This window comes from Candidatus Seongchinamella marina (genome assembly GCF_026262685.1).
Lineage (GTDB): Bacteria > Pseudomonadota > Gammaproteobacteria > Pseudomonadales > Halieaceae > Halioglobus > Halioglobus marinus.
Genome location: NZ_SHNP01000007.1, coordinates 1 through 55,884 on the forward strand (window position 1 = coordinate 1; position 55,884 = coordinate 55,884).

Consider the following 55,884-nt stretch of genomic DNA (forward strand, 5'->3'; position numbering starts at 1 on the left):
ATGGTAGTGTGGGGTATCCCCATGTGAGAGTAGGTCATTGCCAGGCATCTAAAAAGTAAAACCCCCGTAGCGTAGGCTGCGGGGGTTTTGTTTTATGGGGAAGAAACTAGTACTGCCAGCTGGGTCATTATTACCGGCAGTCTCAAGGAGGGTGATCTGAGCGTGTGGCGATTCGAGGCGCAGGCTTTCTTGGCAACCCCTATTACGTTAGCCTAGCTATTCGAATCACTTAACTGGAATGAAAATAATGATTGGTTACACGACGATTGGCGTCAATGATATGGAGAAAGCAAAAGCTTTCTACACAGAACTGCTGGCAGACCTTGGCGCGTCCCTGTTGATGGATATGGACCGCATTGCGTTTATTGGTACCGCTATGGACGCACCCATGTTGTCAATTTGTATACCTTATGACGAGAATGACCCTCTGCCTGGAAATGGCAACATGGTTGCTATTACTGCCCCTAATAAAGAAAAGGCCGATGAGCTCTATCACAAAGCCATTAAGTTGGGCGCCATCTGCGAAGGCGAGCCGGGGCAGCGTATACCGGATATGTTTTACGGTGGCTATGTCCGAGATCCCGATGGCAACAAGTTGGTGTTTTACGTATTTGGCTGACCGCTGGCGGGCAGGGCTGGGCATTTTTTTGTGCAGCCTCTTACTGGGATTACACACCTCGACGCTTGCTCAGGATTCGCGCTACCAGCGCATACTGGTGGCACTGCAAACTTCCGATGAAGCGCTGAAAAGCCGATTTGCTACCTCAGCGTTGCTGGAATTGACCGAGGTGTACCTTGCCGAAGCCGATCTGGCTCGCAAAGAATCAGAAGCGGCCCAGAACCCAGCCAAACTCAAAGCCTGGTCCAGTGCGGTCGAGCAATATGCCATCCAACTGACGTTGGTTGCAGAAGATATCGAGTTGGGCTTGCCGGTAGAGTTTCGTTTGCATGCCCGTGAAGTGGCTGCGGTGAGTGTCGTTGGCCGTACGGTAATGTTGGCGCATCCCCGATACAGCCAACAGGCTGCTTTTGAGCAATCGGTACTAATGCATTTTTGTCATGGCAGTATTTGCCGCGAGCTGACGGCGGTCGACAAGGCGCCAATACCCATTCCCATGTCACCTTCACTGATTGTTCCGCAGTGGACGTTCAGTGCACGTGGGCCCAGCTGTAGCCATATTAACTTGCAAATCAGCTTCAGGGATCAGGGTGTTCTTTCCCAGCAGAAACAGCTCTGTCAACAATTGATGCAGGAAGTGGAGATGCTGGCGACCGAACTCGGTTGGCAGATACGTCATGAGGTGGCTGTCGACTGGGAAACGCTGCGTGTAAAACCTACGCCCATGCGGCCCGAGCACCTGGTGCTGCTAAACGATGCGGGCGACTCCCTATTGATATCCCTGCCTATACTTTATAGCACTCCCGGTTTGTTAGAAACACTGTCTCCCTGGCTGCGCCAACGCCATATCAGTGACGGTCCACCAGAGGTGCTCCTGGACTCAAAAGTTCTGGGCTGGGAGTGACCAAATAATGCAGAGGGAGCATCCGCTGACCAAAACAGTTTAGTGTCGTAATATGGGCGCTTGCTTTATTAAAAGACTATCTGTGGATGAAAGATAAAACAGGCACACAAAAGCTCGGCCTCAGTCAGCAGGAGCAACAGCGACTTGCCCGCATCGGTGATGAGCTGCGAGAAGGCATAGCGACGCTGACTGACATTGGTGCGGCGGTGAGTATTTTTGGTAGCGCTCGGTCCAAGCCCGATGCCTGGGAATATGTTGCCGCACATGATCTGGCTCGTATGCTTGCGAGCGAAGGAATCACTGTGGTTACCGGCGGTGGTCCGGGGGTTATGGAAGCCGGTAACTCAGGCGCAAAAGGTCAGCCCGGTGCTTCAGTTGGGTTGAATATTGAACTGCCACACGAACAGTTGGCTAATCCCTATCTGGATATTGATCTCGATTTTCGCTATTTTTTTACCCGTAAATTTCTGCTCATCCGCTACGCCATTGGGTTCGCTATTTTTCCCGGTGGCTTTGGCACAGTCGACGAATTGTTTGAACTACTAACCTTGGTTCAAACTGGTAAGCTCACCCGCAGGCCAATCGTTCTTGTCGGGCGAGAGTACTGGAGTGGACTCTATCAGTGGTTGCTAGAACAGGTGCAGTCAAAGGGCTTTATCAGTGATGATGACCTCGACATCGTAGAGATTGTCGATAGCGCAGAAGAGGCGGCAGCAATCCTTCTGGAATGCTATCGCCGCGAGCATTTATGAACGCTGCTTAGCGTTGGCGAAGGCAGCTGCGAACGCATTGTTCTTGGCTGGCTGTTCTTGGCGTGGCTTGGGGGGACGCTGGTTGGCGTTGTTGCTCCCATGACGTTGACTGCCGCCGCGTTTTTCAGCTCGCTCACCCGCCTTGTCTGAAAGGCGCATGGAAAGTCCGATGCGCTTTCTCGGCGCGTCCACTTCCATGACCTTCACTCTGACAACATCACCTGCTTTGACCACGTCCCGGGGGTCTTTCACAAACTTCTCAGCCAGCGCCGAGATGTGCACCAGTCCATCCTGGTGTACGCCGATGTCTATGAAGGCGCCAAAATTGGTCACATTGGTTACTGTGCCTTCCAGAACCATGTCCGGACGCAGGTCGGATATTTTCTCTACCCCATCCTGAAATTCAGCCATTTTGAACTCTGGTCGTGGGTCACGTCCGGGCTTGTCCAGTTCCGAAATAATATCCTGAACGGTTGGCAGTCCCACCTTGTCGCTGATGTAGTCAGCAGCATTCAGGGCGCGCAGGAAACCACTGTCGCCGATGATACTGCGCACTTCTTTACCACGGTGGTTGGCAATTTTTTGCACCACGCCGTAGGACTCCGGGTGCACTGCGGAGGCATCCAGCGGATTGCTTCCACCGCTGACTCGCAGGAAGCCTGCAGCCTGTTCAAAGGTTTTTTCTCCAAAGCGACTGACTTTTAGTAGCGCCTTGCGATCGGTGAAGCTGCCCTGTTCGTCGCGCAAATTAACAATATTCGTGGCGATGCTCTGGTTTAGCCCCGATACTCGGGCCAGCAAAGGTACCGAAGCCGTATTCACATCGACGCCCACGGCATTCACACAGTCTTCCACCACGGCATCCAACTGTCGAGCGAGTTGTACCTGGCTGACATCGTGCTGGTACTGACCTACACCAATCGACTTGGGTTCAATTTTTACCAGTTCCGCTAATGGATCCTGCAGCCGGCGAGCGATAGAGATAGCGCCGCGTATGGTTACATCGAGATCCGGAAACTCGCGGGAGGCAAATTCTGAGGCGGAGTAGATCGAAGCTCCTGCCTCGTTAACCATGACCTTGCGACAGTTGAGGTCGGGGTTGGCATTGAACAGATCACCAACAAACTTGTCGGTTTCCCGGCCGGCAGTGCCGTTGCCGATGGCAATGAGTTCGACCTGATGTTGACGGATCATATGCAGCAGTATGGCCCCCGCCTCCTGAATGCGTTTCTGCGGCGGATTGGGGAAAATAGCACCGTGATCCAGAACTTTGCCATTGGCATCGATTACCGCAACCTTCACTCCCGTACGCAGACCCGGATCCAGTCCAATGGTGGCCTTCTGCCCAGCTGGCGCCGCTAACAGGAGGTCTTGTAGATTGTGGGCGAAGACTTCAATGGCGCCTGCCTCGGCGCGCTCACGTAGCTGTCCCAGCAAGTCGGTTTGTAAATGGGTTAGTAACTTGACTCTCCAGGTCCAGCGCACGGCTTCACGCAGCCAGCGATCGGCAGCCCTTGCCTTGTCTTCGATATTCCAATGCTCAGCGATCATTGCCTCACAAGGATGGGCGTCGATGGGCTTTTCCTGTGCATGCATTACCAGATTGATATTGAGAATACCCTCGTTGCGTCCGCGGAACATCGCTAGCGCACGATGAGAAGGGGTCTTGGCCAGCGCTTCGGTATGTTCAAAGTAATCGCGAAATTTGGCACCTTCCTGTTCCTTGCCTTCGACCAGGCGCGAAGCAAGCTGCGCGTTATCCGTTAAAAACTGTCGTAGTTTGGCGAGCAGATCAGCATCTTCAGCGAAGCGTTCCATCAGAATTTGGCGAGCGCCATCAAGGGCTGCTTTACTATCACTGATACCAGCTTCTTCGCTGAGGTATTGCTCAGCGAGTGCCTCGGGTATTTGTTGTGGGTCATTCCATAGCAAGTTGGCCAGTGGCTCCAGCCCTGCTTCTCTCGCGATTTGCGCCTTGGTGCGGCGTTTGGGTTTGTAAGGCAGATACAAATCTTCCAACCGGTTCTTGGTGTCTGCCTCCAGTAGGGACTTTTTCAGAGCGGGTGTTAGTTTGTCTTGCTCTTCGATGCTAGCCAGAATTGTACCGCGCCTGTCTTCCAATTCTCGCAAGTAATGCAAGCGCTCTTCCAGTAGTCGCATTTGACTGTCGTCCAATTCGCCTGTCACTTCTTTGCGGTAACGGGCAATGAAAGGCACGGTAGACCCCTCATCTAGGAGGCGTATCGCTGCATTTACCTGAGCCTCACGCACGGCGAGTTCTTCCGCAATGCGTTGGGAAATTGATCGAGTCATGTTTTATTTATCTTATTTAGATAGCGACTGTACTAACTGCGTGGAGCAGCATTATGCGGCAGGGGGAGCGCTATTACGATATAGAAATTTAGCTATTTTTGTGCCAGCCACACCTGTCCTGAACAGCAGCAAGCGTGTGCCAACCCCGTCGTTTGCTATTGACGGAATTTTTTGACGGCGGTTAGCAACTGACGGCAGGTAATTTGCCCGATCAACTTTCCGTTTTCCACCACAGGGCGCCTGCGCTTGTTCTTGGCCAGCATATCCTGTGCGATATCAACAATATCTTCGTCCGGATGAGCTACAACCAGGTTATCGGAGGCCATGTGTTCTCGCACTGGGCCAACGCTGGTTTTGTTGTAGGTGGCACTAAGCACCGCCCGCAGACAATCCAGTTCGGACAGAATGCCAACCAGGTTATTAGTATCGTCGACAACGCAAAGACCAGAAATTTTATTGTCGATAATGATTTGCATGGCTTCAAGCATATTGGCGTCGGCTTTCACCTTCACCGGATGGGGCAACATATAATCGCGCAGACTTACGGAATGAAGCATAAATAACTCCTTGGTGTGGCCGAACCCCAGCCGCTTCCTAAAGTATAGACCCTAAAACTGCTATTAGAGACTGAGGCATGATTCCCAGCACTAAAATGCTGGCGATGAGCAAACAGGACAGGGCTTTGCCGGACCAGCCGGGAGAAAGCTCTATCGCGTCCTTGTGTTCTTCAGCGTGTTTTGTCATGTAAAAAACGACGCGCAGATAATAGTAAATGCTGATGCCGCTACCGATGATCAGTGCGGCCAATAGAATCCAGTTGCTGCCGCTGACGGCTGCACTGAAAATGTAAAACTTGCCGATGAAGCCAGCTGTTAAGGGTATTCCCGCCAGTGAAAGCAGCGCTACCAGCATGAGCCCTGCCAGCATAGGTTGGCGCCAGAAAAGACCGCTGACATGTTGCAGCTGCACTTGCTCTCGTTCTACACGCTTTTCATTGATCAAAGTAAGCAGACCGAAAGCGGCGAGTGTCGTTGCCGTGTAAGCGACCAGGTAAAAGGCGGCGGCTTCTATCGCGATGTCGCGGTTGCTTAGGTCCAGGCAAACCATAAACACAATCAGTAGATAGCCGATATGTGCGATAGAGGAATAGGCAAGCATGCGCTTGATGTTGGTTTGTTGTAGGGCGAGCAGGTTGCCTGCGAGCATACTCAGTATGGCCATCAGTCCGGTAAGCTCTACCAGTCGTTCATAGCGGAACAGGTTCGCTTCCAGGAATAGCCTTAATAAGACGACGAACACAGCGGCCTTGCCTACTGAGGCGAGAAAACCACTGATAGGAGCAGGCGCGCCATCGTAAACATCCGGTGTCCACAAGTGGAACGGCACAGCTGATAACTTGAAGGCGAGACCCGCCAGAATCATGGCTGCTCCTGCCATCGGTAATGCAGCTCCCATGTCGCTTTGTTTCAGCGCGGTGCCCAGCTCACTGAAGTGTAGTGTGCCGGTGGTGGCGTAAAGCAGAGCAAAGCCAAACAGAAGTGTTGCGGAAGCTGCGCCAGACAGGACCAGGTACTTGATTGCAGCTTCCAGGGGAAGTAATGATCGATTTGGATAGGCGATAAGCGCGTAAAGAGATACGGAAAGCAGCTCCAACCCCAGCAGCAATGAAGCCAGATGCACCGCGTAAGCTAATACACAGGCGCCCAGGGTGGCGAGAATCAACAACAGGAAGTATTCCTCTGGTTCATCCCCGTGATGTTGAATGTAGTCCAGCGATAGTACGCAGGTGACAGCGCCGGCAAGCGTAAACAGGATGCAAAACAGCAGGCTGTAAGTATCAGCTTGCAATAACGCACCCACCTGCAGGGGAGCCGTGTCGTTGGCGTAAAAACAGGAGGCGCTGGCCAGCAATAGCGACACTGTCGCCACGACGGCAGTGAGTCTGACACTCCGCAGAAAAGCGATCTGTAACATGACCGCGGTCGCGCCAAGGGCTAACATCAGCAGTGGGGCGATGGCGACAAACTCATTCATTATCACGGCGTGCCTCCAGGGATATTTCCAGCGAGGGTCTCGGGGACGTTGACGATCAGCGGTTGCAGTCCCTCAAGCACCGGTTGGGTGAGGTCAAATACAGGTTGGGGATAGAGCCCCAGCCAAAGCAGGGCCGCCATCATTATCACCATGGCGCCCATTTCCCTGCGGTCAAAGTCTTGTAGCTTTCGTTCCTCGTCTGGCTTGCCCTGGAAGGTTTTCTGCATCAACCAGAGTGAGTAAATTGCGGCCGTTATCAGGCCTATCGCTGCCGCGGCTGTCATCCAAGGAGAGACGGCGAACAGCCCGGCTAACACCAAAAACTCGGCAACAAAGTTGCCCATACCGGGCAAGCCGAGCGAGGCAACAGCGAAGAACATTGCGCATGCTCCCATGCGAGGTGCGTTATACCAGAGACCACCCATACGGTTCATATCTCGAGTGTGCAGCCGGTGCTGCAGAGCTCCCGCCATCATAAACAGTGCTGCGGTGCTGACTCCGTGGGCCACCATTTGCATGATCGCACCCTGCAAGGCCAAACTATTCCAGGCGTAAAGCCCCAGTAACACGAACCCCATGTGGCTAACACTTGAATAGGCGACCAGCCGTTTGAAGTCGCTCTGGGCGAAGGCGAGCACCGCTCCATAGATAATACCGACTGTCCCAAGAGTCATAGCAATTGGGGCGAATTGCATAGAGGCTTCTGGAAACAGAGGGATACAGAAGCGCAGCAAGCCGTACGCGCCAGTCTTTAGCAGGATTCCGGCAAGCAGCACACTGCCAGCAGTTGGGGCTTGGGTATGCGCATCCGGCAACCAGGTGTGAAACGGAAAGCCAGGTAACTTTACGGTGAAGGCAAGGAAAAAGCCGAGCATAGTGAGCATGCCAGCCTTGCCTGTTGGAGCGCTGCCGAGCAAGTCACCGTAGCTGAAACTGATGTCGCCATCACCTGCTCCCTGCACTGCCAATACGATAATCGACAGCAACATCAACAGGCCGGAAACCTGGGTAAAAATAAAGAACTTCATTGCTGCGTAGCCGCGATTCTCGTGTCCCCAGATGGCGATAAGCAGGTACATGGGAATGAGCATGACTTCCCAGAACAAGAAGAACAGGAACAGGTCCAGGGCCAAAAATACGCCGATAACTCCGGTCAGCGTCCACAACAGGTTGGCCTGGAATAGACCGGGCTTGAACTCTATTTCGTTCCAGGACGAGACAATGGCAATAGCGCCCAGTGCCAGGGTCAGTATGAGCATTAGCAGGCTTAGGCCGTCCATACCAAGTTCCAGGCTGATTCCGAAACGAGGTATCCATTCATGACGACTGTAAAGCAGCCAGTTCTCGGCCTTGCCTGGCTCAGTGACCATATTGAAAGTATCAGCAGGAATGCCTGAAATGGTCGATAGCAACAGCAACATACCAAGGATAACCGTGGCCATTGCTATCCAGCGAGGAAGATTAGGATTGAAGCGCTCGCTTTGCCAGGCGACAACGCCTCCCGCAAGCAGCAACACAATGAGCTCCAGCATCATGGCGCGTTCCTTAGCATGACTGCGAGTAACAAAATGAGTCCCACTACCATGGTGGTGGCGTACCAGCGTAGCTCTCCATTTTGCAGAACTAGCAGACGATGATGTGCCCACTGGTTTGCGGCAACAATACTGTTGTAGATAGCGTCTACGGGTTCATTACGCATCCAGTAGGAGATTTTTTTATAGGGTGTGACCCAGAGTACGTCGTAGAGCTGGTCTATCCGCCACCCGCTGAACCAAAAGTCCCGCAGGGCTCGGGCACCAGATGAAGCGACCATCTTGTCTACTGACAACTGACCGCCCAGGAACATCAGGTAGGCCAGTAGTAAACCCAAAAGGGGTGTACCAATGCTAATCCACTCCACCGCATGATTCACTGTATGTTCAGCTGCGGCCGGGAATACGCCGGCAAGCGGCAAAGCGAACCAACCTCCTACCAGTGACAGTAAGCATAAAAGTAGCAAGGGCCCCGCCATTTTCCAACCGGGCTGCCGATCTGGCTCAGTCTTTGCCTCACCGAAGAAAACAATGAAGACCAACCGGAAACTGTAAATGCTGGTGAGCAAGGCACCTAACAGGCCTCCCGCCCAGAGCCAGGGCCCAATATCTTCCAAAGCCCAGGCTGAGAGCAATATGGCATCCTTACTGTAAAAGCCTGAAGTAAACGGCAGGGCAGCCAGGGCTGCAGAGCCGATGAAAAAGCTGAGGAACACGATTGGCAGGCGGGTTCGCAGGCCGCCCATGCGGAAGATGTTGTGCTCATGGTGTAAACAGTGAATGACTGCACCGGCGGCCAGGAACAACAGTGCTTTGAAAAACGCGTGAGTCATCAAGTGGAAAACACCTGATGCAAAGGCTCCCACGCCCAGAGCGAGGAACATGTAGCCAATCTGGCTGATGGTTGAGTAGGCGAGAATGCGTTTGATATCGTTCTGTGCGAGCGCTGTGAAACCCGCGATTAGCAGGGTTGCCAGTCCTATCCAGGCAACGGCTTCCATTGTGGGTGGGGCTAACAGGAACAATCCGTATGTGCGAGCTATCAGATACACGCCAGCAGTGACCATGGTGGCGGCGTGAATCAAGGCGCTGACAGGTGTGGGACCGGCCATAGCATCTGGCAGCCAGGTGTGTAGTGGCAATTGCGCTGACTTACCCACTGCCCCACCGAGCAGCAGTGAGGTAGCCAGTATCGGCAAGGCGTCGCCCGTCTGCCATTGGCTGTTGGCGGCAACCATCATCGGCTGAATATCCAGGGTACCCAACTCGGTCAGGAGTAAAAACAGACCCAGCGCCATGGCGGTGTCGCCTATTCGAGTAACGATGAAGGCCTTGCGAGCTGCGGCACCGTTTGCGGGATCTTTATACCAGAACCCAACCAGCAGGTAAGAACAAACACCAACGCCTTCCCAGCCCAAATAAAGCAGTAACAAGTTGTCCGCCATCACCAGCAGCAACATGGCGGCGACGAACAGGTTCATATAAGTGAAGTAACGACAAATAGATTCGTCTTCCCACATGAACTCTATCGAATAAAGATGAATAAGAAAGCCCACGCCGGTGATGACGGACATCATAACGATGGTCAGGCCGTCTATGTAAAAGGCGATTCGGGGTGCAAAGTCACCGACGGACATCCAGGTCCAGAGGGTAAGCTCTAGCACCTGACCGTCAGCCAGAAAGTCCCTGGCCAACAAGGCCACGCAAATGGCGGAAAGTCCAACGCTGCCTGCACCTATCGTGGCCGCAATGTGTCGGGGCATGCGACCAGCACTCATGATCAACAACGTAGCACTGAGAAGTGGGAACAGCGGAATGAGGGCAATAGTATTCATATTATCCTCGCAACCTGTGGGCTTGGTCCATGTCCAGGGTCTTGAAGCGGCGCTGTATTTGCAATACCAGGCCTAGCCCGACTGCCACTTCTGCCGCTGCGACAGTGAGGATTAGCATGAAGATAATTTGACCATCTGCCTGTCCCCAATGCGCGCCGGCTGCTATGAACGCAAGCGCAGCTGAATTCAACATAACTTCCAGTGACATCAGCATAAAAATAATATTACGGCGCAGCATTAAACCGAACAGGCCGCAAATAAATAGTAAACCCGCGATTACCAGCACATGCTCCATTGGCACCATCAGGCCGTCCATTAGTGTTCTCCTCGGCGGACGATAAAGCGGCGCCCCAGGTGATAGGCACCTACCAGAGAGGAGAGCAACAGCATGGAGGCGATTTCTACCGCCAGTAAATAGGGACCAAAGAGCCTAATGCCAACGGCTTTTGGCGATACGGCATTGCCAGAGGTGACTCCCTGGGAGTCACCTAAAACCATGAGCATTTCAATGAGTAATAATGCTGCCATGGCGCCGGGAACAAACCAGTTGCGACCGGCAAGCCACTCGCGCTCTCGATCTTCACCGGTATCACCCAGGTTGAGCATCATGATGACGAACACAAATAAGACCATTATTGCGCCTGCGTAAATCACAACCTCCAGTGCGGCTGCGAAGGGAGCCCCCATGAGGAAGAACATCACCGCTACTGCTAGTAAGGAAACGATCAGGTAGATCAGGGCATGAGCGGCGTTGGCCCGGGTCAGCGCTGCCATGGTAGATGTCAGCGCTATTAAAGCGGCTATGTAAAATAGTGTGGCTAGCATGGCTCGGTGCTCTTATTCATGGCAGCAAGCTCTTCACGTCGATGGGTGTAGCTTCATTTTGTGCCTGGCCTTTATCTTTGCCGGTAATGGCCAGACCTGCGACGCGGTAGAAGTTATAGTCGTGATATTTCCCCGTGCCCTCTATTTGCAGGTGCTCTTTTTCATAAACCATGCTGCTGCGATCGTATTCACACATTTCGAAATCGGGTGTTAGTTGTATCGCGTTGGTCGGGCAAGCCTCTTCGCACATACCGCACATGATGCAGCGGGAAAAATTGATGCGGAAAAATTCCGGATACCAGCGACCATCCTCCTTCACGCCCTGTTGCAAGGCAATGCAGTCTACAGGGCAAGCCACCGCGCAGAGGTTGCAGGCGACGCAGCGTTCTTCTCCATCAGGGTCTTTCGTTAATACAATGCGGCCTCGATAGCGAGGAGCCAGATAAGGTTTTTGTTCCGGGTATTGCACTGTTTCTGCCCGGGTAAAGCTGTGCTGCAATATTGTCCAAATGGTGCGCACCTGGCTCATTAGTGCCTTGAACATAACATCAGCCCTCCATCCAGAGCGCGATCGCGCCGGTCAGCAACAGGTTGAACAGGGTGAGCGGCAACATGATCTTCCAGCCCAGGGACATCAACTGGTCGTAGCGTGGGCGAGGAATGGCAGCCCGCAGCAATACAAAAAAGCAGATCAGGGCGAAAACCTTGAGGCAGAACCAGACCACTGGTGGCAGTACCGGACCAAGCCAGCCACCGAAAAACAGAGTGGTAATCATGCAGCAGATCAGGATCAGCCCCAGGTATTCCCCCAACATGAACATAGCGAACTTCATGCCACCGTATTCGGTATGGAAGCCGGCAGTGAGTTCGTGCTCCGCCTCGGGCAGGTCGAAAGGTAGACGATGACTCTCTGCTATACCCGCAATCATGAAAGTGAAAAGTCCCAATATTTGCGGCACGCAGTACCAGACATCTCGCTGGGCCTCGACAATGTCACGCATTGAAAAACTGCCGGTCAACATGACAACGCCCATCAACGACAAACCCATGAAAACTTCGTAGCTAACCATCTGGGCCGCCGAGCGCAGGCCGCCTAACAGCGCATACTTATTGTTGGAGGCGAGGCCCCCGAGCAGTACGCTATATACCGCCAGTGAAGTCATTCCCAGAAAGAACAGCAGGCCGATGTTGATATCAAGGACGTATAAATCAGGTCCAAACGGAACCACCGCAAAGCCCAGTAACATGGCAACCACAATTGCCGTGGGAGCGAATACAAACACCAGTCTGTCGGCAAAGGGCGGCACCCAATCGTGTTTGGTTAATAGCTTGAGCATATCGGCAGCGACCTGGAGAACACCGAAGGGGCCCAGTCGATTTGGGCCGTAGCGATCCTGCCAGACACCCAGCAGGCGCCGCTCGAACCAGGTGAGTACGGCTGCTCCGCCGACCGCGGCGAAGATAATCAGTAGTCCAAAGCTGATGGTGCCTAGTTCAGTCATTGCCACTCCCGATTTCTGTGCTTCGGTCACTTCCGATCAGCTGTGGTCGACGACGCTTCCAGCCCTGGGCTTTTTGTAGACTGATATTCTCCCCTGGGGTCAGGTTGGCGGTGCCACTGTGGCCAGCGGCGTAGCCGATACAACCGGCTGCAATGCTATTGTTGATTTTGACTTCTAGGGTGGCCAGTCCGTCGTTCAGGTTCAGTCCATCGCCTTCGCCTACCTCCAGGCCAAGGGCATCATCAGCACGTATTTCAATGTAGCCGTCTTCGCAAAGCTCTGCGACTCCGAGGCTAAGTGCGCTCAGTTCTTCTGAACCAAAGATGCGATAGCGGGGTACCAGTTGCCACTGGCCCTGAGTGGGTGAAAATGCTGGCGGGTTCTCGCGCGGGCCTGACTCTTTGGCTTGGCCCGGGCCCAGCAAACGCATGCCCGCTGTGCCGCCTCGTAAGGGTCCGCCAACTTCTGACTGGAAACGGTGTAGCGACTGATTTGAATTCCAGCCCGGTGCCCAGACAAAAGGTAACAATGAGCCAGGCTGTGAACGATTTAACCCTTCCATGGTGAATGCCAGGGGTGATTCTTCATCGACCGGCTGCTTCGGTTCATGTACCGAGATATCGGCGCGCATTGCCGTGCGCCCGGAGTAACGATGAGGCTGGCGTGGAATTTTTACGCCCGCATTACGAAAATGATGGTCAGGTGCCGCCCCTGTGATGCCCGCCAGGTCGGCAATATTGGCGGCACAGTCTCGGGTGATGTCATCGAAATGATGCAGGTCGGCAGCTGTTGAAAGTCCCAGCTCTTTGCTGCAGGCCAGCAACCAGACCCAGGCTGGCCTGCGCTCGCCCTTCGGCGCAAACACAGGGTAGTGTCGCTGTGCACGGCCTTCCAAACTAACCAGCGTACCTTCTGTTTCGGCAAAGCTGGCCGCGGGGAGAACCAGACTGGCTGCGGAAGTGGTGCGGTTGTCCAGTCCGTCCAAAACGATAACAGTGTCGGCGGCCGCGAGCAGACGCTCGACTTCTGGCTCCGGCGCACGGTGATAGAGGTCGTTTTCCAGAATAACAAGGACATCGAAGTTGCCATCAGCAGCCAACTTGCCGAGGCAGGGACTATCAGGCCCCGCCAGCATCGCCTGACCTAGGCTGTTAGCTTCTGGCACCGTCAGTGTAAGCATGGTCTGCTGGCCTGACTGACAAAGTGCTTCTGCAACGTCGGCGGCTGTTTGCATCACCTCGGCGTTGCCGCAGCTGGTGCCTGAAATAATGAGCGGTCGTTTGGCCGCTCGTAAAGCAGTGCTGATTGCTTCAACGTGCCCAGCAATTTCCGGCTCGAGATCTTCTCCTGTATGGCCTGAAATTGATGCGGCTACTGCTGCTCCCAGGCGCGCAATATTTTGAGGTGCCAGCGTTATGTTTTCCTCGGCTACATCTGCCAGTCGGGTGCTGCCAGTGGCTGCAATAAACAGTGGGCTGAGTTGATCCTGGGCCAGATTGCGAACAGCGGCATCCTGCCAGGACTCCAGGCGCAGATCGGCGGCCATCTCAAACGCCTTGTTGCGCACGCTCTGACGTAAGGCCAATGCGAGTCGCGGCGCGGTATTGGTAAGGTCTTCGCCGAGAATCAGAATTACATCGGCAGATTCGATACTGCGAATGTCTGGAGTGACTGCTGAACTGGCCTGCTGCAGCTCCAGTGCCAGGTTGACCAGTTTGTGCTCTCCATCATTGAAGCCGGGACTGAAGTTATCCTCTCCGACCAGGTTGCGAAGCAGGTAGTTGGCTTCCACAGATGCTCGGGGCGAACCGATGCCGGCGACTCGGGCACCGCTGCAGGCTTCCGCCATGACTTGCAGGGCGTGATGATGATCCACAGGGTCGTAGGATCCGGTTTGGTTGCGTAAGCCGGGGCTTTCTAAGCGTTCATCGTTGTTAACAAAGTTAGCGCCGAAACGACCGCGATCGCAAAGAAAATAGCCATTGACCTCGGCGTTAAAGCGGTTGTGAACGCGTTTGAGTCGGCCATAACGTTCACCGGGTATTGTATTACAGCCCACGGCACAGCCGGTGCATACCGAGGGAGCGGACTGTAGGTCCCACTTGCGCGTGTAGTCATTGACCAGCGTCTTGTCGGTGAACACGCCTGTAGGACAGACTTCCACCAGGTTGCCGGCGAATTCACTTTCCAGTACGCCTTCCTGGTGGCGCCCGAAGTAGACGTGGTCATGGGAAGCGAGTGCGGCAAGATCAGTGCCACCCGCATAGTCCTTGTAGTAACGGGTGCATCGGTAGCAAGTGATGCAGCGGTTCATCTCGTGATTGATCAGTGGTCCGAGATACTGATTGCGATGTGTGTTTTTCTGCCCTCTGTAGACACGATCTCGATGACCGACCATGACAGTCATGTCCTGCAAGTGGCACTCGCCACCCTCAGCACACACCGGGCAATCGTGGGGGTGATTTAACATCAACGACTCAACTACCGACTCGCGAAAGCCCTTTGCCCGATCGCCATCGAGTGAGAATATGGCCCCGTCCGTCACCGGAGTCATGCAGCCCATTACGATGCGCCCACGGCCGGATTGTTCGTCCTCGTCTGTCAGGTATTGCACAACGGCACACTGGCGACAGGCACCGACGGAACCCATGGCCGGGTGCCAGCAGAAATAGGGCAAGTCCAACCCCAAAGACAGGCAGCTTTCCAGCAGGTTCTTGCCTGCCTCCATTTCATATTCCACGCCGTCTATGCGAATTGTGGGCATTAGTGAGTTCCCCCGTTACAGTGGGGACAGTTGCCGCTCAGGTGATTTTCAAAGGCTTCCGGAAAGTATTTCATTGCGCTTTGCAGAGGTTCCATCGCCCCGGGCGCGAGCGCGCAATGGGTGTTGCCGATAGCGCCAATAAACTTCACCTGACGCGCCAGGGTGTCCATGTCTTCTTCCTGGCCGCGGTCATTCTGGATATCGTCTAACACCTGGGCCGACCAGGGCAGTCCATCCCGGCAGGGGGTGCAGAAGCCACAGGACTCACGTGCAAAAAACGCGACCAGGTTTTTGACAAAACCGACTGGACAGGTTTTGTCGTCCAGAATAATCATGGTGCCAGTGCCCATGCGTGAACCGGCCTTGCCAATGGTGTCATAGTCCATCGCCAGGTCCAGATGCTCCTCGGTCAAGAAATCGGTAGAGCCACCTCCGGGAAGAAAGCCCTTGAGGTTGTAGCCGTCTTCCATGCCGCCGGCGTACTCCTCGATGATCTGGCGCACCGGTGTACCCATTGGCAGCTCCCAGCATCCTGGGTTCTTGACCCGGCCGCTAACGCCATACAATTTGGTGCCGGCATCTTCGGTCAGTCCTAGCGACTTGAACCACTCGGCACCGCGCTCAATGATGTGATGGACGTTACACAATGTTTCCACGTTGTTGACGATAGTTGGGCGCCCCCACAGACCGCTCACCTGGGGGAAAGGAGGCTTGGCTCGGGGGTTGGCTCGCTTACCTTCCAGTGAGCTGATCAATGCGGTTTCCTCGCCGCAGATGTAGCGCCCTGCGCTGGAGTGGACGTGCATCTCAAGTTGATAGCCCGTCCCGAGGATATCTTGCCCCAGATAACCTTTTTCATGACAGGCGGCAATTGCTTCTTGCAGCAGGCGAGTGGCTTGATGATACTCAGCGCGAATAAAAATATAGGCGACATCGGCCTGCAATGTATAAGCGGAAACGATCATGCCTTCGATAAGCTGATGGGGGTCGCATTCCAGTAATAGTCGGTCTTTAAAGGTGCCCGGTTCCATTTCATCGGCGTTGCAGATCAGGTATTTATGTCCTGGGCTGCACTTGTCGCCCATAGGAACGAAGCTCCACTTCATTCCCGTCGGAAAGCCTGCACCACCGCGGCCACGGAGATTAGAGTCTTTAAGAACTTGCAGGCAATCTTCTGGCGACTGAGCAAGTGCCGCCCGCAGACCCAGGTAGCCGCCGTTGGCTTCGTAGGCAGCCATGTCAGTAGGACGGCGGTCATCGCGCACATTGCGGGTGAGAGGTGTAGTCAGGCTCATGGCGTGGTGCTCCCTCCCAAAATTCTTATGATGCTTTCTTCACAGAGGTCTTCATGCAGCTCATCGCCAACCATCATTACGGGCGCTTTGTCGCAAGCACCCAGGCAGGTCACAGGCAGTAGGGTATAGCGATTGTCACTGGTGGTCTCTCCTAACTCGACACCCAGTTCCTCGGTAATACGCTGCTGTAAGTTTTCGCAACCTTTTATCCAGCAGCTGATACTGTTGCAAAGCAGAATGACCTTGTCGCCCACCGGGCGGCGGTAAATGAGGTTGTAAAACGTGGCAATTCCATCCAGCTCATCGGCCGACATGTGCAGGTGTGCTGCGATTGCGCTCAGGCTCTCATCCGATACCCAGCCACGATGCGCCTGTACAATTTTTAGTGCGTCTATGGCCACTGCATCCCGATAAGGCACATGCGCGATCTCTGCATCAATGGCCTGTAGCTCTTCCTGGCTCAGGGCAGATATCAGGTTCATGGAGTTTGCTTCACTCATCTCGTCATCGGTCCACGTCTGCCATTACAAAGTCTATGCTGGCAATGATTGCGATCAGGTCAGGGATTAACAGCCCTTTGCAAAAGTCAGGGATTTGTTGCAGAGCCGGGAAAGATGGCGTGCGAATTCGGGTGCGATAAGAGGTGGTTCCACCGTCACTGACCAGGTGGTAGTTGTTAATGCCTTTGGTAGCCTCAATCGGGAAAGACGCTTCGCCTACCGGCATCACCGGTCCCCAGCTGACCGACAGGAAGTGATGAATAAGGGTTTCAATATCCTGCATGGTTCGTTCTTTGGGTGGAGGTGTGGTCAGTTTGTGTTCGCTTTTGTAAGGGCCCTCGGGCATGTTGTCCAGGCACTGGCGAATAATGCGCAGGCTCTGGCGAATTTCTTCTACTCGAACTGCAGCCCGGTCATAACTGTCGCCGCGATTGCCGATGGGTACCTCAAACTCGAACTCATCGTAGCCGCCATAAGGTCTGTCGCGGCGCAGGTCGAAATCCATGCCGGTGGCGCGCAACGAAGCCCCGGTTATGCCCCATGAAAGTGCTTCGGCTGTATCGTATTCACCGATACCCACCGTGCGCTGTTTGAGAATGCTGTTATCCATGGCCATAGTTTGATAGTGATCCATGCGCGCCGGCATGCTGTCGATAAATTCCCTGACCATTTTGTCCCAGCCCTGCGGCAGGTCCTGGGCTACGCCACCAATGCGGAACCAGGCAGGGTGCATTCGCCCGCCGGTAATTGCCTCGATAATCCCAAACAGCCGCTCCCGGTCAGCGAACATATAAAACACCGGAGACATCTGGCCAACGTCCTGGGCAAAAGTGCCGTAGAACACGAGGTGGCTGGAGATACGAAACAACTCTGCCATCATGATGCGAATGATCTTGGCTCGCGGCGGTACTTCAATGCCCGCAAGTTGTTCTATTGCCATTACGTAGGCAAGGTTGTTCATTACCCCGCCCAGGTAATCAATGCGATCGGTATAGGGAATGAACGAGTGCCAGGTTTGGCGCTCTGCCATTTTCTCCGCGCCGCGATGGTGATAACCAATATCAGGTACCGCATCGACAATCACCTCGCCATCCAGTTGCAGCGCGATACGGAACACGCCATGCACGGAAGGGTGGTTGGGCCCCAGATTGAGAAACATAAACTCGGTGTCTTCGGTTGCCCGCGCCATGCCCCATTCCTCGGGCTTGAACAGCAGTGCTTCTTGTTCCGCAGCTTGTTTTTCTTCGTCCAGGCTAAACGGTTCCATCTCGGTCGCGCGGGCTGGATGGTCCTTGCGTAGCGCATGGCCCTCCCATGTGGGCGGTAATAGAATGCGGCGCAGGTTGGGGTGGCCGGAGAATTCTACGCCGTACATGTCCCAGGCTTCTCGCTCGTACCAGTTGGCGTTGGGCCAGATCAGGTGCGCAGACGGGACCGATGCATCATCTGAACTAACGCCCACTTTTATCCGTATTTCTTCCCGCGCTTCCAGGCTCAGCAGGTGGTAAACAATAGTGAAGTCCAGGGCGGCCTCGGGGCGATGCTCGCGCAGGCGCTCATCAATGCCGAACAAATCGAGCAACATGGGGAATTCGGCTCGCAGGTGTGCCAGTACCTCTAGTAGTTTGTGCCGTTCTACCCATAAAGTTGGGGTGTTGTCCTGGGTTGGCTGGGCCGTAAATGACGGCGCACCAAAGCGGCTGAACAGGCCGTTCACGGTGGCGTTGCTGTCAGATGTTTGCTGCGCTTGTGGCACTGGCGCTTTAGCCCCTTATATTTTTATTGGTCAGCGTCATCCCCGCGCTTGCGGAGGTAACTGCAGTTAAACCTGGTCAGGCGTCTTTAATTCTGTGGCCAGATTTCTTTCTTTCTGCAGCATGTCTCTGCGTGCAGGCATTTCCGGTTTTATAATTTGTTGGTCTCCCGCGACCCAACTCAGGGGCCTGCGCTCTTGCTCAATTGCGTCCTGCAACATCATCAATCCCTGCATCAGGGCCTCAGGTCGGGGAGGGCAACCGGGGACGTAAACATCCACAGGAATAAACTTGTCTACACCTTGAACCACACTGTAGATGTCGTACATGCCACCTGAGTTTGCGCAGGAGCCCATGGAAATAATCCAGCGTGGCTCCAGTAGCTGGTCGTAGAGGTGCTGAACGACCGGAGCCATTTTGCGAAAAACAGTTCCTGAGATAACCATGAGATCGGCTTGTCGAGGTGTGGCGCGAATTACTTCCGAGCCAAAGCGGGCAATGTCGTGGCGACTGGTAAAGGAGGTCGCCATTTCTACATAGCAGCAGGAGAGTCCGAAATTGAAGGGCCAGAGGGAGTGAGCCCTTCCCCAGGCAATCAGGTCTTCCAGTCTGGCAAAGAACACATTGCGTTTAATTTGCTCTTCTATGCTGATATCGCTCCCGCCGGGTGAACTGGCGATCACATCCTCAGGCTTGCTAAGGTTCCATTCCACTAGTGCAACTCCTCGGGGTGTAGGCCCTGACCGCTTTTGATTCCCCAGTCCAGGGCGCCGGTACTTAGTTCGTAGATCAGGGCGACTCCAAGAACGAAGATGAATGCAGCAATCGCGATGAAGCCTTGCCACCCCAGCTCAAAAAATGCAATCGCCCAGGCAAAGATGAATACCGTTTCCAGATCGAAGATTACGAAGAAAATTGCGACCAGGTAGAACTCAACAGACATCTGGATTTGTGAGGAGCCGACCGAGAGCACGCCTGATTCGAAGGGAAGGTTAGTTGCGTTGTTGGCCCTTCGCTGCCCCAGCAGGTAAGACAAGCCAAGCATAGTCGCCACCAGTAACAGGACGGCAACGAAGTAAATCACAAACGGAAGGAGGCTGGTGTCGGCTGAACTCAAACGATAGGCCTCCCGGATGCGGCGGCATATCCCAGGCTTGGGGATACACGGGCGAGGCAACGGGGGGTGTTTGGATGAATGTGGGGCACAAAGGAGTCCCTCGGCAGGGCGCACAAGGCGCTCTGTCGGCAAAATGGTGCTACTGTTTTACGTCTCAGCACAGTTACTCCACATCGGCCTTTGGGCATTGATGGAGGTCACTTGCCCATACCACTAACCACTTGGGAAAGTAAATCGACCAGTTACAGTTACCACTTACAACGTAGATGACTCTAGCCATGTTGTAGACCAAACGCAAGAATGAGAGCTTAATTCATGAAAACGTTGCATCTGATGAGGCATGCAAAGTCAGCCTGGAATCAGCCTGAGCTGTCTGACAGAGAGCGCGAACTGAACAAGCGAGGTCGGCGAGATGCGCCTCGCATGGGGGCAGCACTAGCCCACCAGTTGGCGCCACAAAGCATTGTGGCAAGCCCTGCCAGACGTGCGCAGCTAACCCTGTTCGGCCTTTGCGCTGGATGGTCTGCATTGACCGACTTTGACCATCGTACCGATGAGAGACTGTATACATTCGATGTGCAAGATCTGCTCGAATGGATATCAATGCAGCCAGACGAGCAGAGCAGTGTGTTCCTGATAGGGCACAACCCGGCTCTCACAGAATTGCTCAATGAGTTAGTTGGACACTGGCAATTAGACAACCTCCCCACGGCCGGCTATGCGCGCATGACGCTGGATCTGGAGACCTGGTCACAGACTTCAGCAGGATGCGCTACGCTGGTTCAAACTCTGTTCCCCAAACAGCTGCCAAAGGAGTGAGAGAACTCTGCTGTTGATGAATTTTTAATCTGGCAAGCGCGCCCTGCTGCACTACACTGCCAACAATGATAGGCTTTGCACGCCTTCCAACTAAACCGGAGTTTTTTGATGCGAATTGCCCTTGGTGCGCTTGCTGCGTTGTTTATTGTCGGCTGCCAAACGCAGCCCACTGCTACCCTGGTCACTCAATGCGCAGAGCCTCGGCCGCAAGTGTGCACCATGGAATACGCGCCGGTGTGTGCAGACCTCACATCAGGTGGTAAAAAGCAGTACTCCTCCGGTTGCAATGCTTGCGCTCACGACTCGGTGAGTGGCTATCTGAATGGGGAGTGCCCTGAGTGAGCCTCACCAATCGCATTTTGATAGCCATGGTGGCGGGTATCGCCGTTGGCTCAATCATCAACTTATTAGTGCACTCAACTGGCGTCTCCGAAGGGCTTAAATCACTGGTTGATGTTTACTTTGTCAACGGTTTGTTCGACGTGGTGGGCCGCATATTTGTCGCGTCTCTGAAGCTGCTGGTCGTTCCGCTAGTGATGGTCTCTCTGATCTGCGGCGCTTCATCTCTTGGCGACAGTGCCCGTATGGGGCCTATTGCAGTCAAGACGCTGGGTTTTTACATGGCCACTACCGCCATCGCAATTAGCTTGGCACTTTTCTTTGCCGTGCTGATCAGTCCCGGGGCCGGTGTTGCCATTGAGGGTGCCGCCGACTTTCAGGCCAAAGCCGCGCCGCCATTGACCGATGTTCTGGTAGATATATTTCCCTCGAACCCGATTAAGGCGATGGCCGACGGCAAAATGCTTCAAATTATTGTCTTCGCCCTGTTATTTGGCTACGCCATCTCACACGCCGGTGAACCCGGCCGGCGCTTGGCCAGTTTTTTCCGCGATGTAGACTCGGTCATCATGAAAATGGTGGAAGTACTGATGAAGTTGGCGCCTTATGGTGTATTCGCGCTGCTTTCCAAGTTGTTCTCCAGCATGGGGATAGGCGCAATTTTTGACCTGGCGGCTTATTTCTTTACCGTCCTGGGTGTACTGCTGTTGCATGCCCTGGGTGTCTATAGCTTTATGCTGCGGACTCTGGCTGGCCTTTCTCCCGCTATATTGCTGAAAAAAATGCGCCCTATCTGGGCCTTTGCATTTAGTACTGCCTCCTCCGGTGCCACTTTGCCCATTACTTTGCGCACTGTGGAAAAGCGGATGGGCGTTCACAATTCGGTAGCAGGCTTTACGGTGCCGCTGGGTGCAACCATTAACATGGACGGCACCGCCATCATGCAGGGCGTGGCAACCGTATTTATCGCCCAGGTCTACGGAGTGGACCTCTCCACGGGTGATTTTCTTACCGTGATATTGACCGCTACTCTGGCCTCCATTGGTACCGCGGCAGTTCCGGGCGTAGGTCTTATTACGCTGGCGCTGGTGCTGGAGCAAGCGGGCCTGCCGGTCGAGGGCATCGCACTCATTATTGGTGTTGACCGTCTCCTGGATATGGTTCGTACAGCGGTTAATGTCACCGGAGACGCTACAGTCTCGCTAATCGTTGCCAAGAGTGAGAAGCAATTCGACCAGTACGTGTTTGATGATCCGAAGGCAGACCAGCATAGCGATGAGAACCCTGGCGTGGTTCCTTCCATCTGACAATCAAGGCCACAGCCCCGCTGCGGGCTGTGGTATCCTTTACCGCCCGATAGCCCAAAGTAGAATTAAGAAATGTCCATTCAGTGCACCATTGTTCCGGTGACTCCGTATCAGCAAAATTGTTCCATTATAAAGTGTCAGGCCAGCGGTAAAGCCGCCATCGTCGACCCCGGAGGCGATGTCGAACGTATTTTGGAAGCGGTGGCGAAAATGGATGCCACTGTCGAAAAAATTATCCTTACCCACGCTCATATGGATCACTGCGCCGCGGCGGATGTATTGCGCCAACAATTGCAGATCACCATAGAAGGTCCGGAAAAAGCCGATAATTTCTGGCTGGAAAAATTGCCTGAGTGGTGCAAGATGTCGGGGTTTCCCCACGCCGATGCTTTTGAACCTGATCGCTGGCTTGAAGACGGCGATACTGTAACGGTCGGCGAACAAACGTTGCAGGTGCTGCATTGCCCCGGGCATACACCGGGTCACGTGGTATTTCTCCACCAGGCGCAAAATGTTGCGTGGGTGGGCGATGTGTTATTCCAGGGCTCAATTGGTCGGACCGACTTTCCAATGGGCAATCACGAAGACCTGGTTGCCAGTATTCGTGGCAAACTTTTCCCTTTGGGGGATAACATCACGTTTATTCCGGGACATGGGCCTACATCCACCTTTGGCGAGGAGCGTCGCAGCAATCCCTTTGTTTCGGATTCCCGCTATGGATGATATGCCCGAGGATCGCGAAGCGCTGCTGCGCAAGGAATACCACAGCCAGACCGCAAGGATTAATTGGCACGACCTGCAAACTTACTACGCTCATGGTAATGCAATATCTGTGGGCTCTGACCTGAACCTGGTGGAAGTGGCGGTGCAACTGGGGCTGGATAACACAGACCAGTTTCAGCAGTGGATTGCAGACGGCCAGATCGCTTCAGTGCACGATGATCAGGCACTGGTCTGGTACGAAGTGAATCAGGAGCTGTGGGCAGTGGTCGCCCCTCCGTGGCTATTGGTACAGCAGCGGACCTGAGGTTTTATCGAATAACTTTAATCCAGTCCCCTGTCCTGGGTTCGCCTCGGGGGTACATTCCGTTGAGCAAACGCAGTTGATCTTCGGCATAGGGAATACGAATGCTGGAGGCAATGCTGGCAAACGTTGCCCCTCTGGGCACTTGAATATAGTGTATGTAACGCGGGGTGCCCGCCTGTTTTTCCTTAGGGTGAGTGGGCCGGAAGCTTTTAATGATTTCGAGTAACACAGGGTCGTTTGCGGCGAAATCTGCAGACTCGCCCTGCAGTAAGTAAGTGTAGTTGTAGTCGATAACCGCTAATCGCTTTGCAACGCCGTTGCTACTGGCGATGGCGCAATAACCTTGCAGTCCTGCTTGCTCCAGTGCTGCAGCCTCGCTAAAGTCGCCGCTGGCGCTGCTTTTGAGGACCGATTCCGGGGTCTTGCTGCTGTCTTTTCTACGCAGCGTAATAGTCAGGGAGGTTCTGCCATCTGCTGAGCTTGCGACCACTGCCTTGCTGCTTGACTTCACTGACCAGCCCTCGGGATGTTCAAAAGTAAAAGCCAGTTTGCTGTGGTAGTAGCGGTTTTCTTCTCGCTGACCTTGTACGCTCTCTCCCCAGACAAGGCCCTCAATGTGGCGCCGAAATTCACCGGCTTGTTCAGGGCTTTCCACGTATTCATCCAGATCCAGTTCACCCGCCTTGCGGATGACAGTTTGCAGGCGTTTGTCGTTACGTGGGTGGCTGGCATAAAGGCCGTGATAGGTGCCAGCCGGCTTGCCTGTGGCTCTGGCTTTAACGCGCTGGAACTGTTCCTGGTCCTTGAGCACGCCAATGACTTCCAGCAGCGCCTGTGGGTCATAGCCGGTTTTGTACATGTATTCTGCGCCCAGTCCGTCGGCCTCCAATTCCATGTCTCTGCCAAAGCCACTGATCAATTCGGCGCCGTACATGGTGGAGGCTTCTGCCAGGTCACCGCTGCCGGTGAGAATGTAAGCAGTGGTCGCTACGATTTTACTGGTAATGTCTGCTCGTCCACGTCGGCCGTGATGATTGCCGGTGACGTGTCCAATCTCATGGCCTATGACGCCCGCCAGTTCCTCTTCTGAATCCATGAAAGGCAATAAACCGCGGCTCACATAGATAAAACCATTGGGTGCGGCAAAGGCGTTGATGACGCCTGAGTCGAGTACCGTAAAGGTAAACTTGCCTTTTGGTTTGTCTGAGTTTGCCACCAGCGACTGGCCGATGCGGTTGATGTAGGCTTGTAGCTCAGGGTCGTCGTAAATCTGCCCTGAATCGATAATCTTTTGGTGTTCTTCCTCGCCTTTGCTGGCTCCCATGCTGTTGCTGGCCGCAAAGACAATAGTGAGGAGTAACAAGACTACGGGCAGGCGCATTTTCAATACTCGCTGGAGAGAAATTCCAGTAATTGATCGCCAATTCCGTCGCAGGCAGTGCCCTGCACTGGCGCAATAATCGGTATGGGGACGACTACTGCGGGCATATAGGACTGCCCTGTGGCGGTCGTGTTTACCCGGCCTACTTCGGCCTGGTCGGTGAAGTCCCAGATAACGGCCTCGTAATTGGAGTCGTTACTCCAGGTGCCAAAACCGAAGCAACCGGCTCCGCCAGGGCCGATGCCGCAGGTCATTGAACCAGCAGAATCCGATTGAACGGTAACGCCGTCTACCCAGACCATGTACTCGGTTTTCAGTTCCAGCATGCGTTGGGCAACAGGGTCCTGCTCAAGCAGACGGGTAATATCTTCGGGGTGCAGTGGGGCGGTGCGCGGTTCGAACCACGGGTACAGAGAGTTAATAAAGTCGATCTCGTTTATCACGGTGATGCTGTTGTCTCTGCGGGATATGTGATCACCAACGCATTCAATAAAGTCAGGTTCAGTTTCGTAGTCGCTAGCGTGACGCCGACCCAGAATAACCACGGTGGAATCGCCAATCCCGGCAAGGGGCTCGTTGAAAACCATTTCGTCGACGGTAGAGGTGACACAACCTGTGGTAATGAGAACGAGGCCAAGAGCCAGTAGCATTTTCATGAGTCGACCTCCGCCTTTTCAGTCTCAGGTGGCGCGTCGAGTACTTGATCGACTTCAGCAGGAGGGTTATCTATAGCTTGCTGTCCTCCATCCATCCAGGCCGCTACGTCGGGTACACGGGTAAAGCTGGTGGCAAAGTTTGCGCCTGCGTCCCGCAACGCCATCACCGCCGCCAGGTTTACTGCCGCCTGATCGCTACGCAGGAAGGCGGTAGGTGTTTTGCCGTAAGCAGCCATGGTCCACTCAGCGATGGGTTCGCCCGACGTGGTCACCAACTCGAAACGATAGCGCATCCAGATTTCATACACTTTGATATTGGTGTGCTGGGGTATGGCGTATTGCAGTTCGTCCACGTGAGGGATTAAAACTGCGTTGACCAGTTGATTCATTTGACCGGACGCAGGCTCGCCTTTCATGTGCACCAACTCAGTGAACATGCCTGCTAATAATGTATCCCACATCGCTACCTGAGCATCACCGGTGCTGACGAGCCAGCTCGGCTCCGAGCGTGTTTTGGCTTCGTCTGAAAACTCGTGATTGGCAAAATCTTCTGGGTACCAGACGCCTAGCGTCAGGGGTATCGGTTCCATGAGTGGAGCGGGGAAGTTACCCTCCACTTTTACCGTATTTGGCCCACAGCCCGCCAATAAAGCGAGCAGCAATGCCACGCCAAGGGCTCGGATATCAGGGCCGGAAGTCGTTGAGCGCAACAAAAGTCCCTCCATTGCGGTATGCCAGTTCACGCATCAGTGTAGCGAAGCGAATGCCTGTGGTCTGCAAATGTGATGCACGGATAAATTGTACGGGAAAACCCACGCCGTGGATTCTTACCAGGCGGTTGCCCTCGGCGTCCGTCTGATTGATTCGATCCACCGTTTCCACGACCGAGGCGATAGAATCGCCGGTAAATTCATCGCCAAATACATACAAACTGATTTTCTTGCCGGGGTCGTAAAAGGTTCGAATGGCAGCCGTAATACCTTCAACTGGGCTGGAATTACTGAACACATTCCAGTTGCGCAAGTTCTGCATGATCACCTTGCGACGACCCGGGGTGTCAGGAATCCACTGACCCCGGTAGCGACTGAACATGTACTGGCCCATGTCATTCATTACCTGTATTCCTTTTACCTCTGGATATATCGCCAGGGTCGCCTGTATTTCCTCAATCATTCTTTCCCAGGCATAAGAGAACATGGAGCCTGAGGTATCGATGATGAAAATGATGTATTCGCTGTCTACCGGAATGCCACCAATCAGGTTGTTTTTTGAAAGGTACTGGCTTCCCAGTAATCGCTTCATCTCGTCCGACAGTTGCTGGCGGGCTATCGCCAGTTGCTCGGTAATGACATCGTTGCTGTTGGTCTCTACCTGAATACTGTCATATTGCGAACGCGCACTGGCGAGCTGACCCTGTAAAATAGCGATGCGCTCCGTATACTCCGACAACTGTTTATGCTTTGCGTTCAGGTCGCGGTTGAGTACGACAGATTCGCCCCTGATGTCATAGATCTGCTCCTGCAAGTCAGCCAGTTTGCCCTCCAGGTTAACGGTGGATGCCTCGATGATTTGTGGCTGCACCGTTTTAGTGATCATCAGCAACAGAATCACTGCGCCAAAGCCACAGCAAATCACGTCGAGAAACGACAGCGAGAACTCCTCTGCGGCGCGCCGGCGGGCCATCAGGGCCAATCCCTGGAGGGACTGAGAAGCGTGCCCTGACTCACCTGCGCTAGCTGCCAGAACTCGGATGCGGCCATGGGGTCGCCTTCCATCGGGGCTAAAATAATATTAATCGGTACACCTGTGGGTAGCTGGCGAATAGCCTGACGATACAGCTTTTGCCGATCCTTACCACTGACTTTGGTACCGCGCGGTGGGGACGTGCCCTGGGTGGGTAAGCCATCGGTGATCAGGAAAATATTATCAGGGGAAGGCGACAGCTTTTGCATGGCGATGAAAGCGTTCTCCAGACTGGTGCCGCCACTTGGCACGATCTGGCGAAGCTCGCTGGATACTTTTTCAAGCTGGGCCTGGTCCGCGACTTCAAGCCACTTGCCTTCGGTGGTGGGCAGTAGTGCCTTGGCCTCGGCGTTGAAGGTGATAACCTGATAATCGGCGTTGACCGGCAGTTGAGCAGTGAGCCAGTCAACTGTGTTCAGGGCGCGACTCCATTTGTCTGCCCGTCGCTGCACTGCGTCACCCATGTTGCGTAAGCGAATAATATTAACTAGCCGATCGGCGAGCATACTGGAAGAAATATCCAGTAGGATGGCGATATTGCGGCCACCGAGATTAAGGCCGGTCAGGTACTGACGGTTCCCCTCACCGACAAAGGTGCGAGCGCTTTTGCCCCCATCCTCAGCTGCAGCTTCTTTCAACTTTTGGACATCTTGCTCCAACGAACGGATCTCGGCTTTGAGCTTCTCAATGGCCTCATCCTCGGTATAGCCATCGTCTTTGAGGGATTCGATTAGTGCTTCATAGTCGTCAAGCTGTTCGGTGATGCGGGTGGCTCGCCCCTGGGCTTCTACCATGTCCATGTCCAGGTCAGACAGAATGTTGCGTAACGCCACCAGGCCTTCCTTGCCTTCGGTGACTTCTTCCTCCAGCAGGTTCACTTCAGACATCAGGTCCTGGTTAAGGTCTTGCGATTGAATTTCCATAGAATGATCGATAATCAGAAACACCAACACCACTGCCCCGAAGCCACAGGACATGATGTCCAGAAAGCTGAGGTTGAAAGTGGTAAAGCTGCGCTTCTGGCGTGCCATGCCTAGTCCACGACTTCGATCAGCTTAAACGCAACTCCGTCGGCAGAGCCGATGACATCGCCTGCAGCCAGAGGCTCATCCGCTTTTGCTGCTGTGCCATTGATTGTTGCGACCCCTGTCAGCAGCCAACCCTGCGCCTGCTGCTCAAGCGTCAGGCCCGGCGCTAGATTTACAGTGCCCGTGAGTGGTTTTGCGGTTGCGCCGATCAGTACGTGAGTGGGGTGAGTGATAGCCACCGGCATGGGTTCAAGGACTACCGGTTCAATGGGGCTACTATCGTCGGCCGCTAAACAGGGCAGGGCGGTGATGAAACTCAGTGGGCCATCGCGATTAAGCAGGTGGCCCGTCAGTTGTTGCATCGCTCGCCATAGTTCATCACCAGCGGCGATTTGAGCGATGGGAAATTTGTCTCGTACCCCAGGTAGCAGTGCCACCAATGGATCGGCAACTAACCGGTCTGCCGGAGAAAGACTGCCCATTGCTTCAGCGGCGGCGGTGAACAGCCGCTGTCCGGCGCTAACCATATCTGTGCCAGCAATGCGCGCCTGGTAACCATTAACTTCAATATTGGTTTCGGGACTATTAGCCAATGCTTGCAGTGCCTTGGGCAAAGCGTCATAAAGTTGCTGTTCAGTTTGTGCCTTACGTCGGGGGTCAAAGCGTGTCTGGCGAATAAATGCGCTGGCGACCACTTCCACTAATCGCTCCTGCAACTGCAACAGACCGCAACCTGGCAACGGCACGCTGCGCTGCACGATTATTTCGCTGCCGCTTTGCGCTAATTCAGTGATCAGGGCCTGATGTAATTGCAGTTCAAGGTGGAACAGGCGGCCCGGACCACCGTGCAGGCTACCGAGCAGGGCACTGCGATTGACCAGACCCACGACCTCAAACGGGCATTGCTGAACGATACCCAGCAACAAACTCAACTGCTCCCGTTGCATACTGCCAGAGCAAGCCAGCAAGAGTTCCTTGGGCTGTCCGGCCTCACGGTGCAGCTGCAGTAAATGTGCATGCACCAGATCGGCGGTATGACGTGCCGGGCCTAGCGCAGGCTGCAGAGGTTCAACGCTCAGCTGCCACCAGTATCGACTGTTAATGTCCCTTGGGCGCAAGCGAGCGCTGCCTCTGGCGTCGTTACCAAACTGATAGTCTTTACCTTCCAGTAGTGCATAGCCCGGACTTTGCTGCACCGGTCCCGCACCCCACAGCTGTAGGACACAGTCGTTAGTGTCTAACAGGGCAACGGTCATGCGGATACCAGGTGACGCAGTAGGCGCTTGTCTGAGTAGCGCTGGCAATCCAGCACCAGGCGTTCCTGAGACAACTGCAACTGGTGCAGGCAGAACATGATGACAATAGAGAGTACCAACGCGACGAAGGTACTGTTAAAGGCAACACCGAGGCTGACGGTGACACCGGAGATATCTCCTTCCACCGCCTTGTAAGCCTGGCCCAGGGCTTCGCCAATACCGCGCACGGTACCGATAAAGCCGATGGAGGGAATCGCCCAGGCGATGTAGCGCACCATGGATAGTTCGGAGTCCAGTCGGTCAGCCTCAATTTCACAGCTTTCCTTGATCGTGTCAGATACCGCCTGAATACTGCCAGTGGTCGCAAAGCGTTGCAGGGCAGACAGCAAGGTTCGCGGTAATAAATAGTCTTGCTCTTGCTCCGGTAGCGCCTCCAGTGACCGACTGTACTCTCGGGCGTCTTCGGGCAGCACACTGGTGCCCTCGGGAATGTCCAGCAAACGACGATCTAACAGACTTTGCTCGCCGATGGTTCGCTTACCCTTGTAGCCCATGATAGCCAGCGCCCATATCAACAAAATGAAACAGGCTTCTTGCTCAAAATCGCGGATGACCACAACAAAGCTTCGCTGCGGGACATAGTCATCTCCAGCTGCTTGCAGCTCCATTTCCTGGCGAATCTGGGTATCCGCTGCGGGGCGGATTGCGCCCACGTAAACCGCGTGAACCACGATCACCGCAATCAGCAGGGCAAACAACTGGTAAATGAATTCTGATGACATCCTTTGCTTCATGAGCGGGTCCTATATGTCCACCGGAAAGGAGACCGAGAGGTCTTCAGATATTTGCTCGGAGGATTCGTAATCAAAGGGATCGGTCGCGGGGCGGGGTGCTGCCTGCTCCGTTTTCGCTTCTATTTCAGTCTCGGTTGTGTCGCCAGCGTCTTGTTCCTCGACGTCGGCTTGAGCCCACAAAGGTGTGCCCCAGAGTGCCAGCAGTAGTATTAACAGCTTGTTCATGACCTTACTCCGCATACCGCGCAATTCTGAATCCTACGTCATCACGCCCCGCTTGCCCATAATCTCGGTATGACAGGCGTAATTCCGCGATCCGACTGTGAGACCAGCTGGCGCCGCGAATGACATAGTTATCGCCAGACTGGGCGCCCAGTGGATCGGTTTGCAGCGAACCGTTGGCCGAGGGAATGCTGTAAACATCGTGCACCCACTCTGCGACATTGCCGCCCAGGTCATAGAGTCTTTTACTGCTAGCAGGGAAAGAGGCGACGGGCGCGCTGGTGACATGACCATCCTTATAAGCGCTCAATACCCGTCCGGTGACGTAGGCTGAACTGCTGTCGGCATAATTTTCAACGGCGGTGCTGGGTGGGAAGTTTTCTCCCCAGGGAAATTTCAACAGGCTGTCCCCATTGCTGCGCGCAGCCCAGGCCCATTCTGTTTCTGTAGGCATTCGATAGCCTGTGCTGGAAGGATTGTAGCCCGTGATAATGCCGTTGGTTTCACGATAAAAGGGCGGTAGGCCCTCGCGCTTACTCAGCCAGTTGCTGAAGGCTGCGGCCTGTTGCCAGCTAATCTGAACGACAGGTTGGTGGTCCCGATTGAGGCTGTTGCCCTCGATTTGCCCGGAATCATGCGCGCCGGTAAACAGACGAAACTGCGCATTGGTCACCTCTGTGGTTTGCAGATAGAAACTGCGGCTCAATGCAACCGGGTGTAATACTTCATTGGCACGTCTACCCGGCTCTCGCCTTGACGCTCCCATGCTGAAATTAGCGGTGGGTGAGTCTGCAGGATGAAACAGCAGCAGGGTTTGTCCCAGTGCGGTGGTAATTTCTGGCTTGTTCCTCGCGGCTTTCGCCTCGGCAGCTGTTTGCAGGCTGACCTCCACCAATTGCTGAAGCCCTGGGCGAGGTGTCACTGTGCGTTTCACCGGGGCATAGCCGTCCAGGCTTATTTCTACCCGTTGCGCGACTGCGGGTAGCGACAGTACCTGGCTGCCCTTACCCTGCGGTTTGCCGTTAACACGCAAGATGGCCTGAGCCGGAGAAATTCTAAATTTGACTTCGCCCAGCTGGGCCCTCAGCCGGATAGTGCGGGCTTCGACGGCGGCTGCGGCCAGCTCCACAGCCTCGCTATGGCGTCGGTAGCCCGGTCTGAACACGGCCAGTCGGTGGGGTCGGCCAGGGGTAATCTCCAGTTCCAGTGGTGTTTGCCCCTGAAACTCGCCATCCAGGGTGACGTTCGCGCCATTGGGTGTGCTGGCCAACTGCAGCAGACCAGCAGCGGGCTGTAGCTTGATAGTGCCCAAATCTTGGGGTTGGCCTGCAGTCACCACCAGGTCCTGCTGCCAGCTTGCATACGTGGGAAGCTGCAGCATTAATTGACGATCACCCTGGATTACCTCCAGGACCGTTGGCGTTACGCCAACAATTTCGCCGTCCACCAGAATATCCGCCCCGGCAGGCTCGCTGCTCAGGCTTAGCTGTGCCCATGCGGGTTGCAGATCGACCGATAGCTGCTGTGGAACTTGTCTGCCGGTGACATCCAGAACCTGCTCGTGGGGCAGGTAGCGATCGGCCTCTAGCCTGACCTGTCTTTCACCGGGCTCAAGGGCGAGATCAGCGAGCGGGGTGTCGCCCAGATGCTGACCGTCGACCAGCACCCGGGTTCCGGTTGGCCGGGTCTCAACGGTGACCACACCGGGAAGGGGTTGCAACACCAGGGTGGCACTCTGGCTGTCGCCGTCGGTAACGGTAACGACCGTGTCAAAGTGGTGATAACCGGGAGCTTCAACAGCCACGCTGTAATCACCGGGACGCAGCAGGTAGCGCTCGCCAAAGGGGAGGGCAAGGCCGCTGATAGTGACCTCGGCCTGCGACTCGCTCTCAACGATGATTTGCAGTGAACTGGCGGTGAGCAAAAACCCCATCACCACGATAAAAATCAGGGCTGTGGCTGCCAGCAATAGTCGCAGGGGTGCAATACCGGACTTTTTTACCTCTACTTCGTTGCCCAGCGGTTGGAAGGCGCTGGGTTGGATAGGACTGAGTGGGTCTTCCTGATTAGCCGGGCTCAAAGAATGCGCTCCGTGCAGGTGATATCAAGCGGGGCAGAGTTGCCCTGATAGTCGATGGTGAACTTGTGTAAAACGTCACGATACCCTAATCGACTGCCGCGGGCCTGGTAAGTACCTGGGCGAAGCGTCAACTGACGCTGCTCAAAGGTGCCCAGTCTTGCGACCTTGTAGATAATGACCTCTGTTTCGCCATCTGAGCGCAGGGTCAAAGGAACCAGGGTGTTGGCCCGCTTTAGCAACACTTTCAGGGTGGCTATCTGTTCTTTCAATACCGGGCCCTGATCGGGGATGGTAACGGCATAAGTCAAAAGCTTTTCTGTGGCTTCGGCTACTGCCACATCAGAAAGCCGATTGGGTTGTAGCATCGCGGCGCGAAATTGCTTGTCGACGCGAGCGCGTGACTGACTGCGTTCCAGACCCTCCACTGCGAAAAGTAAACTGGCATCCATCTCCAGCGCGCTCTGATAGGTATCCACGGCTTGCTGCCACTGTTCCGATTGCTCAAGCTTGTCGCCTTGTCGTTTCAGGCTGGTAAGGTGGTTGGCCTGTTGGGCGACGCTGACCTCCTGCAGCGCACTGCCAGCTTCGGCTGAACCCGGGCGCAGGCCAGCGGCACGACTAAAATGGCCTTTGGCGCTGCTGTAGCTGCCTTCATCCAGATCGACATAGCCGTCGCTCATGGCATCGTTAAACTGCTGGTCAATGAGTGCGTCGCTAACCCGTTCTAGCTCACTGGCAGCGCGCTGGTGCAGAGGGTCTAGTTTAGTGGCTAGTTGGAGTTGGTCTCGAGCGGCAGCGAGGTCGTTTGTGCTTTCTGTTTGTTGGGCTTGTTCCATGTGTTCAATGAGGGTCGGCAGCACATTTACCCGCTGTTGTAGTTGCGGTAGAGCGGCGTTTTCTGGCTCGATCAGCGTTGCCAGTGCCAGTGCAGTTTGTGCCTGCTCGATCATCGACTGCTCTATGCCATCAAGAACCAGGGCGAGTTGTTGATCAACTACTGCGGGGATGCTGGCGTTGATTGCCTGCAGCTGAACGAGGCCCTGCTGGTATTTATTCTTAGCCTCTACATACTGTTTTTGACGGTAGAGTTCGTCGCCTGTTTGCGCTGTTGCCAATGCTTCGGCATAGGCCTCGGCGGACCACTCGCTCGCACCACGTTCATCCAGTGCGAATTGCAGATCCAGCAGTTCTTGCAGCACTGCTTGTGCCTCTTTACGCAGTTTGGCTGCCTGCGCGTCAGACCAGGGCGAGACGTCGGCTGCCGGTTCGGCCTCGGCTTTTGGAGCCGCCTTTGTTACGGAGGCGGCCTCGGGAATGGGCTCCGGTCCGGCACTGGAGCTTGCAGGCTCATTGACCTGTGCTGGCAGCCAAAAAACGACGATCAGTGCCAGCAGCGCTAAACCACCCAGAGCAGGGAGAACCCAGCCCGGGGGGGATTTGGTGGCAATTTGCTCGGGTGCGGTTTGCGGAGCGAGCTCAAAGGGCGTTGGCTCCAACTGCTCGTTGTGGGAAGACATTGGCTGTGTGAACCTTTTTGTGCGTTGCGGCTTTGGGGTCAGGCCTAAAGTGTATCAGGAGCGGAGGAGGATTCCTCCAGACCTTCCAGAGAGCCAATTTCGGTGGCATAGATGTCGGCCAATACTGCTCTCCACTGAGCGTACTGTTCTTCGACATTGCCACTGAGTGTGACCGAGCGATCTTCAAGGTCGATCACCTGGGGAGTAATTTCTGCTTCCAGTGACATGCCCAATTCTTCCAGTGCCTGAACATGAATCTGGGCCTCATTACGCTTTTCCAGGCCACTCTTGAGCAGGTAACCACCGCCAATGACTGCAACATTGGCCGCGGCTTGGCTGCTACTGTCGCCACTGGACATGCCGGCAATACCTGCCGCCACCGCCACTGCTCCCACAATCAGTCGACGACGGGCCTCTGCCTTGAGCTCTTGCAGAGCCATGGCTTCTTCGTAACTTAGCTTACGCCACTCCTGGTAGGGGCCGATCATTTCAATACCGAAGGAGTTGTAATACTCCTGCATGGTATCGACGTACATATTGTCGCGCTCCCGAATGACGTCGATGCGCTCCATCATCGGATCATTTTCTGCAGGGAGACGCATCACCAGATATACGCCCCGATTGTTCTTGGCCAGGTATCCTGCAAAGGTCTCCGGGGAAAAGCGCTGGGCAAATAGCAGGTCTGTGGTTAATCGGACATTTGCCCGATCTTCCGGCCTGAGCTTGCTTTGCGCTTTGAGCAAATCGTTCGCTATGGTGTGGTACATCGCCTGGAAAGGGTCGTAGGAACTGCGCGTGGTGTTTCTGTAGGCATAGGAGCTGGCTTTGGTTTCGTAAGTTTTATCCAGCCACTCATAGCCGCGTGAATCCTCTGCATGAACTTGTATTTTCAGCGTTTCGCCATCGGAGTGCAGAATCTTGCCGCGTACCGACAAGTCTGAGATTCTTTCGGGGTCGGGAACAACTCTCACCGCTCCCCAGGCTCCGCTTTCCTGCATCGCTTGCGAAAGTAGATTGGGCATAAAACGCGACTCTGCCTTGCGCACTTCGGGGTAAACGCGCTCATCTTCGTCGTATTCTTCCAGGCCCGGGTCAAAAATGGCAATGCCTACGTCTAGTAGCTGTCCTTCCGGGATTGCTTCGCTGCTAGTATCGATAGCGGGAACAGAGGTGCTTTTCAGCGTCTGGTTGACGCAGCCCGACAACAATAGAACCAGCCCAAGGAGCTGTGCTGTAAGTATCAGTCTGCGTCGTTTTGCTATCACTTTGAGATGCCTTTGTACTTACGGTACTCGTCCCATAGCTTTTCGCGCACCGCAGGATCGGGTTCACGCATAGCCGCTTCACGCAGCTGGCGGGCGACCACATCGTCACCATCGCCTGAGGGAATATCTTCTGGGGGAGGGTATTGAGCGGTGTTTTTGGGCATTTGGCCGCCGCCTCCTGTTGCGCCACCGATGCCACCGCCATAACTACCGCTGCTGGCGACGCCACCTGCACCATACTCGCTATTGCCCTGTCCACCGCTACCTGAGCTGCTGGCGTCGACCGGGGGCTGTTGCGCTGTGCTATTACGAGCCGCCTCACGCTGCGCAGTTTGCTCTTCAAGAATCATAGCGTCAAACTCCCCTGTACCCCTTTCTAATTGAGCATCGAGAATTGCAACTTGTTCTGCGGGAGTGAGAGGGCCACTGCCGTTGCCGCCATTGCCGCTGCCTGAGCTACCTGGATAGGAACCATACTGACCCTGACCCGATGCCCCGCCTGGCTGCCCACTGCCGGCTTGCTTTGATGGCCCTTGCGCTTGCCCCTGCGGTCCGTCGCCCGGGCTTGTGCCCGGCTGATCTCCCATGGCGCCTTCCATGCCAGCCATCACTTCTTCAAAGCTAGGCTCGTCGCTCATATCAGGAAGTCCACCAGACCCTGCTGGCTCAAACCCGGGTTCGCCACCAGCGTCGCTGCTGGCTTCCTCGAAACTGGGTTCAGCGTCGCCGCTCTGGTCGCTGCCATCGGCGCCACCCATGGCGCCTTCGCCATTGTCTCCGGCAACCTGATCACCGGCTTCTCCACCGGGGTCTGCAGGAAATTCCCCCTGCGGAAATGCACCGGGAGTCTCGCCGGCGCTGTCCCCCTGGGGGGTCTGTTGGCCTGGAGACGAGGGACTTCCCGCGCTACCTTGGCTGGAGCTGGGTGAGCCACTGGAGGCACTGTCTGATTGGCTGCTGCTTGAGGATGAGCTGCTGGATGAGGAGGAGCTCGATGATGAAGAACTGCTCGATGATGAAGAAGAGCTGCTACTGGGCGGGGGCGGGCTGCTACTGGGTGTGCTGGGGGGCTGCGGCGTTGTTGGATTGCTCGCACTGGGGCACCCCGCGAGCAGCAAGCACGCGCTGGCCAAGGCAGCCGGCAGCAGAAGCCGGGCTGGTTTGGTGAGGTTACTGCTGCTTGATTTCATAAGCCCTAGTCACTGTCTCCGTATCCTGAGGTTCGCCCATTGCGAGCCTCGGCCTGAATTGCGTCTTGCGCAGGCTGCGCATAATGCGGTTTGCCTTAGCATCATTCAATTCGCTCTCATCGACCCTTTCGAGATCATAAACCTTGCCCCGCTGGTTTACACCAAACTCCAGCAGCAGATTAGCGCGTTCCGGTTCGGCTGTGGGCGGCAGTTGGCGCGCACCCTCAAGATTGGGCAGTTCCACCGGCTCGTCAAACATAGACGCCAGCTCTAGTTCGGCATCACCACGGGCAACAAGTTCCGCGATAGCTTCACTGTAGGCATTCATAGCCGCTTCCCGATCACCAAACCAGAAGACCCAGTCGCCAAGCATTACCCTTGCTCTGACGGTTCCCTCACTGTTGACGCCATAATTGGCGGCTTCTACGTCGTATATGGCCTGTATGACCGCCTGACCTTTCTGATAGCTCTGGCCCCTGTAAGCACTAAAGCGAGCCATCTGTTGTTGCATTGAAAAATTGTCACCACCACCGTTAATTTTTTCAACATCGTAATTGGCAATCAGGTACTGAGCCAGCAGCATGCCTTCCAGTGGTTCCTTCAGCAGAAGGGACGTCGAACCCTCACGTTCAATGATGTCAGTGAGCGACAATCGGTAAAGGTCCCACATGCTCATTAATCGGGCATACCCCTGGCCATCGAGTGCCAGGAGGAAGGCGTTATGCTGCCAGATAGCCTGTTGGATAAAAGCCTGGGCCCGGATTAGCCCACTCTCCATGCTGCGCATTTGCACGCGATAGAGATACAGCTGCCGTTCGTCTGCTTCAGCGTATTGCCCCAATGCCATGTGACTGGCCATTTCCCGTTGCAGCAGCGGGATTTGCTGTGCGCTGTAGAGACCATCGTTAATTCTTGCTAAGTGCACGCCCCGTTTGAAGGCATCGATGGCCCCTTCGTGATCACCGCTTGTTTGCAAACTGAGACCCAGACTTAACAGGTACTCGGGCAGTTGATTGGCATAGGCTCCATGGCTGGATTCCAGGGCGGCAACCGCTTGCCGGTACTCATCACTGCTGATCACGACCTGGCTGGGATCTAATTCAGCTTCGGCTGCTGCCTGTTCGATATCTGTGGCTGCACCTTCCTGGGCACTTGAAATGGGGTGACCAGCTACAATGAATAGCAGCAGGGCGCGGAGCACCATTCGATTAATGGGTAATATGCTCATGGGTTATCGGATAGCGACGATGTACATTGATTGCCGCCTCCTGCTTTTGATCGCTGTCTCATGACTGAAAGTATATACGCTCTGTTCGTTATACGGAAAAGTACGCACGGCAGCCTTTAACGGTTTTCCCGGGCCAATTGCGGTGGACCAACTGACTGTTAACTGAGGTCGCCAGCCAGCATACTATTGGCGAGAGTAATTATTAGGAGAACGTATGCATTTGTTAGTCGAGGAACTTCAAGGTCGATGGCAGCTTATGTTCGCTGCTTTGGCCAGAGGGGATGACCTGCCCCCTGGGCGCCGCTTGCGGGCGGAAGGTATGGCAGAAGCCGCCGTATTAACCGGTGTAGCCGACCAGGATGCACTGGATAAGGCCATGGATCGTATTTTCCGAGAGGCGTTCGGCCGGTGCCTGGCCGAGCAGTTTGGAGATGACTGGCGCAGCTTTTCGCCCTTTCCCGAAATTCCCGCCGTGGCGCATCGGGCACCGGTTTACCCAAGCACAGCTGATTGAAACGCGCTCCAATCAAACTCATAATAAGGTCTAACCTACGAGGAACTGACTATGCTTTTACGCGCCCTGCAGGCCACCGCCGCCCTTTTTGTACTCAGCCTGGTTACCGCTTGCGCTACTCCGTTGGAAGCCACCATGGATTTCGACTCCGGCTTTGATTTTACCAAGGTGCAAAAGTTAGCCATTCAACCAGTGGATAGAGAGGACCTGTCCTCACTGCAGATCAGTGACATGCAGGAGGCGCGCATCGATCGGGCCCTGGCGGACGAGTTGCAGCGTAAGGGCTTTGAAATTGTCAGCGATAATAGTCAGGCAGACTTGTACATGATCTGGCACCTGGTAACTGAAGAACGCACGGATGTACGCAGCTATAACAGCATGAGTTATTACAATTGCTGGGGTTGTGGTCCCGCCGTATCCGATGTGAGCGTGCGTCAGTACACCCAAGGCACTTTCATTGTTGACATGATAGACCCCCTGCGCAGCAAGTCGGTGTGGCGCTCGGTTATCGAGTCTCGCCTGCGCAACCAGCCGGAAGACCCTGAGGTGCTGGCCGAAGAGAGGCGAGAAGCCGCGACCGCGGTATTTGCTGAATTTCCGCCAAAGTAAAGCGATGCTTTAGCGCGCTTCACGCCACATAAACCAAACCGTAGGACCACCGCCGGGCAGCGACTCCTCATCGATAATTTCGAAACCATGGCGCTGATACAGCGGCACGTTCAATTCATTGGAGCTTTCTAAATAGGCGGGCATATTTAGCTCGTCGCACATGTGCGTGCCCTGTTTGAGCATGGCCGAGCCTAGGCCCTGACCCTGAGCGGACTTGCGGCAGCCCACAAACACCAAATGATAATGGGGAGATTTAGGGTGGTGACGGTCAAAAATCGCGCCCTGCTGAGAGATGCGCCACAGCGGTTTTGGCCCCTTGCGTAGGAACAGTTTGGTCACCAGGCCCGCGAGGGCAAAGCTGGGCGGAACGTCAAAGGTGCCGCCGGGGGGTAGCCAGAGACCACCTGCTCGCTCTCCGGTTTCCATGTGCTGGATGCCCTGGGGCAGGAATATGTCCCTGATCAGCAGGCGAAAGAAATCCTTGTACAGTGCTGGCTCGGGGATAACCCAGTTCATCACCGGGTCCTCGCTAAAGGAATCTGCCAGAATATCCGCAAGCCGCTCGCTATGTTCCTCCTGTGCGTCAATGATTTGTGGTGCTTGCATCTCTTTCCTTTTTGCCTGCGACGGTCGCTACCGCTACTATTGAGTTTCACAAACTTGGCTGCGCAGCGTAGCAGGATTTAACAGTGCATTACGAGGAGTTCAGGCGCGAGTATACCGCCGGCGGGTTGACCCGGGAGATGCTGGTGGCTAGTCCATTGCGGCAGTTTGAACGCTGGTTGGAACAGTCGGTGCAAGCCGGGCTGGAAGACCCTACCGCCATGGTGTTAGCGACCATAGATGACCAGGGACGGCCTTGGCAGCGTATCGTTTTGCTCAAAGGAATGTCTGATGGTGGTTTTGTGTTTTACACCAACCACGGGAGTTACAAAGCCGAGGCAATAGCTGGGAATCCGCTGGTTTCGCTGCTGTTTCCGTGGAACGAGCTAGACCGCCAGGTCATTGTTAGTGGCCGGGCGGAAAAAATGAGCCTCGCGGAGTCCGCCAGTTACTTCGTAACCCGGCCCCGAGAAAGCCAGATTGCTGCCTGGGCGTCCCGTCAAAGTCGCCCTGTATCAGCCCGAGCCATGTTGCAAAAACAGGTGCAGGTGTTGAAAGAAAAGTTTGGTAACGGCGACATCCCTACACCAGATTTTTGGGGTGGCTATCGGGTGATCCCCGAGCGTATTGAATTTTGGCAGGGGGGCGAACACCGTCTGCATGATCGTTTTCTGTATACGAAGGGTGAAGATGATGGCTGGGAGATCGAGCAATTACAGCCCTGATTCAAGACTTTCGTGTCCGCACTGGCACATTCATCTACTACAGCATTGGAATCTTATATGATCAGTAAGAAAGACTTGCTAGGTACCTGGCAACTTGAGTCCTGGACCATCGGCTATTCCGACCGGGATGACCTCAGCTACCCCTACGGAGAAGACCCCCAGGGTTTGTTGGTTTACGCCGAAGACGGTTGGATGAGTGCCTCTATCGCCCGTAAGGAGCGTGCTCTATTTCCCGACGATGTGAACTATCGTAAGTTGCCTGACGCCGCTAAGGGCGAGGCATTCAGTTCTTATTTTCACTATGCCGGACGCTACAGGGTGCAAGAGGCCGATGTTATTCACTACGTGACCCAGAGTCTCAATCCCAATTTTCCGGGCAGTGAACAGTTGCGGCACGCTGAATTGGACGGTCAGACCCTGGTGCTAAGTGGCAAGGACAAGGTGGGGGAAGTCATTCGCTTTCACTCTCTGGTCTGGCATCGCAGCGCTCCCACAGAAGACAATCCACCCCTGGAGGCATAGGCGGGTTAACGGGCTTTGCGCTGACGAAAATAGCGCGGCTCTTCATCAATCCCCAGCAGACTTCGGCGGATCATATCCAGCCCCGCTGCCGCAATCATGGTCTGGAACAAGCTGCGCTCTACTGGCCAGCAAAGGCAACGGGTACGCAGTTTATCGCTGCTGCCCCAGGCCAACCACACCGTTCCTACCGGCTTGTCTGCGCTGCCGCCCCCGGGACCGGCAATGCCGGAAACCGCAATGGCGTGATCGGCCCCCGACTTTTCCAATGCGCCCAGGGCCATGGCCCTGACGACCTGCTCACTGACAGCGCCGTGGGTATCCAGGTCATCCTGCGGTACATCCAGCACCGCCTGCTTAATGTCGTTTGCGTAGGTCACAAAACCTGCATGAAATCCATCTGAAGAGCCCGCAATTCGCGTCAGCATGGAGGCGATCAGGCCTCCAGTGCAGGACTCTGCCGTGGTCAGGGTTTCGCCTCTTTGGCGCAGTAGGTCCAGTACTCGCGCTGCCAGCAGGGTGTCGCCTTCGCCAATGACATGGTCACCAAAGAGGTCATCAATGTGGCCTCGGCAGCGCTGTCGGGCATCGAGCGCAGCGTTGCTGTTAATGCTGAGTTTAATTTCCATCTGTGGCGCGCCGGCCCGAAATCCCAGCTCTACTGAAGCCGGCCAGTCGGGAATGTTATCGCTAATAATCTGTTGCGCTGAAGACTCTCCCAGACCAAAGGTCTGCAGGCGCATAATGTTGCGCTCCACTGGTTGCTCGCGCTCTGCGGCGAGGCTGGCGACAATGATGTCCAGCATGGCTGCCAGCTCGCTGGGCACCCCTGGCGTGCAAATTATTCGGCAGCCGTCCATGTTCATCTCAAAACCGACAGCGCTGCCGATGGGGTTGTCTACAATCTGGCAGCCCTCTGGGAGCATGGCCTGTTTCAGATTGGCGGCATTCAGCTCAAGGTTGCGCCCGGCACACCACTGTTGAAGGTGGGCTATCGCCTGGGGGTGCTCTTGCAGCGAGACCTTTGCGGCGGCAGCGAGAATCTCTGCCGTCAGATCATCCACTGTGGGCCCTAAACCGCCGTTAACGATAATCAGGTCGGCGTTGGCGGCCATGGCAGTCAGTTCCTGTTGCAGCAAGGCAGGGTCATCTCCCACAGTGACCTTGCGGTATATGCCAATGGCCAGTTCGTCCAAGCGCTTGGCAATCATGGCTGAATTGGAATCCACGGTATCGCCACTCATGATCTCATTGCCGGTCAATAGTAATTGCACGCGCGGCGTCTGGTCTGTCATTTTGGCTTTCCTTGGACTGTTGTCGGGGTGCAAGCATAGCGCCAATGCTTTTGCGGGGGCAAAGTGCTATTGTTTTTTTATTCATGCCAGGAGCAACAGCGTTGCCGGAACACAAGTACTGTCCCCAGTGCGGAGAGCCGCTGCAGCGCCATTTGGTGGCGGGTGAGGAGCGCAATCACTGGTGCTGCACCGGGTGCGGCCAGTTGGACTACGACTATCCCATGGTGGTAGTGACCTGCTTTGTGGCCAACGATGACAAGTTGCTTTGGGTGCAGCGGGGTATAGAGCCACAGCGCGAATCCTGGGCCATCCCCGGCGGCTTTATGGAGCGGGGTGAAACGCTGGCCGAGGCGGCAGCGCGCGAGTTGCATGAAGAATCTGGTGTCTTGCTCCCAGCTGACCAGCTGCAGCTTTACATGACCGGCACCATTACCTTTATTAACCAGGTCTATATCGCGTTTCGCGCCCGGGTGGATACAGACTATTGCCTGCCCGGTCCCGAATCGCTGGACTGTGGTTTCTTTTCGAAGGCGGAGTGCCCCTGGGGGGAAGTCGCTTACCCCCAGGTCAACGACTCAATTGAGCAGGCCTATGCAGACCTTGAGAGCGGTCGTTTCGATGTCTGGCAAGCGGAGATGACGGAAGGGCGCTACGATTTTTGGTCGGTCTCTCAGGGCGACAAGTAAGGGTCACGGGCCTCGGGTCTTAGTTTAAAAACCTTCATGCGTTTGCAGGTATTCGAGTTCATCAGGGCTGGATTCTCTGCCCAGGATGATATTGCGATGCGGAAACCGGCCGAACTGGGATATGACGTCCCGATGGGCTACCGCATAGCGCAGGTAGCCCTGGATGGCTGCAAGTCCAGTTCTGGCGGCAAGTTCCTGAAATAAATTCACGCATTTTTTCTGCACTGTTATGTCCTCGTTGTGCTCCAGAGGAAGAAGTAGAAACACCTGATGTATTGCAGGCAGCCGCTGCTGACGACCAAGGGCAATGCTCTGCTGGGCGAGGGCCAGTGCTCGGGCGTCTCCACTGAAGGCCCTGGGTGTGCCGCGATGAATATTCCGGGGAAATTGGTCTAGCAGGATGATCAGGGCAATCAACCCCCTATCGCTGGCCTCCCAATCTTGCAGGCCACCGTTAATAGCGGTGTCTACCAGAGAGCCGAAGCGCTCTCGGCAGAGCTGGTCGGTCTCCTGGCTGGACTTGAACCAGAGTGCGTTCTGTTCAGCCGGGCTCATGCCCTGCTCGTCCAGGCTGGCGAACCAAAACTGGTGAATTTCTTCTATTTGAGCCAGCATCTGCCTCTCCTCTAGGGCGGGGTGAATGTGCTAAGGTGCCGTCGCTTATCACTAGCATAATGGAATCTTCTCATGGCACTACTACCCGAGGTGGAATTGACCACCGATGAACAGAAAGTCAGCTACGGTTTTGGCCTGCAATTTGGCGATCAATTGCGTCGCAACAGCTTCGATGGTTTGGACCTGAAAGCGGTAATTGGCGGCATCCGCCACTGGTATGACCATCAGCAGGCACTGCTTAGCGACGCCGAAATTAATCCCAGCTACAAAGTTATTCAGGACCGGCAGCAGGCCATCGCCTCGGAGCTTGCCGGTAAGCGCCAGGCTTTGGCCGAGCAGTTTATGAGGACTAACGCCGAGCGCGATGAAGTTAGTGTCACTGAAAGTGGCCTGCAGTATGAAGTGCTGGAGGCGGGCAGTGGCGAAACGCCCGGACTGACGTCCACGGTGGTGACGCATTATCACGGTACGTTTGTTGACGGCGGCGTGTTTGACAGCTCAGTAGAGCGCGGCGAGCCGGCTGAATTTGGAGTCAACCAGGTGATACCTGGCTGGACCGAGGCCCTGCAGTTGATGTCAGTGGGCGACAAATGGCGCATTGCCTGTCCTCCCACGCTCGCCTATGGCGAACAGGGTGCGGGGGATTCCATTCCTCCCAATACGGCCCTGGTGTTTGAGATTCACCTGATTGCCATCAAGGACTAAGTCACAGGAGCCATACCATGTCGGTCAATATTAACCTGCCCCGCATTTTACGGGTCGGGGCGGGTGCCAGTGATCACCTGGCACCTACCCTGAAGCACTTGGGCTTGTCGCGGCCGCTGCTGGTCACCGACCCCTTTATGTGTGAATGTGGCTATGCCGATCGCGTTGTCAGTGGCCTGGACGCCGCGGGAGTTGCGCATGGAGTATTTGCCGAATGTGTGCCCGATCCCACCACCGATAGCGTGGGCCAGGGCTTGGCTGCACTCGCAGCAGGCAGTTACGACTGCCTGGTCGCCCTGGGCGGTGGCAGTTCTATCGATACGGCCAAGGCCGTGGCCGCTATGGCTGATCGCGATGGTCCCATGCGCGATTACAAGGTGCCACACCTGATAGACAGCGGGCTGCCGGTCATTGCAATTCCCACAACCGCTGGAACGGGCTCTGAGGCCACCCATGCAGCGGTGATTACTGATTCAGAAACCAGTGAAAAAATGCTTTGTTCCGGCTTGGGTCTCATGCCGATTGCGGCGCTGGTTGATTTCGAGCTGACCCTGACGATGCCTTACCGGTTAACCGCCGATACCGGTATAGACAGTTTATGTCACGCGCTGGAAGCTTATGTCAGTCGCAAGGCGAATCCATTTACTGACGGCGTGGCACTGACTGCGATGAGCACCATTTACCGCAACATTCACACCGCTTGCGCCGAGCCAGATAACCGTGCCGCCCGAGAAGCAATGATGTTGGCGGCAACTCAGGGAGGAATCGCCTTTTCCAATGCCTCCGTGACCTTGATTCATGGCATGAGTCGGCCGATTGGCGGCCTTTTTCATGTTCCCCATGGACTCAGTAATGCAATGTTGCTTCCCGAGGTGACGGCCTGGTCGGTAGGGTCAGCCCCCGGTCGTTATGCTGCGGCCGCGCGGGCGATGGGTCTGGCAGGAAGCGGTGATTCCGATTCGGTGGCCCTGGTGAAGTTGACTGATGGCCTGCGGCAATTAAATGCTGATCTTTCGGTACCTACGCCGGGTGAATTTGGAATTGACGAGGCAGTCTGGGCTGATTCGTTGCAACTGATGGCGGAGCAGGCCCTGGCGTCTGGCTCTCCCGGGAATAATCCTCGGATACCTGAGGCCGACGAGATCGTTGAACTTTATCAACGGGTTTGGGCGGGGTGATGAGCTAAAAACTCCCCTCCCGCGCTTACAATGAAATCTTCGATTGATTACACTTAAGCAGGTACCTTCTAGTCATTACCAAAGCGGTTCCTTAAGCTATGAAACGTGTAGTATTCAATCAGAAAGGCGGGGTCGGCAAGACCAGCATTACCTGTAACCTGGCAGCGATTGGCGCGAGCATGGGATATCGAACACTGGTCATCGACCTGGACGTTCAGGGTAATACAACCCACTACCTTGTCGGTGAAATTGATGCCGATGCTTATCCGGCGGAAGCCCAGGGCGTGGCTGGTTTGTTCAAGCAGACGGTCGGTTCGCGGCGTATGCAGAAAAACCCTGATTCCTTCGTCTGGGAAACTCCTTACGAAAATCTTTACCTGATGCCCTCCAGCCCGGTGCTGTCTGATTTGGAAAAAGAACTGGAGTCGCGCTATAAAATTTTTAAGTTGCGCGACGCGCTGGAAAAATTAGAAGACGAGTACGATCGCATTTATATCGATACCCCCCCTAATTTTAATTTTTATTCCAAGTCGGCTCTCATTGCTGCAGATTCGGTACTGGTGCCGTTCGATTGCGACAGCTTCGCTCGCCAAAGTCTGTATTCGCTAATGGACAATCTTGCTGAGTTGCAAGAAGACCACAACCCTGACCTGGGGGTTGAGGGCATTGTGATCAATCAGTTCAACTCTCAGGCGCGCTTGCCCGGAGAGCTGGTGGCCGAGCTGAAAGAGGAGGGCTACCCGGTGTTTGATACTTATCTGAATACCTCGGTTAAAATGAAGGAATCCCATCGGGAGCACAGGCCGTTGATCGATATGGCCCCCAGCCACAAGCTCACCGGGCAATTCCTGGACTTGCACGTTGAGCTGGAGAAGACCGCAGCGAAAGCTGCTGCCTGAGTTCAGGCACAAGCCCCCAAGCCAGTAGGAAGTCTTTTAATGCCTCATGCGGACGCTTCGGCGCGGCATATATATATAAACTTTAGTTATTTGTAAGCCCGGTTTTGATTCTTTAAAGTTCTTACCCGTGACTATTATGAGAACAGTGTCCGCAATGGATTTGGACCTAGACAGCGTTAATGCTTCACTGCGCGATGCAAGCGCCAGTGACATCGTACGCTGGGCCCTGAGTTTGCAGGCAAAAACTATAGCCACTACCAGTATGGGCAAAAATGCGGCGGTTATGCTGCATTTGGTGAGCGAGGTGGACAAACGGGTCCCCACTATCTGGGTCGACACCGGTTACAACCTGCGAGACACCTACGTGGTAGCGGAGCGTTTGATTCGCGACCTGGAATTGGACATTCACGTTTACTCGCCACAGATGACCTCAGAGCGGCGCAACGCGATTATGGGCGGTGTGCCCACGGTGGACGAGGAAGAGCGCCATAAGGACTTTACCGAACAGGTCAAACTAGAGCCCTTTGCTCGCGCGCTGACTCAGTTCAGGCCGGAGATTTGGCTGACCGGTATTCGCGAAGAGGAAACGGAGCATCGCAAATCCCTGGATATCGTTTCCATGGATAACCGCGGAATCGTCAAGGTAGCCCCTATATTTAACTGGTCTGACGATGATGTAGAGACCTACATGGAGCAATACGAACTTCCTACCTGCCGCCATTATTTCGATCCTACCAAGGTACACGACGGGCGCGAGTGCGGCTTGCATACTGCAGCTTGATCGCAAGCCGGGGGTTAGCCCATGGTGACTCCTATCGCGATTGCCATGATCGCAGTGGCCACTACGAAGCCGGCAACGACAGCGAATAAGCTGCGCATGGCTTTCTTGTCGGCGACAGTGTCTTCTTCCAGAATGTGTTGAGTCATTGTTTACTTCCTTTTTTGGAATTAAGCAGAAACAGGTTTCCCGCACGTCAGCCTGCCTCTGCTCAGACACTGCTGCATTGACCTGGATCAAACTGGGTTATACTGAGGATGGAGGCAGCGTATGACGTACCAATGGGCAGTCAGGTTTACTGGCAGCAATGCCCCTGACTGGGGGCGTAGACTCGCTTATAGCCTGCTGTTCCTGCTACTTACCGCTTGTGGCAGCTTTTCACCGTCAACCCAGCTTTTATCTGAACTTCCACCCCTCCAATATCAGGGCGAGTCCCTTGAGCTTGAACAGGTCAAACTGCGTGCCCCGACCCCGGACCTTTTAGCGCTGGATGAGGAAATGCTGGATTTTGTTCACAGGTACACCGCGGGTATTAATTCTCGGCGCCAGCGTTTACACACTCTGCACCGGGCGGTAGGTGGTTCGGCAACCCTGGGTCTTGAATACGACCCATTCGCCGGAGGTACAGCTTTGGAGGCATTTCACAGCCAGTCCGCTAACTGCCTGTCATACGCCAATCTATTTATCGCACTGGCCCGCGAGGTGGGACTTGATGCGCGCTACCAGTGGGTAGACGTGCGCCCAAGCTGGACGCGGATGGGAGAGAGAGTTGCGGTGCGCCTGCACGTGAACGCCTCGGTTCAAGTGTCGGCCAGAGATCGCTATATGGTGGATCTGGACCCGCTGCCAGCCAGGGAGATTACTGGTTCCCAGGAAATACGTGATGAAGATGCACAGGCGCTTTATCACAGTAATATCGCTATGGATGCCTTATCCCAGGAGGAGCTGGACATAGCTTGGGTTCATGCCATGCGCGCCCTGCAGTTGAGCCCGCAAATGTCGCACCTGTGGGTTAACCTGGGCGTGGTCTATCGCCGGGCTGATCAGCACCAGGCGGCGGAAGCTGCGTACCTACATGCTCTTGAGGTGGACTCTTTCGATCGTTCCGCAATGAACAACCTGATGGTTTTATACGACTTGCTGGGCAGGGAGGTGGAATATCTCTACTGGAAATCCAGAGTCGACAGCTACCGTGACATCAATCCTTTTTATCACGCCTGGTTGGGTGATCAGGCGGGTGAAGAACACGATTGGCATAAGGCTCGGGGCCATTATGAAGAAGCGGTTTCCCTAGAGCCTGAGGATTCCGAACTGTTGTTTTCCCTGGGTATTATTCACCGTGAATTGGGGCAGCCCAAGGCCGCCCTGCGCTATCTGGGCAAAGCTATGAGTAAGGCCACGCTGTTTAAAGAGCATGAAATTTACCGAGCTGAATATGACAGGATCAATCGTTCGTTAGCCGCGGCTCAGTAGTGATTTTGGCTAGCGTGGCGAGACTCGGATATAGCAACGTTTGTTCTTTTTGCCGGTAATCCCCGACAGCAAGTCCGTCAGCTTCATTTTCCAACCGTACTTGCGTTGCAAGGCCTTGAGGGCCTGTGCTTCATCTTCCCTGGTCTCCAACAGATAGGCATCAGCCTCGAACTCCTCACCGGTGACCCGGCCGGTGACCGTGCAACTGGCAATGCTGGCATCGGTGAAATTTCGCAGGCGCTTAACTTTGCCGGCATTTCCCGCCGAAAATATGTAGTAATCGCCATCGAGCGGGGCGAACCAGACAGGGGTCGCGACATACTCGCCGGACTTTTTCCGGGTAGCGAAACTCATGTATTCTTCCGCTTCAAACTGCTTGATCTGCTGTGCCTTCATGGTTGATGCTGTTTCCTGAGTGCAATGGCCGTTGGCCCTTGCCGCCATTAAAGCGGCAAAGCAATGTGGTCACAATAGATTGAGGCGTAAACGAGGAAATAAGTATGAGTGATTTTGGGTCCGGGACCAGCACCAGTGAAGTAATTGAGGGAGTTGACCTGAAAGGTAAATGTGCCCTGGTAACAGGTGCCTCATCCGGCCTTGGGGTAGAGACATCTCGCAGCCTGGCCAGCGCAGGTGCTGCAGTGATCATGGTGGCACGGGATGCTTCAAAGCTGGATACCGCAGTGGCCCAGGTGAGAGCGGCGGTGCCTGACGCACAACTGGATACCGCCTTGCTCGACCTGGCGGACCTGGAGAGTGTGCGCGCAGGCGCGCAGACCATTCTGGCAAAGTGTCCGTCCATACAATTACTGATCAATAATGCCGGTGTCATGGCTTGTCCGTTGATGCGAACGGCTCAGGGCTTTGAAATGCAGTTGGGCACTAATCACGTTGGACATTTTTTGCTGACTTGCATGCTTGCCCCGGCGCTGGTCGCTGGCGCTCCGGCACGAGTAGTAAACCTGAGCTCCGCTGGTCACCGATTTAGTGCCATGGACCTGGACGACCCAAATTATCACCGCCGAGATTATGAAAAGTGGCAGGCTTATGGTCAGTCAAAAACAGCTAATGCACTGTTTTCCGTAGGTTTGGATCAGCGATTGCAGGGCCAGGGGGTGCGCTCTTTTGCCGTGCACCCGGGCATGATTATGACCGAGCTAAGTCGCCATATGGACCCGTCAGATATGGAGATAATCCTTGCGGGTCGGAATATTGAGGATATTGGCTTCAAGACGGTAGAACAGGGCTCGGCCACCAGTGTCTGGGCAGCAACTTCCCAGGATCTGGATGGACTGGGTGGCCTTTACCTGGAAGATTGTCATATTGCCGAACCAGCAACTCCCGATAACGAGGCTGGAATCGAGTCCTATGCCTTGGATCCCGTCACTGCCGACAAGTTATGGCAGTTGTCGGAAGACATGGTGGGCGAGAATTTCAATTTCTGATCAACAGCAGCAATTTATGCGCCTGATCTCGCAAACGGGCCTGGTTATTTGCCTGGCGATGCTCTCACTTGTATCGAGAGCGGATTCAGTGGAGGAGCTTAATGCCAAGGCTCTCAATGCTCTGGACTTTCTGAGTGGTCAGGTTGAGGGTGTTGAGGTCTACCTCAGTAATGCTGCTGGAGTGTTGGTCTTTCCCAACATCGTGAAAGTGGGTTTTGGCAGTGGCGGGCAGTACGGGGAGGGAGTACTTCTGGTTGAGCAAAAGCCAGATGCTTACTACTCTAGAGCCGGAGCTACTTTTGGCCTGCAGTTGAGGACTCCGTTCAAGTCTGAAGTGATTGTTTTTGTAACCGAGCAAGCGCTGGCTGAATTTCGTCAGCGACGCGGGTTTGAAGTAGGCATCGATGGCAGCGTGGCATTGGTGACGATGGAGGCTGTTGCCACTTTGTTTACGGGGCAGATGAACGACCCCGTTGTGGGCTTTATATTTTCTAACGAAGGGTTGATGTCGAACCTGAGTCTTGAGGGAGCCAAAATTACTAAACTGGCCCGTTGATACGAGATTAAAATTGACACAAAAATCGCTGTTTTGGGTGGTGCTCTGGCTGCCCTGTCGCTCCTTTTAACTGCTGTTTCTCGGATGCCGGGTGTTTTCGCACATGACGGCATCTTTCGCTTGAGTTATCCTCCGCGCCTCGCACTCTGGAGAAATTAATATGTCTGAATTTACTACTGTGGTCGCCGCTCTCAAGGGTGAGCTCGCTGTGGGTTCGCAGGTTATGGTTAAGGGGTGGTTGCGTAGCAAGCGCGATTCCAAGGCGGGCATTTCTTTCCTTGCGGTGCACGACGGCACAGCTTTCGATGCAATTCAGGCGGTCGTACCCAGTGACCTGGACAATTACGAGTCGGAAGTTTTGAAACTCTCTACCGGCTGCGCGGTAGTGGTCTGCGGAGAACTGGTTGAGTCGCAGGGCAAGGGTCAAAGCGTGGAAATTCAGGCGACCGAGGTAGAGGTCGTGGGCTGGGTGGATGATGCCGAAACCTACCCCATTGCAAAAAAACGCCACACCTTTGAATATTTACGCACCCAAGCCCATTTGCGCCCACGAACCAACACTTTCGGTGCAATCACCCGGGTTCGAACTACCCTGGCCAATGCCATCCATAACTATTTTCACGACAACGACTTTAACTGGATTAACACGCCTATCTTGACAGGCAGCGACTGCGAGGGAGCAGGGGAGTTGTTTCGGGTGAGCACGCTGGACTTTGCCAATCTGCCGCTGGACGGCAAGGGCGGTGTCAATTTTGAGGAAGATTTCTTCGCAGGCGAATCCTTCCTGACAGTATCTGGGCAGCTGGAAGTTGAGTCCTATTGCCTGGCGATGAGTAAGGTATATACCTTCGGTCCGACCTTCAGGGCAGAAAACTCCAATACCAGCCGTCATCTGGCGGAATTCTGGATGGTTGAGCCCGAGATCGCGTTTGCTGACCTGAACGACGATGCCGACCTGGCCGAGTCACTGCTTAAGCACGTTTTCACCCGTATTCTGGAGGAGCGCGAGGACGATATGGCGTTCTTTCAGCAGCGTATCGACAAAACGGTTATCGATCGTTTGCGTGCTGTTATCGACAATAACTTTGAGCGCATGGACTACTCGGAGGCGATCACCATCCTGAAGAACTCCGGCAAGAAGTTTGAATATCCGGTGGAGTGGGGTGTTGACATGGCATCCGAGCACGAACGTTTCCTCGCGGAGGAGCATGTTGGGCGTCCGGTGGTGGTGATGAACTACCCCAAGGACATTAAAGCGTTCTACATGCGTTTGAACGATGACGAAAAAACGGTTGCCGCGATGGACGTGCTGGCTCCGGGTATTGGTGAAATTATCGGTGGTAGCCAACGGGAAGAGCGTCTGGATGTGCTTGATGCCCGCATGGATGAGCATTTGCGCGAGGAGCTCTGGTGGTACCGTGATTTGCGTCGTTACGGCACGGTTCCCCATGCTGGCTTTGGCCTTGGCTTCGAGCGTCTGCTCAATTACGTGACCGGTATGGAGAATGTCCGTGATGCGATTCCGTTTCCGCGAACTCCCGGAAACGCTGACTTCTAGTCGCGACTTAATTAATAAACTGAGATGAGTCCCGGGGAGGGAAGTGCCCCTCCGGGGCAGTCCTGCCTGTTACCAATAGCCTCTTCATCCGACCAAAAATGGGAAATTAGCTCAAATTTTGAGCAAAATTGTGAATTATTGCCTGTTATTTAAGCAATGGGCAGCGCGTCGTGGGCCATACTGAAAGAGAAGCCCAATGAAGAGACGCTTGGACACTGACAAGGATGCTGGCGTACCGAGGTAGGGAAATGAAGCGCGCACAGACCGACGCAGAGGTTCAGATAGGCGAGATAGCTATCGTCGATACCTTCACCAAGCTAATTTTTGGTGAAGAGGCCAGATATAGTGAGCTCGAACTGACGATTATCCAGGCATTTCGCACTGCCGATGCAAACGTCGTACTAGACTCACACCGGGACATGGGCACTTATCTGAGGGCCCTGGGTGTGTCTGAAATGATCAAACTGGTGAGCGCAGTGCAAGACCAGATGACCTTGGGCAAGCCGTTGGTGGGTGCCGCCGTTACCAACAATCACGGTACTGGGTTGAATCGCCAGGCTTACTGAACCGTCTGTCCCGCTATTATTCGGCGGCGGTTTTTTTCTCTTCCTTGGGCGGCTTCAGTCCGCAGCCCTCCACTAATTCAAAACTTGCCTGATACTGGTTGTCGCGATCAACGCCGATAAAGCGTAATTCGACTGGCCTATCCAACTGGAAGCGGCGGGTAGTGCTGGTAAGGCTGGCAGTCCATTTGTCGTAACTGAACTTTTCCGGATCCTTACGCAGGTCTACAAAGCCGCTTAGCCCGTTGTCGTCCAGGCGCACAGTGAAGCCGCTGCTGTTGACGTGCGTTACCCTCGCTTTAAAACTCATGCCTTCACGTTGCGCACTCATGCGGGCAAGGTGCTTGCTCGCCAGCCAACGTTCAGCTTCCAGGGTCGCGGCGCGAGCACTGGCAATGCGCGAAGACAGGTCTTTGAGTAATTGATCGTCGACAATTTTGGCTTCGTCGTCGTGCAGTGCCGCTTTGATTTGCAGGTGTACCAGAAAGTCCACGTACTTGCGCAATGGCGAGGTGCAGTTAGTGTAGTGCTCCAGCGCCATGCCCATGTGCGGTGCCGGCTTGACGGTCAGCTCGGCCCGGGTGAGTAGCCGGTTGACCATGGTGCGCAGGGGGAGCTCCTGCTCTGGCTGGGAGAGTGCGCGGATAATACTGCGATACCCTTCCACCGTTTTGGGGTCTTGCTGCGCCGCTTGCGGGGCGTGCATATCCAGGAACTTTCGGGTTTCATCCAGGCGGTCACTGCGAAAACCGGGGTGGGTGACATAGGGGCCGCTGGCATTGCGTTCGTTCAGGAAGCGCGCGGCGCAGCGATTGGTGGCAATCATGCACTCTTCTACCAGCCTTTGGGAGAGCATTTTCTCGAAGGGCTCAATATGGTCGATCTGTTTGTCGTCGCCCATGATCCAACGATATTCCTGACGGTCTTCCATCACCAGGTGATGCTCTTGGCGGTGGGCGCGCAGGGCTCGATACACTTGGTACAGCGCCTCCAGGGGCGAGGCGTGCATCATTAGTTCTTCGTTCTGGCCTGTCAGATACTTGTCCACTGCATAGTAGGACAGCTTGGCCCGGGAGCGCACGGTGGCTTCCATGAATTCGTAGTCGGCCACCTCGCCGTTATCTTTGATTGAGATCTTACACACCAGTGCGGGGCGGTCCGCACCCTCGGAAAGAGCGCAAGTCTCCTGGGACAGTTCTTCCGGCAGCATGGGCAATACGTCGCCGTGGAAGTACACCGACGTGCCGCGGGCTGCGACATCCCGATGCAGCTCAGAGTCTCCCGGGATGTAGGAGGTAGGGTCGGCAATAGCAACAAACAGGGTCCAGCCATCGTCGGCGATCTGGGCGTAAAGGGCGTCGTCGATATCCTGAGTTTTAGCCGCATCGATTGAAATGAACTCGAGATCTTTCAGGTCCCGGCGGCGTTCGGTTTCCAGTGGCTTGCACTCAGCAAGTTGTTTCTCCAGCTCTTTACGACTGGCCGCCCCCCACTCCACTGACAGGCGATGTTTTGCCATGGAATAAAGATTTTCTATTCCTGGAGTGCTTTCGTCGCCGACTACACCGAGAATTTTTGCCTGAGGTTTACCGTCGCGAATAGGGTGGCGAAGAATAGCGCAGCGCACGTAGTCCCCTTCTTTGACGCCATTGCGGGCGTGAGGGGGGATGAACAACCAGCGACTTAACTGGGAAAGATCGGGCTCGACAAAAATTGCTTTGCCCTTGCGCACGCAGCGGCCTGTGAAGTCGCCCAGGGGGCTATCGATGAGCCTCTCGATGTCGGCAATGGTCTTGTTGTCTTTGGTCGGACGGATACAGACGCGCACCCGATCATCGGGGAAAGCCTTGAGCATTTCGTCGGGTGGGATGAAAATTTCCCGGCCATCGTCGAGCACCGCAAACCCGTAGCGGGCCTGAGTGCCTTTTATCACGGCCTCGGCATGCTCTTTTTCAGCCTCCATTTTGGTTTTAAGGCCTTTGAGCTGGGAGAGCGAATCCTGATTGAGCATGGTGGGGAATTCTTACTATTAACAACAGACAAGCCTGCTATCCTAGCGGAATTCGCCCCTCCTGTCAGGGAGTTATGACCTGTTCGTGAATCTTGACTTGTAGAATTTTATGTCTTGTAGCAATAGCCATTGACAGGCCCGCCAACGTGGTTTGATAATGAGGCCAACGCCGCTTTGGTAATCCCGTCGGGAAACGAAATTTGAAAAATTTCCGGACGCAGGTCAGTCAGTGACGATTGGCTGTTACGCGTCATACATCAAGCGCTCTAGCGCTGCCCTCGAGCCCAATACGCTCCGGCCTTTTACGCTTTCAGCTACAGCCAGCCCCCAACACCCCTCCCTGACAAACCCTCGTCGAACGCAGAAGTCGGCGCCAACTTTGGAAGTTCAACAACAAGCAGTACCGGGCAAAGCCTGGCGACCTCGCCGTGCTTCACGCTCCATTCCCCAAGACCCAAACCATAACTTCAGTGAAACTTTTGTGAGGAATGCATTATGGATTCAGGCTCCGCCCTGCGCGTAGAAAAATCAGCCACCCTGAAACCCGTTATTAAGAAAACCTATGTTTTGGACACTAATGTCCTGCTCCACGATCCCACCGCCGTCGCTGCCTTTAAGCAACATCGGGTAGTGATTCCCATGACTGTTCTTGAAGAGCTGGACCACATTAAAGATCGTCGAGACAAAACTGTGAGTCGCGAGGCACGTATTGCCATCCAGATGATCGATAAGGTGGTTGATTCTGCCTCACCGCAAGAAATCCAGGAGGGCGTTGAAGTGCCTGGATCAGGGTTGGACGGTATGGTGCCCGGTACGCTGGCAATCTTTCCCGACCAAATGCTGGTAGAGAATACCGACGTGCCCTATTTGGACGGCACCCAGGACCAGGCCAACGACAATCGAATTATCAATGTTGCCTTGCGTTTGCAGGCAGAGAATCCCAAGGAATTTGTCTGCCTGGTAACCAAAGACATCAACATGCGCATCAAGGCCAAGGGTTCTGGTCTGGTGCACGTGGAAGACTATCGTCGCGACCGGGTGCTCGATGATATCGACTTGCTGGCCAAGGGATATGAGCATATAGAAGGTGACTTCTGGTCCAATATCAGCGAGGTAGACACCTTGCGTGAAGGGGACTGTACCTTACACCGGGTACCGCGCAAATCGATTCCTGGGGCCTATCCGAATCAGTTTTTGTACGATGACCAGGACTTCATGGCGTTCGTCCGGCGGGTGGATAATGAATTTGTTTATCTGCGCTGTGACAGCCGCGACAACCTGATGCACAAGCGCTTCTGGGGTTTGGCGCCACGTAATTTGGAACAGGCAATGGCGATGTCCATGCTCGATGACGACAATGTGGACATGACCGTGCTGACCGGCCCGGCAGGCTCAGGTAAAACCCTGTTGGCGCTTTCCTATGGTCTGCACGCGATTTTGGAACAAAAAAAGTATTCCAAATTGATTGTGGCCCGATCCACACCACCCATCGCCGAGGAAATCGGTTTTCTTCCCGGTACAGAGGAAGAAAAAATGGCCCCCTGGTTGGCGGCT

At 54.8% G+C, this 55,884-nt stretch carries 57 protein-coding genes (1 of these 57 only partly in view); 23 read left to right on the forward strand and 34 right to left on the reverse strand.

Annotation, left to right across the window (positions count from 1 at the left end; genetic code table 11):
* The first annotated feature begins 247 nt into the window (after window positions 1–247).
* The 3 genes from EYC87_RS16925 to EYC87_RS16935 all read left to right on the forward strand — a co-directional run bounded on the left by EYC87_RS16925 (window position 248) and on the right by EYC87_RS16935 (window position 2,275).
* Window positions 248–619 (forward strand): VOC family protein, encoded by a 372-nt coding sequence (locus EYC87_RS16925; RefSeq protein WP_279253915.1) that lies wholly within the window; start codon window positions 248–250, stop codon window positions 617–619.
* Window positions 585–1,523, forward strand: a complete 939-nt coding sequence (locus tag EYC87_RS16930) for a hypothetical protein (RefSeq protein ID WP_279253916.1) — start codon at window positions 585–587, stop codon at window positions 1,521–1,523. Before EYC87_RS16925 ends, EYC87_RS16930 begins: the two co-directional genes overlap by 35 nt.
* Window positions 1,524–1,609: 86 nt before the next feature.
* On the forward strand, window positions 1,610–2,275 hold the full coding sequence (locus EYC87_RS16935; RefSeq protein WP_279253917.1) for an LOG family protein: 666 nt from the start codon (window positions 1,610–1,612) through the stop codon (window positions 2,273–2,275).
* On the opposite strand, the gene EYC87_RS16940 is transcribed toward EYC87_RS16935, so the two are convergent.
* The 15 genes from EYC87_RS16940 to EYC87_RS17010 form a co-directional block, all read right to left on the reverse strand.
* Entirely contained in the window at window positions 2,270–4,588 is a 2,319-nt protein-coding gene (locus tag EYC87_RS16940; RefSeq protein ID WP_279253918.1) for a Tex family protein, read from the reverse strand. The genes EYC87_RS16935 and EYC87_RS16940 overlap by 6 nt on opposite strands.
* A gap of 155 nt (window positions 4,589–4,743) precedes the next feature.
* A complete protein-coding gene (locus EYC87_RS16945) occupies window positions 4,744–5,145 on the reverse strand; it encodes a CBS domain-containing protein (RefSeq protein WP_279253919.1) in 402 nt (133 codons plus the stop codon).
* Window positions 5,146–5,182: 37 nt separating this feature from the next.
* Window positions 5,183–6,622, reverse strand: coding sequence for an NADH-quinone oxidoreductase subunit N (locus tag EYC87_RS16950; RefSeq protein ID WP_279253920.1), 1,440 nt, complete (start codon window positions 6,620–6,622; stop codon window positions 5,183–5,185).
* A gap of 2 nt (window positions 6,623–6,624) precedes the next feature.
* The gene (locus EYC87_RS16955) at window positions 6,625–8,157 is read right to left on the reverse strand and encodes a complex I subunit 4 family protein (protein ID WP_279253921.1); all 1,533 of its coding nucleotides are present in this window, start codon (window positions 8,155–8,157) and stop codon (window positions 6,625–6,627) included.
* Complete coding sequence (gene nuoL, locus EYC87_RS16960) at window positions 8,154–9,989, reverse strand: NADH-quinone oxidoreductase subunit L (RefSeq protein WP_279253922.1); 1,836 nt, start codon at window positions 9,987–9,989, stop codon at window positions 8,154–8,156. The genes EYC87_RS16955 and nuoL overlap by 4 nt, the downstream gene beginning before the upstream one ends.
* Window position 9,990: 1 nt before the next feature.
* Complete coding sequence (nuoK, locus tag EYC87_RS16965; RefSeq protein WP_007228217.1) at window positions 9,991–10,305, reverse strand: NADH-quinone oxidoreductase subunit NuoK; 315 nt, start codon at window positions 10,303–10,305, stop codon at window positions 9,991–9,993.
* Window positions 10,305–10,814, reverse strand: coding sequence for an NADH-quinone oxidoreductase subunit J (gene nuoJ, locus EYC87_RS16970; protein ID WP_279253923.1), 510 nt, complete (start codon window positions 10,812–10,814; stop codon window positions 10,305–10,307). The genes nuoK and nuoJ overlap by 1 nt, the downstream gene beginning before the upstream one ends.
* Before the next feature lie 16 nt (window positions 10,815–10,830).
* Window positions 10,831–11,358, reverse strand: a complete 528-nt coding sequence (gene nuoI / locus EYC87_RS16975; protein ID WP_279253924.1) for an NADH-quinone oxidoreductase subunit NuoI — start codon at window positions 11,356–11,358, stop codon at window positions 10,831–10,833.
* Window positions 11,359–11,362: 4 nt separating this feature from the next.
* Window positions 11,363–12,316, reverse strand: coding sequence for an NADH-quinone oxidoreductase subunit NuoH (gene nuoH / locus EYC87_RS16980; protein WP_279253925.1), 954 nt, complete (start codon window positions 12,314–12,316; stop codon window positions 11,363–11,365).
* A complete protein-coding gene (nuoG, locus tag EYC87_RS16985; RefSeq protein WP_279253926.1) occupies window positions 12,309–15,080 on the reverse strand; it encodes an NADH-quinone oxidoreductase subunit NuoG in 2,772 nt (923 codons plus the stop codon). Before nuoG ends, nuoH begins: the two co-directional genes overlap by 8 nt.
* Window positions 15,080–16,375: an NADH-quinone oxidoreductase subunit NuoF gene (nuoF, locus tag EYC87_RS16990; RefSeq protein WP_279253927.1), complete on the reverse strand. Its 1,296-nt coding sequence runs from the start codon at window positions 16,373–16,375 to the stop codon at window positions 15,080–15,082. Before nuoF ends, nuoG begins: the two co-directional genes overlap by 1 nt.
* Entirely contained in the window at window positions 16,372–16,875 is a 504-nt protein-coding gene (nuoE, locus tag EYC87_RS16995) for an NADH-quinone oxidoreductase subunit NuoE (RefSeq protein ID WP_279253928.1), read from the reverse strand. Before nuoE ends, nuoF begins: the two co-directional genes overlap by 4 nt.
* 4 nt (window positions 16,876–16,879) lie before the next feature.
* On the reverse strand, window positions 16,880–18,631 hold the full coding sequence (gene nuoC, locus EYC87_RS17000) for an NADH-quinone oxidoreductase subunit C/D (RefSeq protein WP_007228226.1): 1,752 nt from the start codon (window positions 18,629–18,631) through the stop codon (window positions 16,880–16,882).
* A gap of 66 nt (window positions 18,632–18,697) precedes the next feature.
* Complete coding sequence (locus EYC87_RS17005) at window positions 18,698–19,342, reverse strand: NuoB/complex I 20 kDa subunit family protein (RefSeq protein ID WP_007228239.1); 645 nt, start codon at window positions 19,340–19,342, stop codon at window positions 18,698–18,700.
* Complete coding sequence (locus tag EYC87_RS17010; protein WP_050756456.1) at window positions 19,342–19,746, reverse strand: NADH-quinone oxidoreductase subunit A; 405 nt, start codon at window positions 19,744–19,746, stop codon at window positions 19,342–19,344. Before EYC87_RS17010 ends, EYC87_RS17005 begins: the two co-directional genes overlap by 1 nt.
* Window positions 19,747–20,061: 315 nt before the next feature.
* On the opposite strand from EYC87_RS17010, the gene EYC87_RS17015 reads away from it, so the two are divergent.
* The 5 genes from EYC87_RS17015 to EYC87_RS17035 all read left to right on the forward strand — a co-directional run bounded on the left by EYC87_RS17015 (window position 20,062) and on the right by EYC87_RS17035 (window position 23,238).
* The gene (locus tag EYC87_RS17015; RefSeq protein WP_279253929.1) at window positions 20,062–20,565 is read left to right on the forward strand and encodes a SixA phosphatase family protein; all 504 of its coding nucleotides are present in this window, start codon (window positions 20,062–20,064) and stop codon (window positions 20,563–20,565) included.
* 108 nt (window positions 20,566–20,673) lie between these two features.
* A complete protein-coding gene (locus EYC87_RS17020) occupies window positions 20,674–20,907 on the forward strand; it encodes a hypothetical protein (RefSeq protein WP_279253930.1) in 234 nt (77 codons plus the stop codon).
* Entirely contained in the window at window positions 20,904–22,211 is a 1,308-nt protein-coding gene (locus EYC87_RS17025) for a dicarboxylate/amino acid:cation symporter (RefSeq protein WP_279253931.1), read from the forward strand. Before EYC87_RS17020 ends, EYC87_RS17025 begins: the two co-directional genes overlap by 4 nt.
* A 72-nt stretch (window positions 22,212–22,283) precedes the next feature.
* Complete coding sequence (locus EYC87_RS17030; protein ID WP_279253932.1) at window positions 22,284–22,934, forward strand: MBL fold metallo-hydrolase; 651 nt, start codon at window positions 22,284–22,286, stop codon at window positions 22,932–22,934.
* Complete coding sequence (locus EYC87_RS17035) at window positions 22,927–23,238, forward strand: DUF2288 domain-containing protein (protein WP_040540488.1); 312 nt, start codon at window positions 22,927–22,929, stop codon at window positions 23,236–23,238. Before EYC87_RS17030 ends, EYC87_RS17035 begins: the two co-directional genes overlap by 8 nt.
* A 4-nt stretch (window positions 23,239–23,242) precedes the next feature.
* On the opposite strand, the gene EYC87_RS17040 is transcribed toward EYC87_RS17035, so the two are convergent.
* Genes EYC87_RS17040 through EYC87_RS17100 form a run of 13 tightly spaced genes read right to left on the reverse strand, consistent with a single transcriptional unit; the run spans window position 23,243 to window position 37,598 of the window.
* On the reverse strand, window positions 23,243–24,619 hold the full coding sequence (locus tag EYC87_RS17040) for a M48 family metalloprotease (RefSeq protein WP_279253933.1): 1,377 nt from the start codon (window positions 24,617–24,619) through the stop codon (window positions 23,243–23,245).
* Between the two features lie 2 nt (window positions 24,620–24,621).
* Window positions 24,622–25,275: a hypothetical protein gene (locus EYC87_RS17045; protein ID WP_279253934.1), complete on the reverse strand. Its 654-nt coding sequence runs from the start codon at window positions 25,273–25,275 to the stop codon at window positions 24,622–24,624.
* Window positions 25,272–25,988: a hypothetical protein gene (locus EYC87_RS17050; protein WP_279253935.1), complete on the reverse strand. Its 717-nt coding sequence runs from the start codon at window positions 25,986–25,988 to the stop codon at window positions 25,272–25,274. The genes EYC87_RS17045 and EYC87_RS17050 overlap by 4 nt, the downstream gene beginning before the upstream one ends.
* Window positions 25,960–26,958: a VWA domain-containing protein gene (locus tag EYC87_RS17055; protein WP_279253936.1), complete on the reverse strand. Its 999-nt coding sequence runs from the start codon at window positions 26,956–26,958 to the stop codon at window positions 25,960–25,962. The genes EYC87_RS17050 and EYC87_RS17055 overlap by 29 nt, the downstream gene beginning before the upstream one ends.
* Window positions 26,958–28,049, reverse strand: coding sequence for a vWA domain-containing protein (locus EYC87_RS17060; RefSeq protein ID WP_279253937.1), 1,092 nt, complete (start codon window positions 28,047–28,049; stop codon window positions 26,958–26,960). The genes EYC87_RS17055 and EYC87_RS17060 overlap by 1 nt, the downstream gene beginning before the upstream one ends.
* A 2-nt stretch (window positions 28,050–28,051) precedes the next feature.
* Entirely contained in the window at window positions 28,052–29,302 is a 1,251-nt protein-coding gene (locus EYC87_RS17065; protein WP_279253938.1) for a hypothetical protein, read from the reverse strand.
* On the reverse strand, window positions 29,299–30,096 hold the full coding sequence (locus tag EYC87_RS17070; protein ID WP_040540496.1) for a MotA/TolQ/ExbB proton channel family protein: 798 nt from the start codon (window positions 30,094–30,096) through the stop codon (window positions 29,299–29,301). Before EYC87_RS17070 ends, EYC87_RS17065 begins: the two co-directional genes overlap by 4 nt.
* A 9-nt stretch (window positions 30,097–30,105) precedes the next feature.
* A complete protein-coding gene (locus EYC87_RS17075; protein WP_279253939.1) occupies window positions 30,106–30,321 on the reverse strand; it encodes a hypothetical protein in 216 nt (71 codons plus the stop codon).
* A gap of 4 nt (window positions 30,322–30,325) precedes the next feature.
* Window positions 30,326–32,398 carry a PEGA domain-containing protein gene (locus EYC87_RS17080; RefSeq protein WP_279253940.1) on the reverse strand — a complete coding sequence of 691 codons (2,073 nt, stop codon included), beginning with the start codon at window positions 32,396–32,398 and terminating at the stop codon, window positions 30,326–30,328.
* On the reverse strand, window positions 32,395–33,915 hold the full coding sequence (locus EYC87_RS17085) for a tetratricopeptide repeat protein (RefSeq protein WP_279253941.1): 1,521 nt from the start codon (window positions 33,913–33,915) through the stop codon (window positions 32,395–32,397). The genes EYC87_RS17080 and EYC87_RS17085 overlap by 4 nt, the downstream gene beginning before the upstream one ends.
* 44 nt (window positions 33,916–33,959) lie before the next feature.
* Complete coding sequence (locus EYC87_RS17090; protein ID WP_279253942.1) at window positions 33,960–35,180, reverse strand: hypothetical protein; 1,221 nt, start codon at window positions 35,178–35,180, stop codon at window positions 33,960–33,962.
* Window positions 35,177–36,370 (reverse strand): hypothetical protein, encoded by a 1,194-nt coding sequence (locus EYC87_RS17095; RefSeq protein WP_279253943.1) that lies wholly within the window; start codon window positions 36,368–36,370, stop codon window positions 35,177–35,179. Before EYC87_RS17095 ends, EYC87_RS17090 begins: the two co-directional genes overlap by 4 nt.
* Window positions 36,351–37,598, reverse strand: a complete 1,248-nt coding sequence (locus EYC87_RS17100; protein ID WP_279253944.1) for a hypothetical protein — start codon at window positions 37,596–37,598, stop codon at window positions 36,351–36,353. The genes EYC87_RS17095 and EYC87_RS17100 overlap by 20 nt, the downstream gene beginning before the upstream one ends.
* Before the next feature lie 214 nt (window positions 37,599–37,812).
* Here EYC87_RS17100 and EYC87_RS17105 point away from each other — a divergent pair, with 214 nt between their 5' ends.
* Both EYC87_RS17105 and EYC87_RS17110 read left to right on the forward strand, forming a co-directional pair.
* Window positions 37,813–38,112, forward strand: coding sequence for a hypothetical protein (locus EYC87_RS17105; RefSeq protein ID WP_040540503.1), 300 nt, complete (start codon window positions 37,813–37,815; stop codon window positions 38,110–38,112).
* 51 nt (window positions 38,113–38,163) lie between these two features.
* Complete coding sequence (locus EYC87_RS17110; RefSeq protein ID WP_279253945.1) at window positions 38,164–38,721, forward strand: DUF4136 domain-containing protein; 558 nt, start codon at window positions 38,164–38,166, stop codon at window positions 38,719–38,721.
* Between the two features lie 9 nt (window positions 38,722–38,730).
* Here EYC87_RS17110 and EYC87_RS17115 read toward each other — a convergent pair whose 3' ends face one another.
* Window positions 38,731–39,327: a GNAT family N-acetyltransferase gene (locus EYC87_RS17115; RefSeq protein ID WP_279253946.1), complete on the reverse strand. Its 597-nt coding sequence runs from the start codon at window positions 39,325–39,327 to the stop codon at window positions 38,731–38,733.
* A gap of 83 nt (window positions 39,328–39,410) precedes the next feature.
* Between EYC87_RS17115 and pdxH the strand changes: the two genes are divergently transcribed.
* Together pdxH and EYC87_RS17125 are read left to right on the forward strand one after the other, a co-directional pair.
* Window positions 39,411–40,049, forward strand: a complete 639-nt coding sequence (gene pdxH / locus EYC87_RS17120; protein ID WP_279253947.1) for a pyridoxamine 5'-phosphate oxidase — start codon at window positions 39,411–39,413, stop codon at window positions 40,047–40,049.
* Window positions 40,050–40,106: 57 nt separating this feature from the next.
* The gene (locus tag EYC87_RS17125; protein WP_279253948.1) at window positions 40,107–40,571 is read left to right on the forward strand and encodes a lipocalin-like domain-containing protein; all 465 of its coding nucleotides are present in this window, start codon (window positions 40,107–40,109) and stop codon (window positions 40,569–40,571) included.
* 5 nt (window positions 40,572–40,576) lie between these two features.
* On the opposite strand, the gene EYC87_RS17130 is transcribed toward EYC87_RS17125, so the two are convergent.
* Entirely contained in the window at window positions 40,577–41,863 is a 1,287-nt protein-coding gene (locus EYC87_RS17130; RefSeq protein WP_279253949.1) for a CinA family nicotinamide mononucleotide deamidase-related protein, read from the reverse strand.
* Window positions 41,864–41,964: 101 nt separating this feature from the next.
* Between EYC87_RS17130 and EYC87_RS17135 the strand changes: the two genes are divergently transcribed.
* Window positions 41,965–42,549, forward strand: coding sequence for an NUDIX domain-containing protein (locus EYC87_RS17135; RefSeq protein ID WP_279253950.1), 585 nt, complete (start codon window positions 41,965–41,967; stop codon window positions 42,547–42,549).
* A 24-nt stretch (window positions 42,550–42,573) separates the two neighbouring features.
* Here EYC87_RS17135 and EYC87_RS17140 read toward each other — a convergent pair whose 3' ends face one another.
* On the reverse strand, window positions 42,574–43,164 hold the full coding sequence (locus tag EYC87_RS17140; protein ID WP_279253951.1) for a DUF924 family protein: 591 nt from the start codon (window positions 43,162–43,164) through the stop codon (window positions 42,574–42,576).
* A gap of 72 nt (window positions 43,165–43,236) precedes the next feature.
* On the opposite strand from EYC87_RS17140, the gene bamJ reads away from it, so the two are divergent.
* The 4 genes from bamJ to EYC87_RS17160 all read left to right on the forward strand — a co-directional run bounded on the left by bamJ (window position 43,237) and on the right by EYC87_RS17160 (window position 46,727).
* On the forward strand, window positions 43,237–43,869 hold the full coding sequence (bamJ, locus tag EYC87_RS17145) for a BamJ family beta-barrel-assembly machinery protein (protein WP_279253952.1): 633 nt from the start codon (window positions 43,237–43,239) through the stop codon (window positions 43,867–43,869).
* Window positions 43,870–43,886: 17 nt separating this feature from the next.
* Entirely contained in the window at window positions 43,887–45,047 is a 1,161-nt protein-coding gene (locus EYC87_RS17150) for an iron-containing alcohol dehydrogenase (RefSeq protein ID WP_279253953.1), read from the forward strand.
* 98 nt (window positions 45,048–45,145) lie between these two features.
* The gene (locus EYC87_RS17155; protein WP_007228231.1) at window positions 45,146–45,946 is read left to right on the forward strand and encodes a ParA family protein; all 801 of its coding nucleotides are present in this window, start codon (window positions 45,146–45,148) and stop codon (window positions 45,944–45,946) included.
* Window positions 45,947–46,100: 154 nt separating this feature from the next.
* Window positions 46,101–46,727, forward strand: coding sequence for a phosphoadenosine phosphosulfate reductase domain-containing protein (locus EYC87_RS17160; RefSeq protein ID WP_279253954.1), 627 nt, complete (start codon window positions 46,101–46,103; stop codon window positions 46,725–46,727).
* A gap of 14 nt (window positions 46,728–46,741) precedes the next feature.
* Here EYC87_RS17160 and EYC87_RS17165 read toward each other — a convergent pair whose 3' ends face one another.
* Window positions 46,742–46,873, reverse strand: coding sequence for a hypothetical protein (locus tag EYC87_RS17165; RefSeq protein WP_279253955.1), 132 nt, complete (start codon window positions 46,871–46,873; stop codon window positions 46,742–46,744).
* A gap of 121 nt (window positions 46,874–46,994) precedes the next feature.
* On the opposite strand from EYC87_RS17165, the gene EYC87_RS17170 reads away from it, so the two are divergent.
* Window positions 46,995–48,197 (forward strand): tetratricopeptide repeat protein, encoded by a 1,203-nt coding sequence (locus tag EYC87_RS17170; protein WP_279253956.1) that lies wholly within the window; start codon window positions 46,995–46,997, stop codon window positions 48,195–48,197.
* A gap of 9 nt (window positions 48,198–48,206) precedes the next feature.
* Here EYC87_RS17170 and EYC87_RS17175 read toward each other — a convergent pair whose 3' ends face one another.
* Complete coding sequence (locus EYC87_RS17175; RefSeq protein WP_050756457.1) at window positions 48,207–48,593, reverse strand: PPOX class F420-dependent oxidoreductase; 387 nt, start codon at window positions 48,591–48,593, stop codon at window positions 48,207–48,209.
* Between the two features lie 104 nt (window positions 48,594–48,697).
* Here EYC87_RS17175 and EYC87_RS17180 point away from each other — a divergent pair, with 104 nt between their 5' ends.
* From EYC87_RS17180 to EYC87_RS17195, 4 genes are all read left to right on the forward strand, one after another.
* Window positions 48,698–49,642, forward strand: a complete 945-nt coding sequence (locus EYC87_RS17180; RefSeq protein WP_279253957.1) for an SDR family NAD(P)-dependent oxidoreductase — start codon at window positions 48,698–48,700, stop codon at window positions 49,640–49,642.
* Window positions 49,643–49,658: 16 nt separating this feature from the next.
* Window positions 49,659–50,198: a lipid-binding SYLF domain-containing protein gene (locus EYC87_RS17185; protein ID WP_279253958.1), complete on the forward strand. Its 540-nt coding sequence runs from the start codon at window positions 49,659–49,661 to the stop codon at window positions 50,196–50,198.
* Between the two features lie 160 nt (window positions 50,199–50,358).
* Entirely contained in the window at window positions 50,359–51,756 is a 1,398-nt protein-coding gene (gene asnS, locus EYC87_RS17190) for an asparagine--tRNA ligase (protein ID WP_279253959.1), read from the forward strand.
* Window positions 51,757–52,004: 248 nt separating this feature from the next.
* Window positions 52,005–52,322 (forward strand): hypothetical protein, encoded by a 318-nt coding sequence (locus EYC87_RS17195; RefSeq protein ID WP_279253960.1) that lies wholly within the window; start codon window positions 52,005–52,007, stop codon window positions 52,320–52,322.
* Between the two features lie 16 nt (window positions 52,323–52,338).
* On the opposite strand, the gene EYC87_RS17200 is transcribed toward EYC87_RS17195, so the two are convergent.
* The gene (locus tag EYC87_RS17200) at window positions 52,339–54,330 is read right to left on the reverse strand and encodes a ribonuclease R family protein (RefSeq protein WP_279253961.1); all 1,992 of its coding nucleotides are present in this window, start codon (window positions 54,328–54,330) and stop codon (window positions 52,339–52,341) included.
* Between the two features lie 495 nt (window positions 54,331–54,825).
* Between EYC87_RS17200 and EYC87_RS17205 the strand changes: the two genes are divergently transcribed.
* Window positions 54,826–55,884: the 5' portion of a PhoH family protein gene (locus EYC87_RS17205; RefSeq protein WP_007228246.1), read on the forward strand. 384 nt of this gene lie beyond the right edge of the window; the window shows 1,059 of its 1,443 coding nt (coding positions 1–1,059); the start codon lies at window positions 54,826–54,828; the stop codon falls past the right edge of the window.

What these genes read in the sequence shown, in the direction of transcription:
- EYC87_RS17185 (WP_279253958.1), top strand. Translation starts at nt 49,659, where the DNA reads ATGCGCCTGATCTCGCAAACGGGCCTGGTTATTTGCCTGGCGATGCTC.
- EYC87_RS17110 (WP_279253945.1), top strand. Translation starts at nt 38,164, where the DNA reads ATGCTTTTACGCGCCCTGCAGGCCACCGCCGCCCTTTTTGTACTCAGC.
- EYC87_RS16950 (WP_279253920.1), bottom strand. Translation starts at nt 6,622, where the DNA reads ATGAATGAGTTTGTCGCCATCGCCCCACTGCTGATGTTAGCCCTTGGC.
- EYC87_RS17045 (WP_279253934.1), bottom strand. Translation starts at nt 25,275, where the DNA reads ATGAAAATGCTACTGGCTCTTGGCCTCGTTCTCATTACCACAGGTTGT.
- EYC87_RS17200 (WP_279253961.1), bottom strand. Translation starts at nt 54,330, where the DNA reads ATGCTCAATCAGGATTCGCTCTCCCAGCTCAAAGGCCTTAAAACCAAA.
- EYC87_RS16930 (WP_279253916.1), top strand. Translation starts at nt 585, where the DNA reads ATGGCAACAAGTTGGTGTTTTACGTATTTGGCTGACCGCTGGCGGGCA.
- EYC87_RS17115 (WP_279253946.1), bottom strand. Translation starts at nt 39,327, where the DNA reads ATGCAAGCACCACAAATCATTGACGCACAGGAGGAACATAGCGAGCGG.
- EYC87_RS17125 (WP_279253948.1), top strand. Translation starts at nt 40,107, where the DNA reads ATGATCAGTAAGAAAGACTTGCTAGGTACCTGGCAACTTGAGTCCTGG.
- EYC87_RS17085 (WP_279253941.1), bottom strand. Translation starts at nt 33,915, where the DNA reads ATGTCTTCCCACAACGAGCAGTTGGAGCCAACGCCCTTTGAGCTCGCT.
- nuoE (WP_279253928.1), bottom strand. Translation starts at nt 16,875, where the DNA reads ATGAGTGAAGCAAACTCCATGAACCTGATATCTGCCCTGAGCCAGGAA.
- nuoH (WP_279253925.1), bottom strand. Translation starts at nt 12,316, where the DNA reads ATGACTGAACTAGGCACCATCAGCTTTGGACTACTGATTATCTTCGCC.
- EYC87_RS17160 (WP_279253954.1), top strand. Translation starts at nt 46,101, where the DNA reads ATGGATTTGGACCTAGACAGCGTTAATGCTTCACTGCGCGATGCAAGC.
- EYC87_RS17075 (WP_279253939.1), bottom strand. Translation starts at nt 30,321, where the DNA reads ATGAACAAGCTGTTAATACTACTGCTGGCACTCTGGGGCACACCTTTG.
- EYC87_RS17100 (WP_279253944.1), bottom strand. Translation starts at nt 37,598, where the DNA reads ATGAGCATATTACCCATTAATCGAATGGTGCTCCGCGCCCTGCTGCTA.
- EYC87_RS17165 (WP_279253955.1), bottom strand. Translation starts at nt 46,873, where the DNA reads ATGACTCAACACATTCTGGAAGAAGACACTGTCGCCGACAAGAAAGCC.
- asnS (WP_279253959.1), top strand. Translation starts at nt 50,359, where the DNA reads ATGTCTGAATTTACTACTGTGGTCGCCGCTCTCAAGGGTGAGCTCGCT.
- EYC87_RS16955 (WP_279253921.1), bottom strand. Translation starts at nt 8,157, where the DNA reads ATGATGCTGGAGCTCATTGTGTTGCTGCTTGCGGGAGGCGTTGTCGCC.
- EYC87_RS17040 (WP_279253933.1), bottom strand. Translation starts at nt 24,619, where the DNA reads ATGCGCCTGCCCGTAGTCTTGTTACTCCTCACTATTGTCTTTGCGGCC.
- EYC87_RS17030 (WP_279253932.1), top strand. Translation starts at nt 22,284, where the DNA reads ATGTCCATTCAGTGCACCATTGTTCCGGTGACTCCGTATCAGCAAAAT.
- EYC87_RS17095 (WP_279253943.1), bottom strand. Translation starts at nt 36,370, where the DNA reads ATGAAATCAAGCAGCAGTAACCTCACCAAACCAGCCCGGCTTCTGCTG.
- EYC87_RS16940 (WP_279253918.1), bottom strand. Translation starts at nt 4,588, where the DNA reads ATGACTCGATCAATTTCCCAACGCATTGCGGAAGAACTCGCCGTGCGT.
- EYC87_RS17035 (WP_040540488.1), top strand. Translation starts at nt 22,927, where the DNA reads ATGGATGATATGCCCGAGGATCGCGAAGCGCTGCTGCGCAAGGAATAC.
- EYC87_RS17065 (WP_279253938.1), bottom strand. Translation starts at nt 29,302, where the DNA reads ATGACCGTTGCCCTGTTAGACACTAACGACTGTGTCCTACAGCTGTGG.
- EYC87_RS17195 (WP_279253960.1), top strand. Translation starts at nt 52,005, where the DNA reads ATGAAGCGCGCACAGACCGACGCAGAGGTTCAGATAGGCGAGATAGCT.
- EYC87_RS17130 (WP_279253949.1), bottom strand. Translation starts at nt 41,863, where the DNA reads ATGACAGACCAGACGCCGCGCGTGCAATTACTATTGACCGGCAATGAG.
- EYC87_RS17170 (WP_279253956.1), top strand. Translation starts at nt 46,995, where the DNA reads ATGACGTACCAATGGGCAGTCAGGTTTACTGGCAGCAATGCCCCTGAC.
- nuoJ (WP_279253923.1), bottom strand. Translation starts at nt 10,814, where the DNA reads ATGCTAGCCACACTATTTTACATAGCCGCTTTAATAGCGCTGACATCT.
- EYC87_RS17015 (WP_279253929.1), top strand. Translation starts at nt 20,062, where the DNA reads ATGAAAACGTTGCATCTGATGAGGCATGCAAAGTCAGCCTGGAATCAG.
- EYC87_RS17055 (WP_279253936.1), bottom strand. Translation starts at nt 26,958, where the DNA reads ATGGCCCGCCGGCGCGCCGCAGAGGAGTTCTCGCTGTCGTTTCTCGAC.
- EYC87_RS16945 (WP_279253919.1), bottom strand. Translation starts at nt 5,145, where the DNA reads ATGCTTCATTCCGTAAGTCTGCGCGATTATATGTTGCCCCATCCGGTG.
- nuoK (WP_007228217.1), bottom strand. Translation starts at nt 10,305, where the DNA reads ATGGACGGCCTGATGGTGCCAATGGAGCATGTGCTGGTAATCGCGGGT.
- EYC87_RS16925 (WP_279253915.1), top strand. Translation starts at nt 248, where the DNA reads ATGATTGGTTACACGACGATTGGCGTCAATGATATGGAGAAAGCAAAA.
- EYC87_RS17020 (WP_279253930.1), top strand. Translation starts at nt 20,674, where the DNA reads ATGCGAATTGCCCTTGGTGCGCTTGCTGCGTTGTTTATTGTCGGCTGC.
- EYC87_RS17060 (WP_279253937.1), bottom strand. Translation starts at nt 28,049, where the DNA reads ATGGCACGCCAGAAGCGCAGCTTTACCACTTTCAACCTCAGCTTTCTG.
- EYC87_RS17180 (WP_279253957.1), top strand. Translation starts at nt 48,698, where the DNA reads ATGAGTGATTTTGGGTCCGGGACCAGCACCAGTGAAGTAATTGAGGGA.
- EYC87_RS17070 (WP_040540496.1), bottom strand. Translation starts at nt 30,096, where the DNA reads ATGAAGCAAAGGATGTCATCAGAATTCATTTACCAGTTGTTTGCCCTG.
- bamJ (WP_279253952.1), top strand. Translation starts at nt 43,237, where the DNA reads ATGGCACTACTACCCGAGGTGGAATTGACCACCGATGAACAGAAAGTC.
- nuoL (WP_279253922.1), bottom strand. Translation starts at nt 9,989, where the DNA reads ATGAATACTATTGCCCTCATTCCGCTGTTCCCACTTCTCAGTGCTACG.
- nuoI (WP_279253924.1), bottom strand. Translation starts at nt 11,358, where the DNA reads ATGTTCAAGGCACTAATGAGCCAGGTGCGCACCATTTGGACAATATTG.
- nuoF (WP_279253927.1), bottom strand. Translation starts at nt 16,375, where the DNA reads ATGAGCCTGACTACACCTCTCACCCGCAATGTGCGCGATGACCGCCGT.
- EYC87_RS17140 (WP_279253951.1), bottom strand. Translation starts at nt 43,164, where the DNA reads ATGCTGGCTCAAATAGAAGAAATTCACCAGTTTTGGTTCGCCAGCCTG.
- EYC87_RS17150 (WP_279253953.1), top strand. Translation starts at nt 43,887, where the DNA reads ATGTCGGTCAATATTAACCTGCCCCGCATTTTACGGGTCGGGGCGGGT.
- EYC87_RS17175 (WP_050756457.1), bottom strand. Translation starts at nt 48,593, where the DNA reads ATGAAGGCACAGCAGATCAAGCAGTTTGAAGCGGAAGAATACATGAGT.
- nuoG (WP_279253926.1), bottom strand. Translation starts at nt 15,080, where the DNA reads ATGCCCACAATTCGCATAGACGGCGTGGAATATGAAATGGAGGCAGGC.
- EYC87_RS17155 (WP_007228231.1), top strand. Translation starts at nt 45,146, where the DNA reads ATGAAACGTGTAGTATTCAATCAGAAAGGCGGGGTCGGCAAGACCAGC.
- EYC87_RS16935 (WP_279253917.1), top strand. Translation starts at nt 1,610, where the DNA reads ATGAAAGATAAAACAGGCACACAAAAGCTCGGCCTCAGTCAGCAGGAG.
- EYC87_RS17105 (WP_040540503.1), top strand. Translation starts at nt 37,813, where the DNA reads ATGCATTTGTTAGTCGAGGAACTTCAAGGTCGATGGCAGCTTATGTTC.